Origin of the sequence: Planomonospora sp. ID91781, assembly GCF_015711595.1 — a bacterium.
Taxonomy (GTDB): domain Bacteria; phylum Actinomycetota; class Actinomycetes; order Streptosporangiales; family Streptosporangiaceae; genus Planomonospora; species Planomonospora parontospora.
In genome coordinates this window covers 2,754,909-2,812,334 of sequence record NZ_JABTEY010000001.1, presented here as the reverse complement: position 1 = coordinate 2,812,334, position 57,426 = coordinate 2,754,909, and the positions used below count along the sequence as shown (strand labels likewise).

The window sequence follows — 57,426 nt, the reverse complement described above, 5'->3', positions numbered from 1 at the left end:
TCGGTCTCCGGTCCGGCCGAGCGCATCGAGACGCTCGACCGGGAGGAGCTCGCCGAGGGCATGCGGCGGATCGCGGGCGACTTCGGCGCCGAGCTCGGCGGCTCCCTGTAGGACCGCCCGTCGGCGGATCTCCGTCGTCGGGTCCGCGCTGACGCATCCCCGTCGGCGGGCCTCCATCGGTGGGGAGGCGCTGACGGATGTCCGTCGGCGGGTCCTCGTTGACGGATGCCGGAGCGGGAGGAAGGGTCCGTGTAGGACGCGTCGCCGGGGCCCGCACCGCGGATCCCGGCGGCACGCCACCCGGGGAACCGGGAGCCGCAGGCCGGGGAGCCCGGAACCGGGAACCGCAGGGCCGGAGATCCGGCGGTCCCCGGCGGCGCCCCGCCCGCCGCGTGCCGAGCGAACGGAGAGACCGCATGTCCGCTCCAACCGACCCCACCGCCCCCGCGCCCTCCCCCGGCACGGCCGCGCCGGAGCAGCACCTGACCGGGGAGGTCCCCGCGCCGGAGACCGGGCCGGCCGCCCGGGAGGCGCCGCTGACGCGGGGGCGCTACCGGAGCGGGGGCCAGGGCCACCTGCTGGAGCTGCGCGTGGACGTCGACGGCGTCCGCCCGCAGCACCGGGTCAGCGGCGACTTCTTCACCACCGCCGGGGAGACGGTCTCCTACACCGGCTCCTTCGTCGTGGACTCCCCCGCGGTCGACGTCTCCGGCGGCCAGGTCGTGATCACCGGCACGGGCGCCTTCACCTTCACCGCGGCGGCCTCGCAGGTGCGGGTGAGCATCCCGCTCCGCCCGGCCCCCGAGCCGCCGGGCGAGGCGACCGTGCGCTTCTCCACGCCCGGTGGCAGGCCCGGCGCCGCCTACCTGTGCCCCTTCGTCTCGCCGTACTTCCGCAGCGTGCTGCTGGAGCAGGACTCGGTGGCCGGCACGGTGCCGTTCACCTCCTACGACACCGCCTCGCTGCCCGGTCCCGCGGCGGCTCCGCCGCGCGAGCTGACGGTCGTGCGGGCCTACGCGGAGGCCGGCATCGAGCTGCAGCTGTCGGCCGCCGCGGACGTCATCGCGGCCGACGCCGCCGGGACCGACCTGGTCTGGGACGACGCCGAACTGCACAACGCGATGGTGCGGCACTTCAGCCTGCACGCGGACGCGCCGCAATGGAGGGTGTGGATGCTCCTGGCCAGCGCGCACGTCGGCGGCTACCGGGGGATCATGTTCGACTACGGCGACGCCTGCCAGCGCCAGGGCGCCGCGGTCTTCCACGACGCCGTCAAGGGCTCGACCCCGCAGGCGCTGCGCGCCCAGCTCCGCACCTACGTGCACGAGCTCGGCCACGCCTTCAACCTGCTGCACTCCTGGCAGAAGAACCTGGCCGACCCGCCCCGGCCCCTCGGCCCCAACAACGGCTTCGGGGACCTGAGCTGGATGAACTACGTCCAGCACTACCGGCCCCTGTCCGGGGCCGGCGGCGAGGCCGCCTACTGGGCCGCCTTCCCCTTCCAGTTCACCGACGACGAACTGGTCCACCTCCGGCACGGCCACCACCGCGACGTCGTCATGGGGGCGAACCCCTTCGGGCGGGGCGCCGCCGAGATCTCCCCGGAGCTCTTCGACGAGCCGGTCGAGGACCGGTCGGGGCTCGCCCTGGAGCTGCGCGCCAAGGACGCCTTCGAGTTCGGCGAACCGGTGGTCGTGGAGCTCAAGCTCCGCACCACCGACCTGCGCGGCCGTACCACGCACGGCCACCTCCACCCGGCCACCGACTTCACGCACGTCGCGATCACCCGGCCCTCCGGCCGGACCGTGCTCTACCGGCCGGTGATGCGCCACTGCGTGGACGACACCGCCGAGGTGCGGCTCGACGCGGACGACCCGGCGATCTACCGCAGCGCCTACATCGGGCACGGCGCCGACGGGCACTACTTCGCCGAGCCCGGCGAGTACCGCGTCCGGGCGCAGTACCTCGCCGCGGACGGGTCGCGGATCGTCTCCCCGGTGCTGTCCGTCCGGGTCCGCCACCCCGTCGCCCGGGCCGACCAGGAGGTCGCCGAGCTGATGCTGGGCGAGCAGGCCGGCACGCTGCTGTCCCTGCTCGGCTCCGACTCCCCCGCCCTCGCCGCCGGCAACGACGCCCTGTGCGAGGTCATCACCCGGTACGGCGGGCATCCCCTGGCGGTGTACGCGCGCATGGTGCGGGGCGTCAACGCCGAGCGGGGGTTCAAGGACCTCGCCGCGGACGCCCGCCGGCTGACGGTCCGCCCGCCCGACGCCGAGGAGAGCATCCGCCAGCTGTCCGCGGTGGCGGAGGCCTCGGCGGGCGACGGCGGGGTCGACAACATCACCCTCAACATGGTGATGCGCCGCCTCGCCTCCGCCCAGGCGAAGAAGGGCGACCTGGAGCGGGCCTCCGGCACGCTCGACCGGATGGTCCGCACCTTCGAGGCCAAACGTCTGCGGCCCGCCGTGCTGGAGCGGATCCGCCGCCAGGCCGCGGCGGCCGGGGAGGAGCTCGGCGCCCCCGTCAGCGGCCACCGGCCGACGGGGTGAGATCCAGGTCGCTGCCCTGCGGGACAGGGACCACGGTGACCTGACCCTTCTGGATGGCCTGCCAGAGCACGGCGCCGTTCGGGCCGAGGACCTTGACGAGGTCCTTGATGGACTCGATCTCGGTGCGGACCTTGGCGTTGCGCTGGGCCTGCGCGGCGTTCTCCGCCTTGGCGGCCTGCTCCGCGGAGAGCGCGGCGACCAGGTTCTCCGGCGGTTCGGGCTTCTGGATGGTGAGCGAGATGTCGCCGCACTCACCGCTGCCGGCGTAGTTCTGGCCGCAGAAGTAGCCCGCTCCCGCCGCCTCCTTGATGAACTCCCGGGCGAGCTGCCCGACCCGGGCCTCCCACTGCTGCTTGACCTTCGGGTCGTTGAACAGCCCTCGCCACTCGAACTCCTGCGAGGCGGCGTCCAGCGCCCGGTCCAGCGGCACGCGCATGTAGATGCCGAGCATCCGCCGCCAGCCGTCCGACGACTCCCCCTCCTCCTCGAAGTAGGCGCGGAACTTCAGGCCGATCTTCTCGTGGAACTGCCGCAGGGTCCCGCAGTCGGTGTTCAGGGTGAAGGTGGCCACTCCCGAGACCTTCATCTCCACGTTGTCCTTGCTGACCACCGAGAGCGGCTGGGACTCGGCGTCCTCGGCCCCGGAGAAGTCGAAGGTCCGCTGGCCGAACGGGTAGGAGTAGGCCGTGTCGCCGGGGCCGAGCATGGTGGCTCCGCTGGACGGGTTGATGCACCGCTCGAACTTGATCGCCTCGAAGGTCCCGCCCGCGTAGTGCAGGACGATCTCGTCGGGCCGGGTGCTCACCCTGGAGCAGCCACTGAGCACGGCACCGAGCACCACCAGTGCACCGACGGCCAGCAGGAAGCCCTTCAGCAGCAGCCGGCGCCCGCCGGACCCGCCCCGCGTCCTGTCGCTCATCATGATCTCCTCGATCCTCCGCCTGTCGAAGAGCGGCCCGCTCGCGGACGCCCCCGTTCCGCTCCCGGGACCCTCGGGCCCGCGTGCGCCGCGGTCCGCCCGTCCCCCACGGCCCTTCCCCGCGCCCATCAGTACTTCCTTCATGCCTGCTTTGCCTGCAGCGGATCCTATTGCTCCCGTTCTGCGGATCCCAGAGGTGCTCCGGGAACCGGATAGCGTCCAGTGGCGGAGTAGGGGATGAGGGCGCGGACGCGCCCCGGGAAAGGACCCCTTTCACATGACTGGACGAAACGGGTGATGGCGCTGGCGCTCTTCCAGCGGGCCGGGACACCCGTCCCGCCCTCCGGCGCCCCCGGATCCGACGGGCTCGACGGGCCCGTCTCCGACGCGGCGCTGATCGAAGGGTCACTGGCCGATCCCGACGGGTTCGCCGGGCTCTTCGACCGGCACGCCGACGAGATCCACCGGTACGCCGCCCGGCGGCTGGACGACGCCTCCACGGCCGACGACGTGACCGCGGAGACGTTCCTGGTCGCCTTCCGCAAACGCGCCCGGTACGACCTGTCCAGGGCCGACGCCCGGCCCTGGCTGTACGGCATCGCCTCGAACCTGATCTCCGGCCACCGCAGGGCCGAGACCCGCAGGCTCAAGGCGCTCGCCCGTTCCTTCCGGCACGCCCCGGAGCAGGCCGCCGGCTTCGAGGAGCGCAGCGCGGAACGGGTGACCGCCGACCGGCTCCGGCCCGCTCTGGCCGCCGCGCTGGCCCGGCTGAGCTCCGCCGAGCGCGACCTGCTGCTGCTGGTGGCCTGGGCCGAGCTGACCTACGAGGAGGCCGCCGAGGCCCTCGGGATCCCGGTCGGGACCGTGCGCTCACGGCTCTCCCGGACCCGGACCAAGATCCGCCGTTTCCTGGACTCCCTGGAGCCGCACGCATGAACGAGGACGAGATCCAGCTGGTGGCCCGCATCCGGCCGGACGCGGCACCGTACGACCCGGCGGCGAAGGCCGCGGCCCGGCGGGGGCTGGCCGCGGCGTCCGCCGGACGGACGCCCGTGCGCTCCCTGTGGCGCAGACCCTGGGTGGCGCTGCCGGCCGGAGCGCTGGCGCTGGCGGTGGGCGTCACCGCCACCGTGCTGACCGGGGGTACGGGCCCGGAGCGGGGCCCGGTGCAGGAGGTCGTGGTGGCGCTGCCGCGGCTCGCTCCCATGTCGGCGAGCGAGGTGCTGGGCAGGGCCGCGCGCGCCGCCGCCCGGACCGATCTGGAACCGCGTGACGACCAGTTCGTCAAGGTCGAGTCGGAGACCATGTACGGCGCGTTCACCGTCGCCGGGGAAGGGAAGGGCGAGGAGTCGCGCCACCTCTACCGGACGAGGCGGGTGATCTGGCAGTCCGCCGACGGCACCAGGGAGGGCTCGCTCCGGATCGAGCACCTGGAGCCGAAGGCCTACCCCGGCTGGCCGATCCCGGAGAGCGCGTACGAGGAGGCCGGCACCGTCGACCTGCACCGGCTCCCGGTCTGCGATCCGGTCCCCGACCACCTGCGCACCGACCACGCGGCGGTCAGGCGGCTGCCGGCCGACGCCGAGGGGATGCGCGCCCACCTCTACACCGGGGACCGGGGCGGCGACTCCAGGGACGAGGCCGCGTGGACGCGGGTGGGCGACCTGCTGCGCGAGAACTACGTGCCCGCCGCGCAGCGGGCCGCGCTGTTCGAGGCGGCGGCGACGATCCCCGGGGTGGACGCCGTCGGCGACGCCGAGGACGCCGCGGGCCGCAAGGGCATCGGCGTGGGCCGGGTCGGCCCGGACGGGGTCCGCGAGGACCTGGTCTTCCACCCGGAGACCTTCGAGCTCCTGGGCGAGCGCGGCATCGTCGTGGACGAGAAGCGGGCCCAGTCCCCCGCGGGCAGCCTCGTCGCCTCCACCGCGCAGCTCTCGGTCACCGTGGTCGACGAGGCGCCCCGGGTCGAGGAGGAGGCCGCCGGCTGCGGCTGATCCGGAGCTCGCCCGGCGCGTACGGAGGCCATCACCGCGCCGGGTGATCGCGGTCCCGCCCGCCGGACCCTCCGGCGGGCGGGACCGGGCACGCGCGGAGGCGCCCCGCCGGTTCGCAGGGCGGCGGCAGCGCGCCGCCGGCTGGGACGTGCCGCACACCGGTGAGCCGTCCCCGTGGGTGCCCGTCTCAGGAGCGGGCGGAGGCGGTCCGGCGGCTCCGCCGAAGTTTTTAACGAAGGTCCGGCGCCCCCGCACCGTCGTCCGGGAAGGCATGATCCATGAGACAGCGCAGCATGTTCACCGGGATCGCCCTCACCGCCGCCGGGACCGCGACCCTCCTCTCCTGCGGAGGCGGCGCCTCCGCGACGGGCGTCGCGGACGCCGCGAGCACCACGAGCGGCCCGGGCGTCACGATCACCGGGGCCGCCGGTACCGCCGTCGGCCCCGGACGCACCGCGGCCGGTGCCTCCTCGCTCGCCGCGGCGGGCGTCACCTCGCGGCAGGCCGCGCAGATCGCCAGGGGGAAAGTCCCCGGCGCCCGCGTCACCAGGGTCAGGCGCGTGTGGGATCAGGGCATCTGGAACTGGCGGGTGGAGCTGGTGAAGGCTCCGTGGAGGTACGACCTCTTCGTCTCGGTCCGGAGCGGCAGGGTCGTCAGAATAAAGATCAACTACGGTTACTGACCGCTCCGGGCCGGAAATCCGAGATCGGAGCCTGGGACCCGAGGCGGTCAGGCGGCGCGCCGGACCCCGCCGGGTCCCGCCGGAAGCGCCCACCGCGCCACGCCGCCGGTCGTCCGCGTCGCCTCCGTCAGTCGTGGACGCGGTGGGCCGGCAGGCCGTCGGCCCCGCAGCGCACCTCGACCTTGACGTCGGCCTCGTCCGACTCGAACTCGACACGCGCCCGGGCGGCGGGGCCGCGCTCCACGTCGTCCACCTGGAAGCCCTGCGCGGGACTCCACGCCCGCAGCACGACGAGGCCGCCGTCGCATCGGGCGATCACGTTCCCGCCCGCCGTGGTGATCGCCCGGCTCCGGCCGGTCCCCGGCCCCGTGGCCGGAGGCGCGGAGGCGTCCTCCCCGGAAGTGGTGGAGGGGGTGGTGCCGGAGGGAGCGGATCCGGTCACGGGAGCGGAGGAGGCACCCGCGCGGAGAGGTCCGCCGCCGGCGACCTCGCCGCCCGGGCCGTCCCCGGTGGTCCTCCCGAGGTCCGCACGGTCGGCCTCGCGCTCAACCATCTCGCCGAGCGCATCACCGGACTGCTCGCCGAGGAGTGGGAGAACGCGGCCGACCTGTGCCCCGGCCCGCGCACCGTCGCGGTCTCCGCCGGAGACCTGGCCGCCTGCGCGGACGCCCTGCTCGGCAACGTGTTCGCGCACACCGACGAGGAGACCCCCTTCGGTATACGGCTGGCACCGGCGCCGGGCGGTGCGCTGCCGACCGTCGACGACGCCGGACCGGGGTTCGGCGCGGCCGACCCGCTGGGGCGCGGCGAGAGCGGGGCCGGGTCGATCGGCCTGGGCCTGGACATCGCACGCCGTACCGCCGAGTCGTCGGGCGGTGCGCTCGGCCTCGGCGCCTCCCCCGCGGGCGGTGCGCGCGTCACCCTGTTCCTGGCCGGAAGCGGACCTTTAGCCGGTTCTTAGCGCGGCCCTCTCCGAGGCCGCGGAAGCCTGGAGCCATCAGATCCTCCCGAGGGGACCGTCGCCTTCAGGCGACGGAGAAATCGGGAGCGGGAGGGCCGCCGAGGCCCGAGCGTGCCCTGACCTGTCAGGTCCGCGCATCATGGACGTCCTTCCCGGTTTTGCCGACGTCGGCCGATATCGTGGTGTTATTGTTACCGAACGTGATGGGAGGTGGGGGTGCGCAGGTCGCTGAAGTTCCTGCTGCGCCCCACCGCCCGACAGGCGGCGGCGCTCGCGGCGTGCCTGGAGGATCACCGGCAGCTCTACAACGCCGCTCTGGAGCACCGCCGCACCGCCTATCGCAAGGCCGGCGTGACGGTTCGGTACGGCGATCAGTCCGCCGACCTGAAACACGTCCGCGCCGATGACCCCGGCGGGCAGGGCCGCTGGTCGTTCTCCTCCCAGCAGGCCACCCTGCGCCGCCTGGACAAGGCGTTCGCCGCGTTCTTCGACCGGGTCAAGGCCGGGCGCACGCCGGGCTTCCCCCGGTTCAAGGGGCGCGGCCGGTTCGGCACCGTCACCTGGCCCAAGGATGGCGACGGCTGCCGGTGGGACTCCCAGCCCGAGCACCCGACCGCCACGTTCGTGCGGCTGCAGGGCGTCGGGCACGTGCGGGTCCACCGGCACCGGCCCGTGAAGGGCCGGGTCAAGACGATCAGCGTGCAGCGGGAGGGCAACCGCTGGTTCGTAGTGCTGTCGTGCGACGAGGTGCCCGCCCAGCCCCTGCCCGCCACCGGCGCCGCCGCCGGGATCGACCTGGGCGTGGCCTCCCTGGTGACCACCTCCGGCGGCGGGCACACCGGCAACCCGCGTCACCTGGCCGCCTCCGCCGACCGCCTGGCGGCGGCGCAGCGCGACCTGGCCCGCAAACAGCGCGGCTCCCGGCGCCGCCGCAAAGCGGCGGCCCGGGTCGCGGCGCTGCACGCCCAGGTCCGGCGCCAGCGCCTCGACCACATCCACAAGACCGCACTCGCCCTGGTCCGGGACTACGACCTCATCGTGCACGAGGCGCTGAAGGTCGCGAACATGACCCGCAGCGCGTCCGGCACCGCGGAGCAGCCCGGGCGGGGTGTCGCGGCCAAGTCCGGGCTGAACCGTTCAATTCTCGACGCGGGTTGGGGGGTGTTCCTGACGGTCCTCGCGTACAAGGCTGAAAGCACCGGTCGAGAGCTGATCGCAGTCGAGCCCCGCAACACCTCCCGCACCTGTGCCCGCTGCGGGCACTGCGCGAAGGAGAACCGCCTCACCCAGGCCGCGTTCGCCTGTACGGCGTGCGGGCATGCCGCGCACGCCGACGTGAACGCGGCGATCAACATCTTGAGGGCAGGGCTTGCCCTTCGTGAGGCTGCGAAAGCGGCTTAGCGAGAAGCCGCTCCCTTCAGGGAGCGGAGGAGTCACGAAGAAGACACACCTGATCGCCAGGATCACCCTCGCCGCCGTCGGCACCGCCGCCCTGCTGGGCACCGTCGCCGGCACCGCCCTCGCCTCGGGCGCCACCGCCACGGCCACCGCCGCAGGAATCGCGACGGCCCCCGCCGTCCCCGTCTCGTGCGCCAAGGCCGTCAGGATCGCGAAGAAGCGCGTCCCCGGCGCCCGCGTCAGCGAGGTGGAGCGGGAGTGGGAGCACGGCCACCGCGTCTGCAAGGTGGAGCTGGAGAAGGGCCGCTGGGAGTACGACGTCTACGTCTCCCAGCGGACCGGGAAGATCGTCAAGTTCAAGCGGGAATGGGACGACTGACGACGGGCCGGCGGGTGCGGGAGGTCAGCAGGCCTTCAGCACCCGCTCCATCGCGTCCTTCTCCGCGGAGGTCACCCAGAGCTCGTACTTGACCTTCACCTGGATCTGGCGCGTGACGTAGGGGCACCGGTAGGCGCGGCGCGGCGGCAGCCAGGTCGCCGCGTCCGCGGCGCTCTTCTGGCCGTTCAGCGGGCCGTCCACCGCCAGCAGGTTCAGCGGGTCGTTGGCCAGTTGCCTGCGCTCTTCCTTGCTCAGCTGCCGGGCGCCCTTCTGCCAGGCGTCGGCGAGCGCGACCACGTGGTCGATCTGCACCGCCATGCTGGTCTTCTGCCCGCGCTCGAACTCGATGGTCCTGCCGCTGTAGGGGTCGCGGAGGGTCCCGGTGAGCACGATGCAGTCCTGGGTGCCCTTCTTGAAGGTCTCCCCTTCGAGGTCGCGCTTGAGGATGTCGTTGCGGGTGTCGCACCCGTTGTGGTCGACGTCCGCCCAGGCGGGCCCGAACTCGTCCCGGTCGAAGCCGGTCATCGGGGCGCGGCCCTTGACCTCGAGCTTCTTCAGGTCCGCCAGGGCCTCGGAGGCCGGCTTCCCGCCTCCGGCCGGGGACGGGTCGCCGAGGGTGTCGCCGGCGGGCCCGCAGCCCGCCAGCGTCAGGGCGACCGCCGCGATCGCCACGCCCGTGGTGCTCCGGCCCAGCCCTGTCCGCATCCTGTCGCCACCTCTCACGGGGTACGGCTACCCCGAAGTGGCAAATCTACTCAATGCCAGTGCAAAAGCCTTGTCCCACCCTCGGCGTACGGCTCCGCATGCAATCGGACGGTTCCGCGAACAGCCGGACGGATCCACACACGACCGGACGGATCCCCGTACGGCCGGTCGGCCGGACGGCCCGGAACCGGGGTCCGGGCCGTGCGCCGCCGCCGGGACGGTCGGTCCGTTCAGGCACCGCCTCGGCCTTCGGCCGCGGCCGTGACCTCTTCAGGCAACGCCGCGACCCAGGCACCGCCGTGACCGTTCAGACGCGGCCGTAGGAGTCCTCGAGCCGCTCGATGTCGTCCTCGTCGAAGTGGCCGAAGGCGATCTCCAGGATGCGGATGGCCGGTCCCGAGGAGCTGAGACGGTGGGTCTGGCCCGCCCGGATGAGCACCCGGTCGCCGACCGAGGGGGTGATCCGCTCCCCGTCGATCTCGAAGACCGCGCCCGGGTCCAGGGCGACCCAGAGCTCGTCCCGGTGCTCGTGCCGCTGCAGGCTGAGCCGCTGGCCGGGCGCCACATCGATGATCTTCACCGTGGTCGGCTCGTTGAGCGTGTAGCGCTCGAACCCGCCCCAGGGACGCTCGTCCCGCACGACCGCTCCGAGCCTGTCGACTTCCAGCAAGATGTCCTCCGTCCGCTCCGTCTCGTCACAAGAACTCTCGCACGCGTCCGTGACGGATGAGCGGTGTTCACGCAACCGGATGATTAAGAGTAAGGGCTTTCCGCCCGAATGGATCTCCGGCCCGGGCGGCCCGCCGCCGGAAGATCTCTGGCCGGACCGTCCCCCGCCGGGACGCCTCCCGGCTCAGGTGGTGAGGATCCCGCCGTCCACGGGGATCACCGCTCCGGTGACGTACGACCCGGCGTCGCTCGCCAGGAACACCGCCGCGGCCACCAGCTCGGCGGGGTCCCCCGCGCGCTTCATCAGGACGCGGTGCTCCAGCTGCCAGGCCAGATAGCCCTCGGCGTACTGCTCGGTCATCTCCGAGGCGAAGAACCCCGGCTCCAGGCAGTTGACGCGGATGCCGCGCCGCGAGGTCCACTGCTGGGCCAGGTCCCGGGTGAGCCCGACGACCGCGGCCTTGGAGGCGCTGTAGGCGGCCTGCGGCAGGCCGGCCGTGGTCTCCCCGAGGATGCTGCCGATGTTGACGATCGAGGACCCGGGCCGCATCACCCGGGCGCAGGCCTGCGCCATCCAGTAGGTGCCGTGCAGGTTGATGTCCACCACCTGGCGGAACTGCTCGGGCGTCTCCTTCAGCGCGGGCACCGCCGTACCGACGCCGGCGTTGTTGATCAGGACGTCCACCGCGCCCAGCTCGGCGACCGCCGCCTCGACGAGGGCCCGGCAGTCCTCGGGCCTGGTCACGTCGGTGGCGACCGCCACGCACCGGCGGCCGGTCTCCTCGACCAGGCGCCGGGTCTCCTCCAGGCGGTCCTTGCGGCGCGCGCCGATCGCGATGTCGGCGCCCGCCTCGGCCAGGCCGCGCGCGAACGCGACGCCCAGCCCGGAGGAGGCCCCCGTGACGACGGCGACCTTGCCGTCCAGCCGGAACCGGTCGAGCATTCGATCCTCCTGACCTGCGGAACACGACACCGAATGATGTTCTGGAGCTGGAGAAGCATACCGCCCGCGAGGGAGACCCTCGCGGGCGGCACACCGTCTTCTCCCGCGGAACGCCTACAGGCCGTACTCCCGGGTGATGCGCTCGTGGCGCTCGGCCTCGACGCCGACCTCCCTGGCGAGGTCCAGCCAGGCCAGCGGGTGCGTCCAGCGCTCGGTGGCGTCGTCGAGCACCGCGTCCAGCTCGACCGGGGTGACGTTCGGCGGGATCGCGATCCAGCCGAACACCCCGGGCAGGGGCTCACCCGTGCTCGGGTGGGTCACGGTGTAGTCCTCGTCGCTGTAGACCCACATCGGCCAGCCGCGCTCGGCCATGACCTCGTTGAACTCGGTCCACTCGGCCTCGGTGGGGGCCGCGCCGTCGAAGAACCAGCTGGTGTAGCCGCCGGGGCGGAGCATGCCGACCGCCGCGAACGGCGGGATGAAGCTCTCCTGCTCCTCCGGGCTCTCCGGCACGGGCTCCAGCAGCGCCGGGTCGAAGACGACCAGGTCACCGGCGTTGTACTCCAGCCCCGGGGGCTGCGGCATCGCCAGGCGGGCCGTCGCGGGTCCGGTGCGCACGCTGACGACCGCGCGCTGGCTGCCGTCGGGGGCGGGCAGGACGATGCGCACCAGGCCCATCTCCTCCTCGATCGGCCCCTCGGTGGACTTCAGCGGCATGCCGATCTTCGCGGCGCCGGCGCGGACGGTCTCCCAGTCCTCGGCGGCGGTCGCCATGGTGATCATGCGCCAGACGTCCTCGGCCTCGATCTCCTCGGAGTCGAGGATCTCCCGCAGGATCCGGGCGCCCTTGGCGTTGTCGTCGAGCTGCTGCACGGCGGAGGCCCACAGGCGGCGCGCCTCGATGCCCGCACCGGCCGCCACGGCCGCCTCGCTCTCGGCCGCGGCCGGCTCCCAGCGCTCCCGCGCGCGGTGCAGCCGGGCCAGGGCCAGGTGGCGCTGGGCGGCCGGGAGCCGCTCAGCCATCTGCTCCAGGCGCTCGTCCTGGCGGGCCTCGACCAGCAGGCCGGTGATGAAGGAGACGTCCTGCTCGTCGGCGGTCTGGATGTCGCCGGACTCGACCAGCATGTCCCAGTAGATGTCCGCGCCCCTGGCCGGGTAGCCGAGGAAGCCGATGGTGGTGGTGTGCCGGCGGGTGGCCTCCAGGTCGCGGCCGGAGAGCGGGGCCAGCCAGCCCACCCAGCGCTCGGGGTCGGCGTTGAAGCCGTCGGCGGCGTCGAAGTAGCCGACGAGCTCGTCCTGCGGACCGGGGGCCGGGAGCGGGGTCACCGCGTCGGCCGCGGCGCGCAGCGCGGCGATCCGGTCGGCGACGGCCGACGGGTCCTTCAGCTCGGCGGCGGCGGACTCGGCCAGGTCGGCGAGCATCCGGGCCTGCCAGACGCCCTGCCGGGCCACGGCCAGGTCGCCGGCGACCAGGGCCAGCTCGATCCGGGACCGGTAGGCGCCCATCACCGCGAAGTAGTCGATCCACTGCTTGAGGACCCGGCCGAGCTGCCAGGTGTTGGTGATCTGCGCGGAGCCCGCGAGCAGGAGCACGGCACGCGACCACTCGACCCAGACCCGGGGGTGGTCGCCGACCACGTCGAGGTCGGGCAGGGCCTGCACGGCCTCCGCCTCCCGGCCCAGGGTGGCGAGCACCAGCGCGCGCAGCACGCCTTCGCGGTGCGCCTTGGCGACCGGGTCGTCGGGCTTGAAGCCGGTGGCGGCGTCCAGGGCGGTCAGCGCGTCCTGCGGGCGGCCGGCGGCGAGCAGCGCCCGCGCGGAGGCCGCCCCCAGCTCCCAGCTCGCCTCGCGACCGGCGGAGCCCAGCCGCTCCACCGCCGCCTCCGCGTGGGCCACGGCCTCCACCGCGCGCCCGTCGTCCACCAGGGCCGCGACGTACTGCTCGGCGAGGGCGGCGAAGGCGAGCGATCCGGGCTCGACCTCGGCGGCGGCCAGGGCCTCCAGCCGCTCGGCCGCGTGTCCGGCACCGTCGGTGTTGGCCTGCGCGATCACCAGCGCCTCGACCGCGCCGGGGGCGGCCGGGCAGTCGCGGACGTCCTCGCGGCGGGCGAACTCCACCAGGGTCCGCGCGTCGTCGAGCGCGACCACGCCCTGCGCGCGGTTTCCGATGCGGCCGATCAGGTGCCAGTAGCGGGCGTAGAACTCGAGCCAGGGCAGCTCCAGCTTCTCCGCCTCCTGCGCGATGGCCGGCGCCAGCACGTCGAGCTGCCCGTACCGGCCCTCCAGCGCCTGCGCGGGCACGCTGCCGATCGCCATGGCCAGACCGGTGTTACCGGCTTCGTGCAGTTGCCGCTGGGTGTCGCCCACCCAGGCCCAGATGTCCACGTCCATGGGACGTCAGTCTGCCAGCTCGGGGGGGATGACCCAAACGAACCGGCCGCCCGGCGGCCATCCCGCGACCGCCCCGCGGCCGTCCCGCGGCCGTCCTGGCCTCACCGGACAGGCCGGCGGCCGTCCCGCGACCGTTCCGGTCTCGCCGAGCGGATCGGCGGTTATCCCGCGACCGCCCTGGCCTCACCGAGCAGACCGGTCAGCTCCGCCGACTCCGCCTCGTCCAGCACCGCGAAGGCGGGCGCCATCAGCCGGTCGGTGAGCTCCTCGGCCCGCGCCCGGGCCCCGGCGAGCTCCGGTCCGGCCACCGGGTACGGCTCCGGCCACTCGAAGAAGCGCGCCATGGCCTCCCCCGGCATGTCGCCCAGCGGGGACTCGTGCGATTCGAGCAGCATGGCCTGCAGCGGGGTCAGCCCCTCGGCCAGCACCGCCACCGCGTGCAGACCGCCGCGCAGTTCGCGGAGCACGTGCATGAGCTGGGTCGCCCGGGCCGGGGCGTCGTCCGGCAGGGGCACGGCCCGCCACCCGGCGAAGAGCGGGGCGCCCGCCACCTCCGCCTCGGCGGCCACCCGCTCCAGCAGCTCCGTCAGGCGGGCGGCTCCGTCGAAGGAGCCGAGCCGGCGGCGGCCCCAGGCGTGGCAGGCCTCCGCGTAGAGCTCCACCGCCTTGTCCACCGGCAGCGACCGCCCGGCCTCCCAGTTGGCCCGGACGTGCCCGGCGGGGAAGAAGGCCACGGCGGAGCGGACCACGTCCGCGTCCACCTCGCCGAGCACGCCGCACCGGCCGCGGAAGTACATGGCCCGCCCGGCCAGCCCGGCCCGCTCACTCACCGCCTTGGCCTCGCGCGAGATCATGAAGCCGCCGCCGAGCTTCCCGATCGCCGCCTTGGCCGCCGCCGCCGTCGCCTGAGAGTCCACCATGGCACCCCTCCTGGGTTCATCGAAGGAACTCAGGATGACTCACCAGAACAACACTCGGCAAGTCCCGATCAGAAGGAGAGCTCTCCGGAGGCCACGAGGACGGCGGGACCGGCCAGATGGCTGGTCCGCCCGTCGAGGGTGACGGTGACCGTGCCGCCGAGCACCTCGACCTCCCAGCTGCCCGTGGTCTCCCCCGCCAGGTGCGCGGCGGCCACCGCCGAGGCGACCGCGCCGGTCCCGCAGGACCGCGTCTCCCCCGAGCCGCGTTCGAAGACCCGCATCACGATCCGGCGCGGGCCCACCGCGTTGATCAGCTCGACGTTCACCCCGTGCGGGAAGGCCCCGGGGTCGAACCCGGGCTGGCGGGTCAGGTCGAGACCTGCCACCGGGTCGCCGATGACACAGGCCAGGTGGGGGTTGCCCATGTCGACGCGGAGCCCGCCGTACTCCCGCCCGGCCACGGTCGCCCGGCTCTCTCCCAGTACCCGGGGCGGGCCCATGTCCACCGCCACGTCACCGGTCTCCGCCAGCCGCACCCGCTTGACGCCCGCCCGGGTGGCCACGGCGAACTCGCCGGCCTCCGCCAGACCGGCGTCGACCAGGTAGCGGGCGAAGACCCGCGTCCCGTTGCCGCACATCTCGGCCAGGCTGCCGTCGGCGTTGCGGTAGTCCATGAACCACTCCGCCTCGCCCGCCTGGTCGGCCACCTCCGGGCTGAGCTTGGTGCGCACCACCCGCAGCACCCCGTCGGCGCCGATCCCCGCCCTGCGGTCGCAGATCGCCGCCACGAGGGAGCCGGACAGGTCCAGCTCGCCCTCCGGGTCGGGGAGGATGACGAAGTCGTTCTCGGTGCCGTGGCCCTTCACGAAGCGCATGCCCTCACCCTATCCGCGCCCCGAGCCCCGCCCCGACGGGCTCCGCCGGTCCCGCAACCGGGCCTGGGACCGGAACCGGGATCGGGTCGGGACCGAGCCAGGGCCAGGAACCGGGAGCCGGACCCGGGGCGCGCCCCGCCGGCTCCGCCGCTCACCGGCGGACCTGCGCCAGGGCCCGTTCCAGGAGATCGGGGGCCTGCTGTGGGAGCCAGACCACCCGGGGGTCGCGGCGGAACCACGACTCCTGCCGGCGGACGAACCGGCGCGTCGCCCGGACCGTCTCCTCCCTGGCCTGCTCCTCGGTCCACTCCCCGGCCAGGAAGCGCAGCACCTGGGCGTAGCCGAGCGCACGACCGGCGGTCCGCCCTTCGGCCAGGCCCCGCCCCGCCAGCTCCCGGACCTCCTCCACCAGCCCGGCCCGCCACATGCGGTCCACCCGGAGCGCGACCCGCTCGTCCAGCACGGGCCTGGGCACCTCGACGCCGAGCTGCACGCTGTCGTAGACCGCGTCGTAGGAGGGCATCGAGGCGGAGAACGGCCTCCCGGTCAGCTCGACGACCTCCAGCGCGCGGACGATCCTGCGGCCGTTGCTCGGCAGGATCGCCCCGGCCGCCTCCGGGTCCAGGCCGCGCAGCCGCTCGTGCAGCGGAGCCGGGCCGTGCGCCTCCAGCTCGGCCTCCAGCCGGGCCCGGATCCCCGGATCGGTGCCGGGGAACTCCAGGTCGTCGAGGGCGGCCCGCACGTAGAGCCCGGACCCGCCGACCAGGATCGGTACCACCCCCCGGGCCAGCAGGTCGTCCATCAGCGGCCGCACCCGCTCCTGGTACTCCGCCACGCTCGCCGTGCGCCGCACGTCCCAGACGTCCAGCAGGTGGTGCGGGACCCCGCGCCGCTCCTCCATCGTCAGTTTCGCCGTGCCGATGTCCATGCCCCGGTAGAGCTGCATGGAGTCGGCGTTGATCACTTCGCCCCCCAGTTCCAGGGCGAGATCGACGGCGAGATCGGACTTTCCGGCCGCCGTGGGACCGACGACGGCGATGACGGGTAGCTGAGGCACGGGATAAGTGTCCCAACACCGGGAAGGGTCTGCGGATGGCGGCGCCCGCGACGGCGCACCGCCGCATCCGACCAGCAGTCACAGGGGGATCGCCATGTCCGTCTTCGACCGGGGCAAGGACCTGATGGGCGAGCACTCGGACAAGATCGAGGAGCTCGCCGAGCAGGGCATCGACAAGGGTGAGCAGGCCGCCGGGCAGAGGTTCGCCGGGCACGAGGAGCATGTCGGCATGGCCGCCGACAAGGCCAGGGAGATGGCCGAGGGCATCGACGGCCGGACCGACCCGGCCCCGGACGCCCGGAACGCACCGGAGGCCGGGCAGAACGGCTGACCTCCGGCGGAGCCGTCCGGGCGCGCCCCGGACGGCCCCGCGCCCGGCTCCGGCCTCCCCGCGCCCTCGCTCCGGTCTGCCGGCCCCTGAGCTCCCCGCGCTCGGCTCCGGCCTCCCGGGCCCGGACTCCCCGCACCCTCGCTCCGGTCTGCCGGCCCACGGCCCGGGCCGTCACCCGGCTCCCGGCCCTCCGGGTGCTCAGTCCCAGTCGAGCGTCGGCTGCAGGTAGCCCTCCAGGGTCAGCAGCCACCGCTTGGACTCCACGCCCTCTCCTCCGCTGAACCCGCCCAGGCCGTTGCCCGCCACCACCCGGTGGCAGGGCACGATGACCGGGACCGGGTTGGCGCCCATGATCGACCCGATGGCCCGGGCCGGCACGCCCGTCCCGCTGCGCGCGGCCAGCTCGCCGTACGTCACCGCGCGGCCGTACGGCACCGTCTCGTGCAGCGTGCCGAGGACCGCGCGCTGCACGGGGGTGGTCAGCCGCCAGTCGACGCGGGCGGCGAAGACCCGCAGCTCCCCCGCGTAGTAGGCGGCCAGCTCACCGAGCACGGGAGCGGTCCGCTCCGGGTCGTCCACCTCGGTCAGGCCGGACCGGGCCGGCAACCGCGCCCTGAGCCGGCCGCCGTCGCCCCAGCACACGCCCGCCACCCCGTCCCCGGTGACGGCGACGGACATCTCGCCGAGCGGGGTCGGCACGCTTCCGAAGGCCACGGTTCCTAGCATTGAGATCGTGTCCCTTCGCGAACTCGTCGTCCTCGGCACCTCCAGCGCCGTTCCCACCCGACACCGTAACCACAACGGCTATCTGCTGCGCTGGGACGGGCAGGGTTTCCTGTTCGACCCCGGCGAGGGCACCCAGCGCCAGATGCTCCACGCGGGCACGAGCGCCCACGACATCACCTGGATCTGCGTCACCCACTTCCACGGCGACCACTGCCTGGGCGTGCCCGGGATCGTCCAGCGCATCGCCAGGGACGGCGTCGGGCATCCCGTCCAGGCCGCCTACCCGGCGAGCGGGGAGACCTACTGGCGCCGGCTGCGCCACGCCGCCGTCTTCGCCGACACCTCCGTGATCGCCGAGCGCCCCGTCTCCGGACCGTCCGCGTCCTTCGACGCGGGCCCGGTCGCCCTCACCGCGCGTCCGCTCTCCCATCCCGTCGAGTCGTACGGCTACCGCGTCGACGAGCCGGACGGCCGCCGGATGCTCCCCGAGCGGCTGCGGGAGCGGGGCGTCCGCGGGCCCGCCGTCGGCGAGCTCCAGAGGACCGGTGCGGTGACCGCGCCGGACGGCTCCACCGTGCGGCTGGAGGAGTGCAGCGAGGTCCGCCGCGGGCAGAGCGCCGCGTTCGTCATGGACACCCGCCTGTGCGACGGGGTGTTCGCGCTCGCCGAGGGGACGGACCTGCTGGTGATCGAGTCGACGTTCCTGTCGGCGGAGTCGGAGCTGGCCGCGCGGTACGGCCACCTCACCGCCGGGCAGGCCGGCCGGGTGGCGGCCGAGTGCGGGGTCCGCCGCCTGGTCCTGACCCATGTCTCCGAACGCTACGGCGCGGACGACGAACCCCGTTTCCTGGACGAGGCCCGCGCGGCCTTCGGCGGTGACGTCGTCCTGGCCCACGACCTGCTGCGGGTGCCCGTGCCCGGGCGCGCCTGACCCTCCCGTCCGGCGCCGGGAGTCAGGCGCCCCGCGACCGGAGCCCGGCCACGACGTAGCCGACGCCGTAGGGGGCGTCGTGGTAGAGGACCTCGCCGCTGAACGGGCCCCCCGTCCCGGCTGCGGCGGCGAGGACGTGGAAGGCCGCCCGGCCCGCGACCCAGAGCTCCGCGGCCTCGGCGGGGTCGAGGTCCGGCACCTCTCCCCGGGCGAACGCGCCGGCGATCTCCTCGTCGTACGGCCGCGCGCGGGCGTCGAGGTAGCCCGGCGACTTCTCGGTCAGGCGGGCCGAGCCGTCGCCCATGACCAGCATCGCCACCCGCCCGGCCCGGTCCGCCAGACGCCCGCCCAGGGCCGCGCACTCCTGGCGGGAGGCGTCGAAGGGCACCGCGTGGAACCCGGCGGCGGCCAGGCCGCCCGCCTCCAGCAGCCGGCGGCCGATCGTCAGTGAGAGCGGCAGGACCGGCTCGCCCGCACCGGTCCGGACGTCCACCCCCCAGGGAGCGAGGCTCCCGGCGGCGTCGGGCCCGTGGTCCGCGGCCTCGTCGGCTCCGCCGACGACCACGACGGCGTCGGGCCGCGCGTCCCGCAGGCCGTCCACGGCGGCCGCGCAGGCCGCCCGGAGCCCGTCGAGCTCACCGGCGGCGGCCCCGGCCAGTTCGGGGACCAGCAGCGGGGGGTGCGGGCAGACGGCGGCGGCGACGAGCACGCCGCCAGACTAGCCCAGAGCGGTTCGCCGGGTGAGCCCCCCACAGGGCGCGACCGGCGGGACCCGCACCGGATCACCCGTGGGGCCCGCGCCGGTCCGGCCCGCGGGGCCCGCACCGGTTCAGCCCGTGGGGCCCTGCGGGGCGACGAAGCCGGGGGCGCCGTCGGAGCGCGGGTCGGTGTAACTCTCCTCGCCCTGCTGGGACGGCGCGCCGCTCTGCTTCTCCCGGGCCGGGGTGGAGGGCTTGGCGCGCGAGGCGCCGGAGTCCCCACCGGAGGTGCTCGCGGTCGAGCCGCCGGAGCCCGACCCGGCGGAGCCTGCGGAGGAATCACCGGAGGACCCGCCGGACCCGCCGGACGATCCGCCGGAGGCGTCCTCCTCCGTCCCACCGGAGGCGTCCTCCTCCGATCCGCCGGAGGCGTTCCGGTCCTGGTCCTCACCGGCCGGCGCACCGTCCTCGCCGGCGGGCTCCTGCCGCTCGTCCTTTCCGGCCCCGGGCGACTGCGGCACCGAGACGGAACCGCCCTCGTCCCCGGAGGAGGCGAAGGTGTAGGCGGCGACGCCGCCCACCAGGAGCACGGCCGCGGCGGAGGCGGCGGCTATGGCCAGACCGCGCCTCCCCCCGGGGGCCGGGGCCCGTCCGCGGCCGGATCCGCGCCGGGATCCGCGGCCGGGACCGGTGAGGGTCTCCGTTTCCTCGCGCTGTTCGGGACGGTCGGGGCTGGAGGGGACGTGCATTCGACAACTCCCTGCGGTTCTCGGGGAAACCTCCACGGCTTCCGCGGGTGCCGAATCACACTAGCCACAGCAGGGAAATGCTCGCGCCGCAACCACACAATGATCACGACTTGTCATCTTTTCCGCGGACCCGCCCGAACCCGCCCGCAGGGCGGGCCCGTACCGCCCCCGGAAGCCGGAGCCGGGCCCGTCCACCGGCCCGCGGGAGGTGGAGCCGGGCCCGTACGGCTTCAGGAGCCGATGGAGCAGCCCGGGGTCTCCTGTGCGACGGGAGCGGGCCGGCCGATCGACGGCATGCCCAGCATGACGCCGGAGGCGGCGCCCGCGGGAGCGGACCGGCGGGCCTCCCAGGCGTCGCCCGCGCGGGTCCGGCGGAGGCTCAGCGCGGGCCCGTCGGCCACCAGGTGGTGCGGTGCGGCGTAGGTGACCTCGACGCGGACCATGTCACCCGGGCGCGGGACCTCGTCACCCGGGACGAAGTGCACCAGGCGGTTGTCGGGGGCCCGGCCGGACAGGCGGCGGGTCGCCTCGTCCTTGCGGCCCTCGCCTTCGGCCACCAGCACCTCGAGAGTCCGGCCGACCTGCTTCTTGTTCTCCGCCCAGGAGATCTCGTTCTGCAGCTCGACCAGCCGGTCGTAGCGCTCCTGCACGACCTCCTTGGGGATCTGGCCGTCCATCGTGGCGGCGGGCGTGCCCGGCCGGATGGAGTACTGGAAGGTGAAGGCGTTGGCGAAGCGCGACTCCCGCACCACGTCCAGCGTGGCCTGGAAGTCCTCCTCGGTCTCGCCGGGGAAGCCCACGATGATGTCGGTGGAGATGGCCGCGTCCGGCATGGCCGCGCGCACCCGCTCGATTATGCCCAGGTAGCGCTCGGCCCGGTAGGAGCGGCGCATCGCCTTCAGGACCCGGTCGGAGCCGGACTGCAGCGGCATGTGCAGCTGGTGCATCACGTTGGGCGTCTCGGCCATGGCCGCGATGACGTCGTCGGTGAAGGCCGCCGGGTGCGGGCTGGTGAAGCGGACCCGCTCCAGGCCCTCGACGTCGCCGCAGGCCCGCAGGAGCTTGCCGAAGGCGAGCCGGTCGCCGAACTCGACGCCGTAGGTGTTGACGTTCTGGCCCAGCAGGGTGATCTCCAGGACGCCCTGGCCGACCAGGGTCCGGACCTCGGCCAGGACGTCTCCGGGACGGCGGTCCTTCTCCTTGCCGCGCAGCGAGGGCACGATGCAGAAGGTGCAGGTGTTGTTGCACCCGACCGAGACCGAGACCCAGGCGGCGTAGGCGGACTCGCGCTTGGTCGGCAGCGTGCTCGGGAAGGTCTCCAGGGACTCCTTGATCTCGACCTGGGCCTCCTGCGCGATGCGCGCGCGCTCGAGGAGGACCGGCAGCGAGCCGATGTTGTGCGTGCCGAACACCACGTCGACCCAGGGCGCCCGGCGGACGATCTCGCCCTGGTCCTTCTGCGCCAGGCAGCCGCCCACGGCGATCTGCATGCCGGGGTTGTCGGTCTTCGCCGGTCGCAGGTGGCCGAGGTTGCCGTAGAGGCGGTTGTCGGCGTTCTCCCGGACGGCGCAGGTGTTGAACACGACCACGTCGGCCGTCTCCCCCTCGGCCGCGGGGACGTATCCCGCGTCCTCCAGCAGGCCCGACAGGCGCTCGGAGTCGTGCACGTTCATCTGGCACCCGTAGGTACGAACCTCGTACGTGCGGGCGCTCTCCACGGTGACAGTCATCTCAATACACAAGGGTAGGCGCTTCTCCGACCTCGCGGAGCCCCCGATCATGCCCGGTCCGCCCCTCTCGCGGGGGTGTTCGGGCAGGTCGTGACCGGATCGGTACCGCAGGGTTAGCACGGGGTGCCCTTCACCGAATTACGTTGTCCTCCATGACGGAGAACGGGGACGCGACTCCTCTTGTCGTGCTCGAAGGGGTCAACAAGCACTTCGGCAGCCTCCACGTGCTGCGTGACATCAACCTCACGATCTCGCGCGGCGAGGTGCTGGTCGTCATCGGTCCCTCCGGAGGGGGCAAGTCCACGCTGTGCCGGGCGATCAACCGGCTGGAGACCGTCGACGGCGGGACGATCACGTTCGACGGGCAGCCGCTGCCCGCCGAGGGGAAGGCGCTGGCCAGGCTCCGCTCCGAGGTCGGCATGGTGTTCCAGTCCTTCAACCTGTTCGCCCACAAGACGATCCTGGAGAACGTCACGCTCGGGCCGATCAGGGTCCGGGGCGTCGCCAGGGCGCAGGCCGAGCAGCGCGGCATGGAGCTGCTGGAGCGGGTCGGCATCGGCAGCCAGGCGTCGAAGTACCCGGCGCAGCTGTCCGGCGGCCAGCAGCAGCGCGTGGCCATCGCCCGCGCGCTGGCCATGGAGCCCAAGATGATCCTGTTCGACGAGCCGACCTCGGCGCTGGACCCGGAGATGGTCCAGGAGGTGCTCGACGTCATGGTCGGCCTCGCCCGTGACGGCATGACGATGATGGTCGTCACCCACGAGATGGGCTTCGCGCGGCGCGCGGCCAACCGCGTGGTGTTCATGGCCGAGGGGCAGATCGTCGAGGAGAACACCCCCGACGAGTTCTTCACCGCCCCCAGGACCGACCGGGCCAAGGACTTCCTCTCCAAGATCCTGACGCACTGACCGTCTCCCGGGCAGGCTGTTCATTCCGACGACGACGAAGAAGAGGAAACGGAACATGCGAGTAATGCGTATCGGTGCGGCGATCGCCGCGGCGGGTGCGCTCACCCTGGGCCTCGCGGCCTGCGGGAGCGACAGCGGCGGCGGCGGTGGCGACACCACGGCCTACACCACGGTCGTCGACAAGGCCAAGGGCGCCAAGAAACTGGTCGTCGGCACCAAGTGGGACCAGCCGAGCCTGGGCCTGAAGACCGGCGCCGAGCCGGAGGGCTTCGACGTCGAGGTCGCCAAGTACGTCGTCAAGGAGCTCGCGGGCGGCGCCGACGTCGAGATCGAGTGGAAGGAGTCCGCGTCGTCCAACCGCGAGGCCTTCCTCGCCAACGGCACCGTGGACATCATCTTCGCGACCTACTCGATCACCGACAGCCGCAAGGAGAAGGTGACCTTCGGCGGGCCGTACATCGTGGCCCACCAGGACGTCATGGTCCGCGCCGACGACGCCAAGATCACCAAGCCGCAGGACCTGGCGGGCAAGCGCATCTGCCAGGCGGCCGGTTCCAACTCCTACAAGCGGATCACCGACCCGCCGCCGGACGGCGAGCTGGACCTGGACGCCCAGCTGGTGGGCGCCGCCAACTACTCCGAGTGCGTGCAGAAGCTCGGCGGCAACAACCTGGACGCGGTGACGACCGACGACCTGATCCTGGCGGGCTTCGCCAAGCAGGCCGGCGGCGGTTTCAAGATCCTCGGCCAGCCGTTCACCGACGAGAAGTACGGCGTCGGCCTGAAGAAGGGCGACACCAAGACGTGTGAGGCCGTCAACGCGGCGATCACCAAGATGTACCAGGACGGCACCGCGCAGAAGCTGTTCGACAAGTGGTTCGCGGGAGCCCAGGGCCTCAAGCCCCCGACGGGCGCCCCGCAGTTCGAGCCCTGCGCGTAGTCCGGCCTCACGTGGCGGCCGGTGACCCCCGACCGGGGGCGCCGGCCGCCGCCGTCTTCGCTGTGGAGCACCATTGAATGACCTGATCAAGTACGCGCCGGACCTCGCGCTGGGCTTCCTGGAGAACATGAAGATCGCAGCGATGTGCGCCGTGCTCTCCCTCGTCCTCGGCACGGTCCTGGTCTCGATGCGCGTGGCGCCGACACCGGTCCTGCGCGCGGCCGGGACCCTCTACGTCAACATCGTGCGCAACACCCCGCTCACCCTGGTGCTGGCGTTCTCCGCGCTCGGGCTCAGCGACACCCTGGGGCTGACCCTCTCCCAGGTCCCGAGCACCAACTCGTTCTGGCTGGTCGTGCTGGGCCTGTCGGCCTACACCGCGGCCTTCGTCTGCGAGGCGCTGCGCTCGGGCATCAACACGGTCCCGCTCGGGCAGGCCGAGGCGGCGCGCGCCATCGGGCTCACCTTCCTGCAGTCCCTGCGGCTGATCATCCTGCCGCAGGCGTTCCGCACGGTGATCGCCCCGCTCGGCAGCGTGATCATCGCGATGATCAAGAACACCACGGTGGCGGTCGCGGGCGGCTACCTCGCCGAGTCGGCGTTCGTCATGAAGGACACCTTCGACGACACGGGCGTCTCGATCCCGATCTTCATCGGCATCGCGGCGGCGTTCATGGCGGTGATCCTGCCGATCGGCTTCTTCACCGGCTGGCTGGGCCGGAGACTGGCGGTGGCCCGATGAGCAGCGCCTCCCTCCTGTTCGACGCGCCGGGCCCCCGCGCCCGCGCGCGCAACGCCGTCTACACGGTCGCCGCCCTGGCCGCGATCGCCGCGATCCTGTACTTCGTCTACGCCAAGTTCGACGAGAAGGGCCAGTGGGAGGGCAGGATCTGGGAGCCCTTCCTGCAGTGGGGCACCTGGGAGACGCACATCTTCCCGGGCCTGCTCGGCACGTTGAAGGCGGCGGGCCTGGCCGCGGTCCTCGCGTTCGTCTTCGGTGCCGTGTTCGGCCTGGCCCGCCTGTCCGACCACGCCTGGATCAGGGTCCCCGCCGGCGCGGTCGTGGAGGTCTTCCGGGCCATCCCGCTGCTGCTGCTGATCTTCTTCATCTTCTATCTGGCGCCCAGCATCCTGGGCGGCGCCGACTACGCCTTCATGGCGGTGGTCGCCGGCCTGACCCTCTACAACGGGTCGGTGCTGGCCGAGGTGGTCAGGGCGGGCGTGCTGTCGGTGCCCCGGGGCCAGTCCGAGGCGGCCTACGCCATCGGCCTGCGCAAGAACCAGGTCATGCGGATGGTCCTGCTGCCCCAGGCGGTGACCGCGATGATGCCGGCGATCGTGAGCCAGCTCGTCGTGCTGCTCAAGGACACCGCGCTGGGCTACATCATCGCCTACGTGGACCTGCTCAACACGGGCTTCAAGATCCTGCCCGCGGTCTTCTTCGGCTCGCTCATCCCGGCGGCGATCGTCATCGGGGTCATCTACGTCGGTCTCAACCTGCTGCTGAGCGCCCTGGCGACGTGGCTGGAGAAGCGCAGCCGGCGCAGCCGGAAGACCTCCGCCGCCCCGGTCGCCCCGCCCGGCGCGGTGGGCGTGCCCGGGGGCGGCGCCTCCGCGGTGGACTGACCCGGCCGAGGGACGGGCGGCCGACCGGGCCGCCCGTCCCTCGGCGCCGGTCCGGACGTCTCCCCGCGGTCTCCGCCGTCCCCCTCGCCTCCGGCCCCCCGGACGCGTCCCGCCTCCCTGCGATCCCCGGCCCGGACGCGTCCCGCCTCCCCGCGGTCTCCGCCGTCTCTCGCCTCCGGCTCCCACCCGGACGGGACGGCGGATCCGGGAACGTCCGAACGTCATACCGGCGACACGCGACGCGTTATCGGGCAGGATTACGGCATGCCCGCAGAGCGTGATCTCCTGCCGTACGCCGCCTGGCCCTCCCCCGTCTCCACCGCCGACGTCGCCCGCTCCGGGCTGCAGCTCGCCTTCCCCGCCGTGCTCGGCGACGAGGTGTGGTGGACCGAGGACCGCCCCGCCGAGGGCGGGCGGACCACGATCATGCACCGGGGCGCCGACGGCGTCCGCCGGGAGCTGCTGCCCGCGCCGTGGAGCGCCAGGACCCGCGTCCACGAGTACGGCGGGCGGTCCTACGCGGTGGTCCCCGGCGAGGGCCCCGGTGAGGGTGCGGGCCGGAGCGTCGTCTTCGCCAACCTGGCCGACCAGCGCCTCTACCTCCTGACCCCCGGCGCCGAGCCGCGGCCGATCACGCCGGAGCCGGAACGGGAGGCGGGGCTGCGCTACGCCGACCTGACCGTCCGCGACGGGCAGGTGTGGTGCGTCCAGGAACGGCACGACGGCGGCGACGACGGCGACGGTGACGGCAAGGTCAGCCGGTCGATCGTCTCCGTCCCGCTGCACGGCGGCGCCGAGCCCCGCGAGCGGGTCTCCGGGAGCGACTTCTACGCCTCCCCCGTGCTGTCCCCCGACGGCGAGCACCTGGCCTACATCTGCTGGAACCACCCGCTCATGCCGTGGAACGGCACCGAGCTGCGGATCACCCGACTGGCCGACGGCGCCTCCTGGACCGTCAAGGGCGGTGTCACCGAGTCCGTGCTCGCCCCGCAGTGGCGCGACGACCGGCACCTCTACCTGGTCTCCGACTGGTCGGGCTGGTGGAATCTCTACCAGGTCGGGATATTCGGCACATCCCCGCAGGCGATCCACCCCGCCGAGGAGGAGTTCGCCGGACCGCTGTGGCAGCTCGGCGGCTCGCCGTACGCCGTGCTGGACGACGGGCGGCTCGCGGTCCTGCACGGGCAGGGGGAGCTGCGGCTGGGCCTCCTCGACCCGGCCGACGGCACGCTGACCGACCTCGACGTGCCCTACGACGGCTGGCTGCCCGCCCTGGCCGCCGACGGGCGCACGCTCGCCGGGATCGGGTACGGCCCGGCGATCCCCCAGTCGGTCGTCCGGGTGGACACCGTGACCGGTCGGGTGGAGGGGCTCCGGCGCGACGTCGACGAACTGCCCGACATCGCCTACCTGCCCGTCCCGCGCACCGTGGAGATCGAGGGGCGGTTCGGCCGCCGGGTGCACGCCCACGTCTACCCGCCGTCCAATCCGGAGGCCCGCGGCGACGGCCCGCCGCCGTACGTCGTGTTCGTCCACGGCGGCCCCACGGGTTACAGCCCGACGGCGCTCGACCTGAAGAAGGCGTTCTTCACCAGCCGCGGCATCGGCGTTCTGGACCTCAACTACGGCGGCTCCACCGGGTACGGCCGCGCCTACCGCGAGCGGCTGCGCGGCCAGTGGGGGGTGGTCGACGTGGAGGACGCGATCGCGGCGGCCGAGTGGCTGGCCGAGGAGGGCCTGGCGGATCCGGCGCGCATCGCGATCCGGGGCGGCAGCGCGGGCGGCTGGACCGTCATGGCGGCCTGCGCGCGCTCCGGCGCCTTCGCCGGGGGCGTCTCCTACTACGGGGTGAGCGCCCTCGGCCCGTTCGCCGAGACCACCCACGACTTCGAGTCCCGCTACATCGAGTGGCTGGTCGGCCCCTCCGACCCCGCCCTGTACGGCTCCCGCGAGCCCCTGGGGCAGGTCGCCGGGGTGACCTGCCCCATGCTGCTGCTGCAGGGCCTGTCCGATCCCGTGGTTCCGCCGGCCCAGTCGGAGGCGTTCGCCGACGCCCTCGCCGAACGCGGGGTGCCCTGCACGTACCTCACCTTCGAGGGCGAGTCCCACGGCTTCCGCCGCGCCGAGACCCGCAGTGCGGCGCTCGCCGCCGAGCTGGCCTTCTACCAGCAGATCTTCTTCACCTGACGGCCCTCGCCTCCTTGACTCCCCCGGCCCCTTCCAGCCTCCACCCGATCCCCGCTCCGGTCCCGCCCCGATCTTCTCCATCCGGACGGCCGCGAAGCCTTCCCACCTGAGCCGCCCCCAGCCCTTCCGCCCGAACGGTCCTGCGGCGATCACGCCGGGACGGCCCCTCCGCACGCCGCCCCGGCGCCCGGGGCGGTTGACCCGTGCCCGCACAGCTTCTATGGTTCATTAGTGGAGTAACGAACCATAGAAGCAGGTGCCATGTTCGATGACCGGAGCCCGATCTATCGGCAGATAGCCGATCGCATCAAGGCGGACGTGCTGAGCGAGGCGCTCAAGGGCGATGAGCAGGTCATGTCCACCAACCAGTACGCCGCCTTCTACCGGATCAACCCGGCCACGGCGGCCAAGGCGTTCCAGCAACTGGTCGAGGAAGGCGTCCTCTACAAGAAACGAGGTATCGGCATGTTCGTCAGCCCGGACGCCCGGGACGCGCTCAGGGCCGAGCGCAGGGAGAACTTCTTCACCGACGTGGTCGACCCGATGGTCGCCCAGGCCAAGACCGTCGGGATCCCGCTCGGCGACGTGATCGAGCGCATCAAGCAGCTGGAGGAGCGATGAGGATCGACGTCGAGGACCTGGTGCTGCGCTACGGCGACGTCACGGCGCTGGACGGGCTGACGCTCAGCCTGGAACCCGGGAAGATCTACGGGCTGCTCGGTCGCAACGGCTCGGGCAAGACGAGCCTGCTCTCGGTGCTGGCCGGCTTCCGCAGGCAGACGGCGGGCGACGTGCGGATCGACGGGCGGCCGGTGTTCGAGAACGGGTCCGTCACCGGCCGGATCAGCCTGATCCGGGACACCGGCGAGACCGTCGACATCGGCAGCGCCGAAGACGCGATCTTCTTCGCCGAGTGGCTCCGCCCGGACTGGGACGGCGATTACGCCCGCTCGCTGCTGGACCTGTTCGGGATCGACCCGAAGAAGAACGTCAAGGAGATGTCCAAAGGGCAGCGCTCGGCGGTGGGCGTGGTGATCGGCCTGGCCGGCCGGGCGCCGCTGACCATGTTCGACGAGTCCTACCTGGGCATGGACGCCCCCTCCCGGCAGGCGTTCTACGACGCGCTGCTCGCCGACTACATCGCCCACCCCCGCACGATCGTCCTCTCCACCCACCTCATCGAGGAGGTGAGCTCGCTCTTCGAGGAAGTCGTGATCATCGACAGGGGCCGGCTGGTCGTGCACGAGGAGAGCCAGGCCCTGCTCTCCAGGGGAACGGCCGTGACCGGGCCCACCGCGCAGGTCGACGCCTTCACCGCCGGGCTGACCGTGCTCGGCGCCAGGCAGCTCGGGCCGACGAAGTCGGCGATGCTCTACGGCGACCTCGACGACGTCCGGCGCGGGGAGGCCGCCGCGGCCGGGCTCGAACTCGGCCCGATCGACATGCAGGACCTGTTCATCCACCTGACCGGAGGCCCCGGAACCTCCAGAGCCGAAGCACCCCCCGCCGCAGAGCTCCGCACCGGAGAGACCCGATGAGATTCCCCACCCGGCTCCTCGCCGCCCACTCCTACTTCGCCCTGCTGCTGTTCGCCGCCTACGTCGCGGTCGTCGCCGTGATCGCGGTCGGCGTCGACGTCTTCGGCACGCTCAACCGGAGCGCGTGGGAGGCCGCCGTCCAGCTGCCCCGGTGGTACGCCCTGTTCGTCGGGGTGGCCCTGATCAGGGAGTACCTGCCGCTCTACCTCGCGCACGGGCAGACGCGCCGCCAGTTCGGTGCGCAGGCCGCCGTCACCATCGCCCTGTTCGCCCCGTTCCTGTCCGCCCTGATCACGGTCGGCTACCTGCTGGAGACCCTGCTCTACGGCCTGGCCGGCCGACCTCAGGTGATCGACCGGGTCCACCTGTTCACCGAGCCGACCCAGGCGCCGCTCGTCTTCGCCGAGTACCTGGTCGAGTTCGTCGCCTGGATCGTGGCCGGCGCCTTCATCGCGGCCGGCTTCTACCGCTGGCAGGGCGGCGGGCTGCTGCTGATCCCGGTCGGCATCGGCCTGTGGATCCTCGTCGAAGGAGCGATCGGCAAGGAGCTGCGGCTGCCCTTCATCGGGGACCGCCTCTCCGGCCTCTCCGCGGACCTGCCCCAGTCGACGGGCCTGGCACTCGGCGTGGGCCTGGGCGTCTTCGTGTTCGGCCTCGCGGCGACCTGGGCGATCATCCGCGACGTGCCGCTGCGCAACCGCTAGCGGGGAGGGGCCCGACCGCCCCTCCCCCACGGTGCTTCTCCGACGGGCGGACCCGGTGGCGCGGGACGTCAGCGGGCGAACTCGGTCGCCCGGGACTCACGGACCACGGTGATGCGGATCTGCCCCGGGTAGGTCAGCTCCTCCTCGATCTGCTTGGCCACGTCCCGGGCGATGACCGACGCCTGGATGTCGTCCACCGCGTCCGGCTTGACCATGACCCGGATCTCCCGGCCCGCCTGCATGGCGAAGACCTTCTCCACGCCCTCGTAGGACTGGGCGATCTCCTCCAGCCGCTCCAGTCGCTTGACGTAGGCCTCCAGCGACTCGCGCCGCGCGCCCGGACGGCCGCCGCTGATCGCGTCGGCGGCCTGCGTCAGGACCGCCTCGACCGTGCGGACCTCGACCTCGTTGTGGTGCGCCTCGATGGCGTGGACGACGTCCTCGTGCTCGCCGTACCGGCGGGCGATCTCCGCGCCGATCAGCGCGTGGCTGCCCTCGACCTCGTGGGTGAGTGCCTTGCCGATGTCGTGCAGCACCGTGCAGCGCTTGAGCAGCATCTGGTCCAGCTTGAGCTCGGCGGCCATGATCCCGGCGATGTGGGCGGACTCGACGAGATGGCCGAGGACGTTCTGCCCGTAGGAGGTGCGGTAGCGCAGCTGGCCGAGCAGGGTGACCAGCTCGGGGTGCATGTCGGTGATGCCGAGCTCCACCAGGGCGTCCTCGCCCGCGCGCACGCACAGCTCCTGCACCTCCGCCCGGCTGCGCTCGTAGGCGTCCTCGATGCGCTGGGGGTGGATGCGCCCGTCCAGCACGAGCTTCTCCAGCGTGAGCCGGGCCGTCTCCCGCCGCACCGGGTCGAAGCAGGACAGCAGCACCGCCTCGGGCGTGTCGTCGATGATCAGATTGACGCCGGTGGTCGACTCGAAGGCGCGGATGTTGCGGCCCTCGCGGCCGATGATGCGGCCCTTCATCTCGTCGCCGGGCAGGTGCAGCACGCTCACCACGGACTCGGCGGTCTGCTCGGTGGCCACCCGCTGCACCGCCAGGGTGACGATCTTGGTGGCGCGCTTCTCGCCCTCCCGGCGCGCCTCGCTCTCGATCTCCCGGACGATCAGCGCGGCCTCGCGCTTGGCCTGGTTCTCGATCTCCATGACCAGCTCGGCCTTCGCCTGCGCGCCGGTCAGCCCGGCCACCCGCTCCAGGACCGCCCTGCGCTCCTCGGCGACCCTGTCGAGCTCCGCCCGGCGGTCGGCCAGCTCGGTCTCCGTCTCGGCGAGCTTGCGGGCCCGCTCGGCCTGGCGTCTGGCCTCCTCGTCGAGCCGCTGCTCCCGCTCCGCCAGGCGGTTCTCCCTGCGCTCCAGGTCGGCGCGGAGCTCCTTGAGCTCGAACTTGAGCACCTTGGTCTCGGCCTCGACCTCCCTGCGCATCTGGGAGGCGCTCTCCTCCGCCGCCTCGGAGCGGCGGAGAATCTCCCCGGCCTCCCGCTCGGCCCGGCTGCGGAGCTCCTCCGCCTCGCGCCGGACCTCCTCCAGCTCGGCGTGGACCTCCTCGAGCTGCTCGGGAGAGGGCCCCGCCGCTCTGCCGAACCCGGCCCCGGTACGGCGGAGCAGCAGGACCAGCAGGGTTATCGTCGCCCCGGCAAGAACCACAAGCGTCCCCGCCAACATGACGACCACAACTGGCTCCATGCGCGCCCCGCCCTCCTCGCTTCAGCCAAGCACACGAGGGGTCACACGCACGGCACGGAGAGCCCAGCGGTACAGCCACCAGGACAGGTATCAACCCAGGACCGGCACCGCGCCGGCTCCTCTCGCCGACACCTCGCCCGCCCGTGCCGTCAAGCTCACACGTCCGTAGTTCACCGTTATGACAATCCGCACTGCGCGGAGTAACTCCTCACTGGAGTCGAGATTAAGCGTCGAAGAGGTAACGGGCAAGCAAAGACCCGCTGGCCCGCGTGTTCTCCTCACGCGAACGGAAGATCCGGATCGTCGGGAACGACCGGATCATCCGCCTCCTCGCTCTCCAGCACCTCCCGGATGACGCGGAAGGCCAGACCGGGGCCGTATCCCTTGCGGGCGAGCATGCCCGCCAGCCGCCGCGTCCGGACGGCGGGCTCCAGCCCCCGGGTGGCGCGAAGCTTGCGCGCCACGAGACGGCGGGCGGTCTCGGCCTCCTGCTCGGGGTCGAGCTGCTCGACCGCCTCCTTGACGGTGTCCTCGTCCACCCCGCGGTGCCGGAGCTCCGAGGCCAGCGCGCGCCGGGCCAGCCCCCGCCCGGTGTGGCGCGAGCTCACCCACGCCGCCGCGAACGCCTCGTCGTCGATGAGGCCGACCTCGGAGAACCTCTCCAGCACGGCCTCGGCCGCGTCCTCGGGGACCTCGCGTTTGCGCAGGGCCTCCGCGAGCTGCGCCCGGGTGCGCGGCGCCATGGTCAGCAGGCGCAGGCAGATCGCCCGCGCCACCGCCTGCGGATCCGCCGGAGGCCCCTGACCCGCCGGAGAGCCCTCGGCGGGGCCGTCGGGGAGGAACCCTCCGCCTTCGTCCCGGACCCCGCTCCCCCCGCCGCCCTCCGGCACGCCGCGCCGCCTCCGGCCGCCGCGCCGGCCCGTCCGGGCGGGACCGGGCTCGGGCCGGTCAGGCCAGGCTCCCCAGTCCCCCGGTCCGGTCTCACCGGCCGGACCGGGGTCAGGTCCCGTCACCGATCGCCTCCAGTGTGGCGGCCCCGGTCTTCAGACCGGGGTCCTTGACCATCCCTCGGCCCGGATCAGGCGTCACCGGGCTTGGCCGCGGCGGCCGCCTTGGAGCCCCGGCCGGAGGCGGCGGGAGCCGCGGGGGCGGCGGGCGGCGGGGTGGCGGGGGCGTCCACCCGCGGGCCGACGCCGAGCTTCTCCTTGATCTTCTTCTCGATCTCGTTCGCCGTGTCGGGGTGGTTGCGCAGGAAGTTGCGGGCGTTCTCCTTGCCCTGACCGAGCTGGTCGCCCTCGTAGGTGTACCAGGCGCCGGACTTGCGGACGAAGCCGTGCTCGACGCCCATGTCGATCAGGCCGCCCTCACGGGAGATGCCGACGCCGTACAGGATGTCGAAGTCGGCCACCCGGAAGGGCGGGGCCATCTTGTTCTTGACGACCTTCACCCGGGTGCGGTTGCCGACCGCCTCGGTGCCGTCCTTCAGCGTCTCGATGCGGCGGATGTCGAGACGGACCGAGGCGTAGAACTTCAGCGCCTTTCCACCGGTCGTGGTCTCGGGCGAGCCGAACATGACGCCGATCTTCTCGCGGAGCTGGTTGATGAAGATCGCGGTGGTGCCGGTGCTGTTGAGCGCGCCGGCGACCTTGCGCAGGGCCTGCGACATCAGGCGGGCCTGGAGGCCGACGTGGCTGTCGCCCATCTCGCCCTCGATCTCGGCCTTCGGCACCAGGGCCGCGACCGAGTCGATGACCAGCAGGTCGACGGCGCCCGAACGGATCAGCATGTCGGCGATCTCCAGCGCCTGCTCACCGGTGTCGGGCTGGGAGACGAGCAGCGCGTCGGTGTCGACGCCCAGCTTCTTGGCGTATTCCGGGTCGAGGGCGTGCTCGGCGTCGATGAACGCGGCGATGCCGCCCGCGCGCTGGGCGTTGGCCACCGCGTGCAGCGCGACGGTGGTCTTACCGGAGGACTCCGGGCCGTAGATCTCGACGATGCGACCGCGCGGGAGCCCGCCGATGCCGAGGGCGACGTCGAGGGAGATGGACCCGGTCGGGATCACTTCGATGGGTGCGCGGGTCTCGTCGCCGAGACGCATGACGGAGCCCTTGCCGAACTGCCGCTCGATCTGAGCGAGCGCGGTCTCGAGCGCCTTCTCGCGGTCGTTAGCTGCCACTGGGAGCCCCCTGGAGGGTTGTGGGTCGGATCGGTGTTGCCAGAAAGCTACGGGGTGCCACCGACATTTTCCGGAGAGCACGCCACTAGGGCTGACCCGTCCAATATAGCCGAACGGCTGTTCGATCGAGGATCAACCGCGTCACCCGTGCCACCGGGTCGCGATCCCCCGCCGCGCGGCCGTCCGCTCCCCCCGGTGACGTTCCCGGGCATCCCGTCAGACCTGTTGCGACCCGGCCGACCTGGGGGAATCCTGGAGGGGAACCGGGCCGGAAGGTGCTCCGCCTGACGGATGCGTTCAGCCGGCGGCGCCCGGCCCGCCTCGGGTCCCTGGCCGCGGAGCCTCCCGGGCGGGGCCCGGTCGGCCGCATGCTCGGAGGCGGTGATCCCGTGCCGCGGGTGCGGACGGGGACGTGCCGTCGCCCTACCGCAGCCGGGAGTCGACGCTCACCACTCCGCAGACCGCGTGCCAGACCTCCTTGGCCGCGATGCCGTCGGCCAGCGCCTGGGTCACCGTCCGGCCGCCCAGCTCCGCGATGACGTAGTCGCGGGCCCACGACTCGGCGTAGGGATCGCCGAAGTGCAGCTTCATCCGGTTCCAGAAATCCGACAGGCGCATCCCTCCAGTATGGGTCCCCGGGGGACGTGACCGGGCTGCGACGGGATCCGCCCTCAGATGATCCGCTCTCGGATCCCTCGGACGATGCGCCCTCAGATGACGTGGGAGCCGTACATCTCGCCGAGGGGGTCGGCGAGCAGCTCCAGGCGCGTCCCGTCGGGGTCGCGGAAGTAGATCGAGGCGCCGCTCTCTATCTGGTGCGGCACGCCCGCGGCCTCCAGCCTGCCCCGCAGCCGCTCCCAGGTCGACGGGTCGACCGAGATCGCGATGTGGTGGAGGCCGCCGAGGACCTCGGCGTAGGGGGCGAGGTCCAGGCCGGGGAAGTCGAAGAAGGCCAGCAGGTTGCCGTTGCCGACGTCGAAGAAGAAGTGGTTGGAACCCCGGTAGTCGCGGTTCTCGAATATCTCGGTGAGGGGGAACTCCAGCAGGTCCTGGTAGAAGGCGATCGTCCGCTCGACGTCGGAGCAGATCAGGGCGAAGTGGTGCAGCCCCCGGGCGCTGCTGGGCGGGCGGTGCGCCCGCAGGTGCTCGGCCCTGATCCGCTCGCGCGCCGTCTCGATGGCCGGATAGTCGATGCTCATCGCCTGACCCATCATCTCCGTGTGCCGGTTGCCCGCGTGCCGTGTCTGAGCTATCTCTCCGTGCCGGGAGTGACTCAACCTTTCCGGACCGTCATGCCACCGTCACTCCCGCCCGTCACTCCGGGCCGTCCCGTCCCGGCGGATCCCGGCCGTCACACCGCGCGGGCCGCCGCCCGTCCGGCCCCGCGCCCGTCCGCCCGTCGCGCCGCAGGCCGTCGCGCCGCAGGCCGTCATTCCGTCACTCCATGGTGGCGACGATCTCCTGCACGATCTCCATGGACGTTCCCGGGTGCAGGAACGCGAACCGGGCGACGGTCTCGCCCTCCCAGCCGGTCGGGGTGACGAAGCCGATCTGCCCGGCCAGCAGCCGCTCGGACCACTCGTGGTAGTCCCGCGCGGTCCACCCGGTCCGGCGGAACAGCACCGCCGACAGCTCCGGTTCGCGGATCAGCTCCAGGTACGGGGTCCCGCCGACCAGCCGCGCGGTCTCGCGGGCCAGGGACAGGCCCTTCTCGACGGCCTCGGTGTAGGCGTCCGTGCCGTTGACGGCCAGGGAGAACCAGAGCGGCAGGCCCCGGGCGCGGCGCGTCAGGTGGTAGGCGTAGTCGGTCGGGTTCCACTCGTCGCCCCCGGTGTGCAGGACGTCGAGGTAGGAGGCGTCCTGGGTGTGCACGGCGCGGGCCAGGCGGGGCTCGCGGTAGAGCAGCGCCGCGCAGTCGAAGGGCGCGAACAGCCACTTGTGCGGGTCCACGACGAAGGAGTCGGCGTGCTCGATCCCGGCGTAGCGGTGGCGGACGGAGGGGGCGAACAGGCCCGCGCCGCCGTACGCGCCGTCCACGTGGAACCAGAGGCCGCGCTCGCGGGCGACCTCGGCGACCCCGGCGAGGTCGTCGATGATCCCGGCGTTGGTGGTGCCGGAGGTGGCGACCACGGCCATCACGTCCGACGGGTCGGGATCGGCGGCCAGAACGGCGCGCAGGGCGTCGCCGGTCAGGCGGTGGTCGAGGGAGGGGACGACGAGGGCGTCCACGTCGATGATGCGCAGGGTGTTGGAGATCGAGGAGTGCGCCTGGTCGCTGACGGCGACGCGCAGGCGTCCTCCGGGACGGGTGCGCCGGGCGGTGTCGCGGGCCACGACGAGGGCGGAGAGGTTGCCCGCCGAGCCGCCGGAGACGAAGCAGCCGCCCGCTCCGGCGGGCATCCCGGCCCGGTCCGCGAGCAGGCGCAGGACCTGGTTCTCCGCGGCGATCGCGCCGGAGGCCTCCAGCCAGGAGATGCCCTGCAGCGAGGCACAGGAGACGACCATGTCGAACAGGAGCGCGGCCTTGGTCGGCGCGGCCGGGATGAAGGACAGGAAGCGCGGGCTGTCGGCGGAGATGACCGCCGGGGCCAGCTGCGTGGCGTAGACGTCCAGGACCTTCTCGGGGTCGGTGCCCGCGGCGGTGATGATCCCGTCCAGCGCCGCGTCGAGCTTGTCCTTGATCCCGGGATGGTCGAGGGGGACGGGATCGAGGGAGAGCCGGTCCCTCATGTAGTCGAAGACCAGGTTCGTCAGGCGCTCGTCGTAGCTGTGCACCCGAGAAGTATGGAGACAAAACAGTTAAAACAACCAATAGCCATTATGGACACCGCAACAGGGGTTTTTCTCCGTCTCGTACGGTTGCCGGGCGGCGCCGGTTCTGTCGGTGCCGCCCGGCAGTATGGAAACGTGACCGGATCAGCGCTCGACCACTTCACCCAGGTGACCAGGGAATGGTTCGCCGGGGCCTTCGCCGCGCCGACCGCCGCCCAGCAGGGGGCGTGGGAGTCGATCGCCCGGGGGGACAACACGCTGGTGGTCGCGCCGACCGGGTCCGGCAAGACCCTGGCCGCGTTCCTGTGGTCCCTCGACCGCCTGGCCGCCGAGCGCACGGCGGGCCCGCGCGCGCAGGCCCCGGCCGATCCGCAGGCCCCGGCGGGCCCTCGGGCCGCGATCGGCGCGGAGACCCCGGCCGCCGCTCGGGACGCCGCAGCCGGGGGGACGGCGGCTGATACGGCCGGGCGGCGGCGCTCCCGGGCGAAGGCCGGTGGCGCGAAGGGCGCGGCGGAGGACGGGGCTCCCCCGCGGTGCCGGGTGCTCTACGTCTCGCCGCTCAAGGCCCTGGCGGTGGACGTCGAGCGCAACCTGCGCGCGCCGCTGGCCGGGCTCGAGCAGACCGCCCGGCGGCTCGGCCTGCCGGTGCCGGAGATCTCGGTGGCGATCCGGTCCGGCGACACCTCCGCCGAGGAGCGCCGCAGGTTCGCGGCCAGGCCCTCCGACATCCTCATCACCACCCCGGAGTCGCTGTTCCTGCTGCTGACGAGCCAGGCCCGCGAGGCGCTGCGCGGTGTGGAGACCGTCATCGTCGACGAGGTCCACGCGGTGGCGGCCACCAAACGCGGCGCGCACCTGGCCCTCAGCCTGGAGCGGCTCGACGCCCTGCTCCGGCGCCCCGCGCAGCGCATCGGCCTGTCGGCCACCGTGCGCCCGGTGAGCGAGGTGGCCGCGTTCCTCGGCGGGCCCCGCCCCGCGACCGTGGTGCAGCCGCCTTCGGAGAAGGTCGTCGAGGTCGAGGTCGTCGTCCCGGTCGAGGACATGACCGAGCTCGACACCGCGCCCCGGCCGGGCGCCGGCGACGACGCGTGGCCGGAGCGGCCGCCGGCCCGGCGGACGATCTGGCCGCACGTCGAGGAGCGGCTCCTCGATCTGATCGGCGGTCACCGTTCGACGATCGTGTTCGCCAACTCCCGCCGGCTCGCCGAACGGCTCTGCGCCCGTCTCAACGAGCTGGCCGCCGAGCGGTCCGCCGCCGGGAGCGACACCTCCCCCGCCCCGGTCTCCACCCCGGCCGAGATGATGGCCCAGGCGGGGGCGGGCGCGGGAGCGCCGCCGGAGATCGTGCGGGCCCACCACGGCTCGGTGTCGAAGGAGGAGCGCGCCCAGATCGAGGAGGCGCTCAAGTCCGGGCGGCTGCCCGCCGTGGTGGCGACCTCCAGCCTGGAACTCGGCATCGACATGGGCTCGGTCGACCTGGTCGCGTGCGTGGAGGCGCCGCCGAGCGTGGCGAGCGGCCTGCAGCGCATCGGCCGGGCCGGGCACCAGGTGGGCGCGGTCTCACGCGGGGTGATCTTCCCCAAATACCGCGGCGACCTGGTCCAGACGGCCGTGGTGGCCGAGCGGATGAAGCGGGGCGAGATCGAGGAGCTGCGCTACCCGCGCAACCCGCTCGACGTGCTCGCCCAGCAGATCGTCGCGATGACCGCGCTGGAGGAGTGGACCGTCGACGAGCTGGAGGCGGTGGTCCGCCGCGCCGCGCCGTACCGGACGCTGCCCCGCAGCGCGCTGGAGGCGACGCTCGACATGCTCGCCGGGCGCTACCCCAGCGAGGAGTTCGCCGAGCTGCGCCCGCGCGTCGTCTGGGACCGGGTCACCGGCGTCCTGCAGGGGCGGCCCGGCTCCCAGCGGCTGGCCGTCACCAGCGGCGGCACGATCCCCGACCGGGGCCTGTACGGCGTGTTCCTCGTCGGGGAGAAGGCCTCCCGGGTGGGCGAGCTGGACGAGGAGATGGTCTACGAGTCCCGGGCGGGTGACGTCTTCGTGCTGGGTGCGACCTCCTGGCGGATCGAGGACATCACGGCCGACCGGGTGCTGGTCTCCCCCGCCCCCGGGCAGCCCGGCAAGCTGCCCTTCTGGCACGGCGACACCCCGGGCCGCCCGGCCGAGCTGGGCCGGGCGATCGGCGCCTTCCTGCGCGAGCTGTCCGCGGCGGACGCCGAGGCCGCGCCCGCCCGGGTCAGGGCGGCCGGCCTGGACGCCTTCGCCGCGGCCAACCTGCTGTCCTACCTGGCCGAGCAGCGCGAGGCCACCGGATACGTGCCGGACGACCGCACCCTCGTGGTCGAGCGGTTCCACGACGAGCTGGGCGACTGGCGCGTGGTGGTGCACTCGCCGTACGGCGCGCGGGTGCACGCCCCGTGGGCGCTGGCGATCGGGCGGCGGCTGCGCGAGCGATACGGAGTCGACGTGCAGGCCGTGCACTCCGACGACGGGATCGTGCTGCGCATCCCCGACACGCTCTCCGACCCGCCCTCGGACGTCGCGGTCTTCGACCCCGAGGAGATCGAGCGGATCGTCACCGAGGAGCTCGGCGGCTCGGCGCTGTTCGCCTCCCGGTTCCGCGAGTGCGCCGGGCGGTCCCTGCTGCTGCCGCGCCGCAGCCCGGGGAGGCGGACCCCGCTCTGGCAGCAGCGGCAGCGGGCCTCCCACCTGCTGGGCGTGGCCGGCCGCTACGGCTCGTTCCCGGTCGTGCTGGAGACCATGCGCGAGTGCCTGCAGGACGTGTTCGACGTGCCGGGGCTGGTCCGCCTCATGCGGGACGTCGCGGCACGGCGGGTGCGCCTGGTCGAGGTGGAGACGTCCCAGGCGTCGCCGTTCGCGGCGTCCCTGCTCTTCGACTACGTCGGCGCGTTCATGTACGAGGGGGACGCCCCGCTGGCCGAGCGCCGCGCGCAGGCGCTCGCGCTCGACACGAGCCTGCTGGCCGAGCTGCTCGGCCAGGCCGACCTGCGCGAGCTGCTCGACCCCGACGTGATCGCCGACACCGAGCGCGAGCTGGCCCGGCTGGACCGGCCGCTCCGCGACGCCGAGGACGTCGCCGACCTGCTCCGCTCCCACGGTCCCCTGCTCTCCGCCGACGTGAGCCTGCGCGGGGGCGACCCGGCCTGGCTGGACGGCCTGGAGGCGGCCCGGCGGGCGATCCGGGTGCGGGTGGCCGGGCAGGAGCAGTGGGCCGCGGTCGAGGACGCCGCCCGGCTGCGCGACGCGCTCGGCACGCCGCTCCCGGTGGGCCTGCCGCACGCCTTCCTGGAGCCGGTGGACGATCCGCTCGGCGACCTCCTGTCCCGGCACGCCCGCACGCGCGCGCCCTTCTCCGCCTCCGCCGCCGCGGCCAGGTTCGGGCTGGGCCCGGCCGTCGTCGCCGACGCGCTGCGCCGCCTGGCGGCCGCCGGCCGCGTGGTGAGCGGCGAGTTCCGGCCCGGCGGCCGGGGCGAGGAGTGGTGCGACGCGGGCGTGCTGCGCATGCTGCGCCGCAGGTCGCTGGCGCGGCTCCGCAAGGAGGTCGAGCCGGTTCCGCCGGAGGTCCTGGCCGCGTTCTCCCCCGCCTGGCACGGGATCACCGGCACCGCGCGCCGGGGCAGGCCGCCGGTCGACGCGCTGGTGGACGCCATAGAGCGGCTCCAGGGCGCGGCGGTGCCCGCCTCGGCGCTGGAGACGCTGGTCCTGCCCTCCCGGGTGCCGGGTTACGACCCTTCCCTGCTGGACGGGCTGACCTCCTCCGGCGAGGTGGTCTGGGCCGGGCAGGGCTCGCTGCCCGGCGGGGACGGCTGGGTCTCCCTCTACTTCGCCGACACCGCCCCGCTGCTGCTCCCCGCTCCCCTGGAGATCACCACGACCCCGCTGCACGAGGCGGTCCTGGAGGTCCTCGCCGGCGGGGGCGCGCTGTTCTTCCGCGAGCTGGCGGGCCGGACCGGCACCCTGTCCGGGGAGGTCCCCGACGACAGGGCCCTGGTGGCGGCGGTGTGGGACCTGGTGTGGGCGGGACGGGTCACCGGCGACACCCTGGCCCCGTTGCGGGCGGTGCTCGGCACCGGGCGGCCCGCGCACCGCCCGGCGGCCACCCGCAGGCGGCGGGCGGTGCTGCCCACCCGGAGCGGCCCGCCGACCGTGGGCGGGCGCTGGTGGCTGCTGCCCGCCCCGGCCGAGGACGCCACCCAGCGGGCGCACGCCCAGGCGGAGGTGCTGCTGGAACGGCACGGCGTGGTGACCCGGGGAGCGGTCGCGGCCGAGCGCCTGCCGGGCGGTTTCTCCGCGGTCTACCAGGTGCTGCGCGCGTTCGAGGAGAGCGGCCGGTGCCGCCGCGGCTACTTCGTCGAGGGCCTGGGCGGCGCCCAGTTCGCCCTGCCCGGGGCCGTCGACCGCATGCGCGCGGCCTCCGCCCCGCCGCCTCCGGCGCCCTGGGACGCGCCCGCGCCGCCGGGGACGACCGACCCGTGGAGCGTCCCCGGTCCGCCCGCCGACCGCGGGCGGGGAGCGGCCGGTCCGTGGGACGCCTCCGCCCCGCGCGGGCCCGGGCCCGTCCCGTGGGACGCCCCCTCCCGCCGCGACGGCGGTGACGGCGGCGGGCGGCGGGCCGTGGTGCTCGCCGCCGCCGACCCGGCCAACCCCTACGGCGCGGCGCTGCCGTGGCCCGCGCATCCGGGGGACGTGTCCCACAAGCCCGGGCGGAAGGCGGGCGCCCTGGTGGTGCTGGTCGACGGGCACCTGGTGCTCTACGTCGAGCGCGGCGGCAAGACCCTGCTGTCGTTCGCCGACGGCGACCGCGTCCGGCCCGCCGTCGACGCCCTGGCGCTGGCCGTACGGGACGGCGCGCTCGGCAGGCTCACGGTGGAGCGCGCCGACGGAGCCGCGATCAACGACTCCCCGCTGGCCGCCGCGCTGGAGGCCGCCGGATTCCACCCGACCCCCCGCGGGCTGCGCCTGCGTTCCTGAGTCCTGTCCCGTAGCTCGTGGAGGAGGATCCGCAAGGTTCCGCAGGACAGGCCTCAGGCGGAGGCGGCCGAGCGGCCGAGGAACCGGCGCAGGCCGTCCCGCACGCCGTCGGTGGGCACGGTGCCGGCGAAGCAGCCGGCCTCGACGGCCAGTCCTTCGTCGATCGGCAGGTTGACGCCGCGCGTGACCGCGCGCAGGCAGGCCGCCACGGCCGTCGGCGCATGCCGTACGATCCGGGCGGCCAGGTCCCGTGCGGCGTCGAGGAGGTCGTCGGCCGGTACGACGGCGTTGACCAGGCCGATGTCGGCGGCCCGCGCGGCGGGGATCGGGTCCCCGGTCAGGATCATCTCGAGGCCGCGCTTGCGGCCGACGTGGCGCGGCAGCCGCTGGGAGCCGCCGAACGGCGGGGGGAAGCCGAGGGCGATCTCCGGCTTGGCGAACGTCGCGTGCTCGGCGGCGATCGCGAGCGGGGCGGCCTCGGTGATCTCGCAGCCGCCGCCGTAGGCGAGACCGTTGACGGCGACGATCACAGGCTTCGGGAACTCCTCGATCCGCCGGGTCAGCGCGTGGCCCCGCCGGACCACCTCGCGCAGGGCACGCTCGGTCCCGCCCGCGATGCTCGCCGCGACGGACGGGATGTCCGCGCCCGCGCTGAACGCCCTGCGGCCGGCGCCGGTCACGATGACCGCGCGGGCCGAGTCGTCGGAGTCGATGCGGTCGAGTGCGGCGAGCAGCGCGTCGATCGTCGGGTAGTCGAGCGCGTTGAGTTTCCGCTCCCGATCGATGGTGATCGTGATCAGGTGGTCGTTCCGGTCGATGTGGACGGTCATGCCCGGCGCTCCGTTCGGTGAGGCGAGTCACACCGAGCCTAGGAGGCGTAATCTAGGACGATCCATTAATCGTCCTAGATACAAGGTCCGGCATGCGGCCACCTTCCTACCGGCGCATCGCCGACGAGCTCGCCGCGGCGATCCGCACCGGCGCGATCCCGGCGGGCGCCCGGCTCCCGACACACCGCGACCTCGCCCGCGAGCGCCGGATCGCCCTGGCCACGGCCACCCGGGTCTACGCCGAGCTGGCCGCGATGGGGCTGGTCACGGGAGAGCCGGGACGCGGGACGTTCGTCCGGCACCGGTCCGGCTACGACGGGCCGGAGCCGTCGCGTGCCCTGCCGGTGCCGCGGGTGGCCGACCTGTCGTTCAACCAGCCCCTGGCCCCGGACCAGGGCGACCGGTTGCGTACGGCCCTGCGGACCCTCTCCACGTCGGGCGAGGTCGAGTCGCTGCTGCGCCAGCACCCACCGGGCGGGCGCAGCGGCGACCGCGCGGTCGTGGCCGCCTACCTGATCGGCCGCGGGATCGACGTCGCGCCGGCGAACGTCCTGCTGACGGGCGGCACCCAGCAGGCGCTCGACGTCACGCTGCGGGCCCTCACCCGGCCCGGCGACGTCCTGGCCGTCGACGCGCTCAGCTACCCCGGCATCAGGCTCCTCGCCGCGGCGCAGGGCCTCGACCTCGCCCCGGTCCCGGTGACCGCGGCCGGCCCCGACCTCGCCGCCCTCGATCGGCTGTGCCGTACCCGGCCGGTCCGTGCGATCTACACGATCCCCACCGTGCACAACCCGCTCGGCTGGGTGCTCGACCGGGAGCGGCGCGCCGGCCTCGTCGCCGTCGCCCGCGCCGCCGACTGCGTGATCATCGAGGACGGCACGTACGCCTTCCTCGAGGCCGCACCGCCCCCGCCGCTCCAGGCCCTGGCCCCCGAACGCACCTGCTACGTCGCCGGCCTGTCCAAGAACGTGGCGACCGGGCTCCGGTTCGGCTTCGCCGTGGTCCCCGACCGGCACGTCCAGGCCGTCACCAGGAGCCTGCGCGCGGCGGCCTGGAGCGTGCCCGCCCTCGTCACCGCACTCGCCACCGGCTGGATCACCGACGGCACGGTCGAGGAGCTGGAGCGGGCGCGCCGCGAGGACGCCGCCGCCCGGCAGGGCATCGCCCGGGACGCGCTCGCCGGCATGGACGTCGTGGCGCATCCGGCGTCCTACATCGTGTGGCTCGGCCTGGAGCCCCACCAGCGTCCCGATCACGTCGCGGCCGTGCTCGCGGAGGAAGGGATCCTGGTGTCCACCTCCGATGCGTTCGCCACCGGCCCTCACCGTCCCCGGGCGCTCCGGCTGGCGCTGGGCACTCCGCCGCTGGACGGGCTCGCGTCCGCCCTGCACCGCCTGCGGCGGACCGTCGAGGCGATTCCGCCGTGACGCACCGGCGGGCGACGCGTGTTCCGGTCCCCCGGCGGGCGCGGTCGCGGAAGGGAATGTCTGCACAACCGTTCAAGACCGGTGCCACCGCCCTCCGCTACAACTGTTCCCGTCGGCGCCCCGCCGCGGGGTGCGGCGGAGGTGCGGGTGAATGGACGTGGGTTTCCTCGGTCTCGGGCTCATGGGCCGGCCCATGGCGCTCAATCTGGTCCGCGCGGGCACGCGCCTCGTCGTCTGGAACCGCTCCCCCGGCCGGTGCGACGTCCTGCGCGCAGCCGGCGCGGAAGTGGCGGCGAGCCCTGCCGAGGTGTTCGAACGGGCCCGCGTGGTGGTGCTGATGCTGGCGGACGAGGCTGCGATCGACGCCGTGCTGGAGCGCGGGACGCCCCGGTTCGCGGCGAAGGTCGCAGGGCACGTCGTCGTCCACATGGGAACGACCGCGCCCGGCTACTCGGCCGCGCTGGAGGCCGACGTCCGCGCCGCCGGAGGGGACTACGTCGAGGCCCCGGTCTCGGGGTCGCGCGGACCCGCCGAGGCCGGGCGGCTGGTGGCGATGCTCGCCGGCGAACCGGACGCCGTCGAGGAGGTCCGGCCGCTGCTCCGGCCGATGTGCCACGAGACGGTCGTGTGCGGCGCCGTCCCGTCGGCGTCGCTGATGAAGCTCGCGGTCAACCTGTTCCTGATCACGATGGTGACCGGCCTCGCCGAAGCCGTGCACTTCGCCGACCGGCACGACCTCGACCCGGAGGTGTTCCTGCACGTGCTCGGCTCCGGGCCGATGGCCAGCACCGTCTCCCGGACGAAGGCCGCCAAGCTCGCCGGACGCGATTTCAGCCCTCAGGCGGCGATCGCCGACGTGCTGAAGAACAACCGGCTGATCGCGGAGGCCGCCCGCGGTTCGGGGACGGCCTCGCCCCTGCTGGACGTCTGCCTGGCCCTGTTCGGTGAGACGCTCACGCTGGGGCACGGCGGATCGGACATGGCAGCCGTCATCCATGCCATCGAGGCCAGGACCTCCCGGCCGGAGGGACCGGCGGCGGAAGGAGCACGGTGACGGCCGCCCGTCCTGCGCCGCCCCGTCCCGGCTGGCGGGAGCCCGCGGGCCGGGGTCACGGCCCGGTGAGCGCCGCGGTCCACGCCCCCGGCGTCATGCCGTACGCCCGCTTGAACATCCTGGTCATGTGGCTCTGGTCGGCGAAGCCCGCCTCCAGCGCGGCCTCGCGGGGCGGCGTGCCGCCGCGCAGCAGCCGGCGCACCCGGTCCAGCTGCCGCATCGTGCGGAAGCGGGTCGGAGTGGTGCCGAACGCGGCGCGGAACTGGCGGGCGAGCGTCCACCGGTCCAGCCCCGAGATCCGCTCGAGCTCCTCGACGGAACGCCTGGTCACCGGATCTTCGGTGATCAGCTCGCGCACGCGCGACAGCTCTTCCAGCGCCAGCCCGGCCCGCCCGCCCGGGCGGGGGGCGGAGTGCCTCTCCAGCAGGTCCGCGACCAGCAGCGCCACGTCGAGCCTCTCGAGGTCGTCGAGTGGCTCGTCGATGCGCCGCAGGCACGCCGACAGCGGCGGGCGCACGTCGCGACGCCGCACGACCGGGTCGGCGACGAACGGCAGCGGCCGCCCGCCCAGCGCCTGCTGCACGAGGAACGGGTCGACGTAGAGGACCCGGTAGCCGAAGCCCTCGTCCGTGCCCGGCATGCCGTCGTGCACCTCGTCGGGGTGCAGGACGTGCCAGTCGCCGGGCAGGCAGTGCCGCAGCTCGCCCCGGTAGCGGAACGTCTGCACGCCCGCCAGGGTCACCCCGATCGCGTAGGTGTCGTGCCGGTGCGGCGCGAACCCCTCGCCGATCAGCGACGCCTCCAGACGCTCGATCCCCGCGGCGCCGGAACCGAACCTCAGCCGGTGACCGCCCGTCCTCCCGGCCAGGTGGCGCCGCAGCCCGTCGTGCCCGCCCGCCTCACCGCCGTCGCCGCGCAAACGCCCCATCCGCTCAGGCTACGACGCCGGAGCGCTCACCGCCGGGGCGGGCTCCGCGGGTTCCACCGCGCCGGCCGGCTCCACCCGCCCCCGGACCGCCTGGAGGCCGACCAGGTCGTCCGGGAGCGCGTCCGGCATGTCGGCGTCGAACCGGGACAGGGTCCGGGTCCGCATGGCGACCAGCGCGGTGACCGCGATCGCGACCGCGAACAGGACGTACATCAGGCCGATGCCGCGGCCCTCCCCGGTGCCGATGACCGCGCCGACGGTGCCGGCCAGCGGGCCGCCGGGCAGCAGCAGCGGTTCGAACAGGGCGGTGCCGTACGGCGCGACCAGGCCGAAGCCGATCGGCAGCGTGGACCAGGCGACGAGCTGGTTGAGCGCCATGACCCGGCCGTGGAACCGCTGCGGCACCTTGACCTGGACGATCGTGGCGTAGACGCCGTTGAGCACGGTCAGCCAGAACGACATGCCGAACGCGCCCACCGCGATGACCACCAGGTCCTCCCGCACACCGGTGAGCAGGCAGAAGGCGCCGAGGGCGAGGGTGGCCAGCAGGACGCCGCGCATCCGCAGGCGGCGCGGGCCGCCCCACACCGTCATCACCAGGCCGCCGAGCAGCACGCCCAGCCCGCCGCAGAACGCGACGCGCCCCACGTCGTCGAGGGTGGCGAAGCCCAGCACGAGCGGTGAGACGAGCAGGAACAGCGGGGACAGGAAGACGTTCAGCACCACGAAGAAGAGGAGCATCCCGCGGAACCACGGGTTCCCCCAGGAGAAGCGCCAGCCCTCGACCATCTCGGCGGTCAGCGACTCGCGGCGCCGCCACGCCATCGTCTTCGGGAAGCGGACCAGGAGCAGGACCGTGATCGCGAACACGTAGGAGACGACGTCCACGACGAGGATGCCCTCCAGGCCGATCACCGCCATCAGCCCGACCGCGACCAGCGGGACGACGAGCTGCGCCGTACCGGTGACCATCTGGACCACGCCGTTGGCGTGGCCGAGGAAGCGCTTGGGGACGAGTTGCGGGATGGCCGAGTTGTAGGCCAGCCGCTGGAAGGCGAGCGCGACGGAGAGCACCGCCAGCAGCGGGTAGACGTGCCATATCTGCAGGTTGCCGGTCCACAGCAGCACACCGAGGGCGAGCTGCGTGCCGAACGCGCCGACGTCCCCGGCGAGCATGACGCGCCGCCGGTCGTGGCGGTCGACGAGCGCGCCCGCGAGCGGGGAGACCAGCATGCCGGGCAGCAGCGCCAGGACCGAGAAGAGCGCGAAGTCCACGAGCGACCCGGTGGTGACGTAGATCCACAGCGGGACCGCGAACTCGGTCAGCGAGGACCCGATGATCGACACGAGCTGCCCGGCGGCCACCGCGCCGAACCGCTTCATGCTCGGCGCCGGTCCGGTGGGAGCCCCGGCTCCGCCCCGGCCCGCGTCCGGCCGGGACTCGCCTCCCGGCCGGACCGGCGCACCCGGCGGATCCGACGGGCCCGTCGGATCCGACGAGCCCACGCCGTCCGAGGCGGCCGGGGAAACCGAGGTGACCGGTTCCTCCGGGACGACCGGGGACCGCAGGGAGACGCCCTCCAGCCACCAGGTCGACCGGTCGGTACGGCCCAGCGCCGCGGTGTCGCCGGAGGCGACCGCCGGGTGGACGGCGGTGACGATGGCGGCCAGCTCCCCGGCGCGGTACTTCAGGTAGAAGTGCCCCGCCTCGTCGAGGACGACCAGCGCGGCGGAGCCGGACAGCAGGTGCCACTCGGGGTAGCGCTCCTGGTAGAACTCCGTCGCCGGGTCGCGTTCGCCCACGACGGAGACGATCGGCGCCCGGAGCGGCTCGACGCCCTCGGCGAGCAGCCGGGTGAAGTAGCGCTCGGTCTCCCGGGTGCCCTCCCGCCGGTTGTCGATGATCATTTTGAGCTCTTCGCGGCTGAGCTCGTCGACGTCGAGCCCGGCGGCCCGCAGCGCGTTGGCCCACGCCTGGTCGCTGCGGAACCGGTCGGCCAGGTCGGCGATCCGGCCCAGCAGGGAGGAGGGCCGGGCGAAGGGGAAGATCCCGCCCAGGTAGACGGCCTCGACGGACCGCCCCGCGGCCTCCAGCCGCCGGGCGATCTCCACGGTGAGCATGACGCCGAGCCCGCAGTGGCCGTACAGCACGACCGGGCCGCGGATCCCGGCGAGGATCTCCGCCGCGCAGCCCTCGGCCACCTCGGCGACCGGCCTGGTCTCCTCGGCGAGCCCCAGCTCCTGACCCGGGACGGCCGCCGCGTGCAGCGCCCAGTCCTGCGGCAGCGCGTCGGCCAGCGGCTGGTAGACGGCCGCGCTCCCGCCGTTGTACGGCACGCAGACCAGCGTCGTGGTGGCGTTCCTGGCCGGGGTGAGGCGGTGCAGGAGGGCCCGCGGCCCGCCGGCGGCGGTCTCGGCGAGCCCGGCCAGCCCGCGGACGGTCCGGTGCTTGAACAGGTCGAGGATGCCGATGCGGCGTCCGCCGTCGGGCAGGACCCGGCGCAGGCGGGCGACCACCTGGGCGGCGAGCAGCGAGTGCCCGCCCAGGTCGAAGAAGTCGTCCAGCGCGCCGACCCGGGTCAGCCCCAGGACCTCGGCCCACACCTGCGCGATGCCCTCCTCCAGCGGGGTCTGCGGCGGCGTGAATCCGCCCTCCTGGTCCGGGCGCTCGTCGCCGGGATCGGGGAGCAGGGCCCGGTCGACCTTGCCGTGCGACTTCAGCGGCAGCTCGTCCAGCCAGACGAAGCGCCCCGGGACCATGTACTCGGGGAGGCGGTCGGCGAGCCGGGCGCGCAGCTCCCCGACGGGGGTCCGCTCCCCGACGAGATAGCCGACCAGCCGGTCTGCGCGCAGCTCCACGACGGCCTGCTCGATCCCCTCCAGGCCGGTGAGGACGGATTCGATCTCCGGCAGCTCCACGCGGTAGCCGCGGACCTTGACCTGCAGGTCGCGGCGGCCCAGGAAGCACAGCTCCCCCGTGGGCAGCCAGCGGCCGAGGTCGCCGGTGCGGTACATGCGGGCGCCGGGCGCGCCGTACGGGTCGGGCAGGAAGCGGTCGGCGGTCAGGCCCGGCTGCCCGAGGTAGCCGCGGGCCAGGCGGTCGCCGCCGATGTGGATCTCCCCGGTCATGCCGGGCGGGACCGGCCGCAGGTGCTCGTCCAGCACGTACAGCCGGACGCCGGGCAGCGGCCCGCCGACCGGCAGGGTCAGCGCGGTCCCTGAGGTCGTCCCCGAGGCGGTCCCGGAAGCGGCGGCGACGGCGTACGTGGCCACGCCGACGGTGGCCTCGGTGGGCCCGTAGTGGTTGGCCACCTCGGTGTGCCCGGCCAGCTCCCTGGCCCACGACCAGGTGGAGGCCTCGCCGCCGAGGATGAGCAGCCTGCGCGGGAGCAGCTCGCGGGGGTCGGCTCCGGCGAGCAGGGAGGCGAGGTGGGAGGGGGTCATCTTCAGGTAGTCGGTACGGCCCAGCGTCCCGGCGAGCTCCTCGACCGGGGCCTGCGGGTCGAGCAGGTGCAGTTCTCCCCCGGTGAGCAGCGACAGGTAGAAGACCGTCACGCCGAAGTCGAAGGAGAGCGACTGGAGCAGGGTGAAGACCGACCCGGGCTCGACGGCGAAGCGCTCCCGGACCCCGGCCAGGTAGTTCAGCACCTGCCGGTGCTGCACCCCGACGCCCTTGGGCCGCCCGGTGGTGCCCGAGGTGTAGATCACGTAGGCCAGGTGGTCGGGGGTGGTGCCGGGAGCGTCGAACGCGGTCTCCGTCAGCTCCTCGGCGTCCAGGCAGACCACCGGGTGGCCGTCCGGGACCAGGCCGCGCCCGGCCGAGGAGGTCAGGACGGCGACCGCCCCGGAGTCGGCGAGCATGTGGGCCAGCCGGTCGCGCGGCTGCTTGGGGTCGAGCGGGACGTAGGCGCCGCCCGCGGCCAGCACGCCGAGGACGGCGGCGGCCAGGTCGGTGGAGCGGTCGAGCAGGACGCCCACCCGGACGTCGGGGCCGACGCCGTACCGCCCGCGCAGCAGCGCGGCGATCGCCCTCGACCGGTGGTCCAGCTCTGCGTAGGTGAGGGAGCCGGGGGCGTCCCCGCCCGGCGGGGCCCCGCCCGGGGAACCGTCCGGAGTGCCGCCGCCGGCCGGTGCGCTGCCGGCGGCCGGTGCGCAGACCACGGCGGTCGCGTCCGGGGTCAGCGCGGCCTGCGCGGCCACGATGTCGCCGAGCAGGCGGTGGCCGGCCGGCTCCGGGTCCGCGGCCGACCCGAAGCCCAGCACGAGGTCCCGCTCGGCGTCCGAGAGCAGCGACAGCTCCCCCACCGGGGTGTCCGGGGCCGCGACGATCGAGCGCAGCAGCGTCTCGAACCGGGCGGCCAGCCGTTCCACGGTCTCCGCGTCGAACAGCGCGGTGCTGTAGGTGAAGTGCCCGGCCAGCCCCTCGGGGGTCTCGAACAGGTACAGCGCCAGGTCGTGGCGGGTGGTCCTGACCGGCGGGGACAGGTAGGACAGCCGCGGGTCGTCCACTCCGTCGGCGTAGTTCTGCAGGGCGAAGGCGACCTGGGCCAGCGGGGCGCGGCTGACGTCGCGCTCCACGTTCAGCTCGGTGACCAGGCGGTCGAACGGCAGCTCGGCGTGGGCGAACGCGTCCAGCGCACGCTCCCTGACGCGGCCCAGGAACGCGGTGAACGGCGGGTCGCCGTCCAGGTCCGCGCGGAGCACCAGCGTGTTGACGAACATGCCGACGACGCCCTCCAGCTCGGGCAGGCTCCGCCCGGCCACCGGGGAGCCGACCCCGAAGTCCGTCTGCCCCGAGTGGCGGGCCAGCAGCACCTGGAAGGCCGCCAGCAGCGTCATGTACGGCGTCGCGTTCGCCTCCCGGCCCACGTCGGCGAGGCGGCGGGTGAGCTCGGCGTCGATCCGGACGGCGAGCGAGGCGCCGTCGTGGCCCTGCTCGGCCGGGCGCGGCCGGTCGGTCGGCAGGTCGAGCGCGGGCAGCCCGGCCAGCCGCTCGCGCCAGTGGTCGGTCTCGCGGCGCAGGTCCCGCCCGCGCTGCCAGACGGCGTAGTCGCCGTAGCCGACCGGCGGGGGCGGGAGGGCCTCGCCGTCGTACAGGGCGAGCAGTTCCCGGAGGACGATGTCGTAGGACCAGCCGTCGACGACCGCGTGGTGCGCGGCCACCAGCAGCACGTGGTCGTCCGGGGCGATCCGGGCCAGGACCGCGCGGAGCAGCGGGCCGCGCTCCAGATCGAACGGCACGGCCAGCTCGGCGTCGAACAGCTCCAGCGCCGCGTCCTGGTCCGCGACCTCGGCGACGTCCAGCCGGACCGGGCCGGGGTCGTCGATCACCAGCTCGGGAACGCCGTCCTCGGTGGTGGGGAAGCGCATCCGCAGCGCCTCGTGGCGGGCGGCGACCGCTGCCAGGGCCCGGCGCAGGGCCGCTTCGTCCAGCGTGCAGCGCAGCCGCACCACGGCGGGGACGGTGTAGGCGGTCAGGCCCGGCCGGTACTGCTCCAGGAACCACAGGCGCTCCTGGGCGTGGGAGAGCGGCGGGACCGTGCCGGGCGGGCGCGGGACGACGGCGCGGGTCTCCTCCCGCCGCCGCAGCCGCCGGGCGAGCAGCGCCCGCTTGGCGTCCGACAGTTCCGGCGGCACGGACGACGCGGACGGGACAGGCGGCGCGGCGGGCACAGGCGGTGCCGGGGCCGGTACGGCCTGCACGGACGGAGCCGGTACGGCCTGGGCGGACGGCGTCGGGGCCGATGCGGCCGGCGTGGTCGAGGTGGTCTCGGTCATTCGATCTCCCGGCGGAGGGCGGCCAGGAACAGTGCGGCGTCCCGGCCGTTGACGAGGCGGTGGTCATAGGCCAGGCCGATGTCGGCGACGGTCCGCACCGTCACCGAGCCGTCGGCGGCCAGGACGGTCTCCGGCCGCGGGGAGGTCACCGCGAGGGCGGCGGACGTGCCGGGCAGGACGATCGGGACGGCGAGGACCACGTCGGCGTCGGTGTGCAGGGTGACCGTGATGTTCGCCCCGGTCAGATCCTGCTCCCGGAAGCCGCCGGACGCGGCGGCCAGCCGGTGGCGCATCAGCGTGGCGGCGATCTCCCGCAGGGAGCCGGTCTCGCGGACGACCGGCACGTACAGGCCCTCGCCCAGGTCGAAGGTGACCCCGACGCGGGGGGCGGCGGAGAGCCGGACCACCGGCCCCGCCGGGCCGGGCGGGCCTCCGGCCGCGCCTCCGGCGGCGTTCTCGGCCGTGTCGTCCACCGAGGCGAACAGCAGCGGGAACCTCCCGTGCAGCCCGGCCACCGCCTGCACGAACAGCTCGGGCAGCCCGACCGGCCTGCGCACCTCGCGGGTGAGCGCGCCCGCCCGCTCCAGCGCCCGGCCGACGTCGAAGCGCATCACGGTGTACGCGGCCGGGACCGTCCGGTGGGAGAGGGTGACGGCGCGCGCCACGGCCCGCTGCACCTTCGACAGCTCGTGCCGCCCGGCCGCGTCGTCCTCCCCGCCGGGGCGCGCGGGGCCCGGGACGTTCCCGTCCCCGGTAGCACGCGCGTCCCCGGTGTCCTTCCCCTCCGCGCGATCACGGGCGTCCCCGGTGTCCTTCCCGTCCCCGGGAGCACGCGTACCGGCGAGGCGTTCGACGTCCGCCCGGCGGACCAGGGGCAGTCCCAGCGCCAGCACCTGTTCCTCGGGGACGCCCAGTTCCTCCATGGCGGCCCGGGCCGGGCCGGTGATCAGGGAGGCGGCGGCCGTACCCGGCGGCCCGTCCCCGGCCGGAGAGCCCGCGGACGCCCCGACCGCGACACCGGCCGCCCCCGGCACGGCGGGGGTCTCCGCGGTCCCGGCGGACGGCGCAGACGGGGATCCAGTGGTCCCGGCCGGATCCCCGGAGACGACGCGGGCCAGCACGGCGCCCGGGGCGACCCAGGCGTCCTTGGCCGCGACGTGGACCAGCCGCCCGGAGACGGCCGCCTCGATCTCGTCGGCGGCCTTGGAGGTCTCCAGCACCGCCACCGCCTCACCGGCGCGCACCGGCTCGCCGTCGCCGACGAGCCACTCCACGACCAGGTACTCGGTGTCCTGGTTGTTCAGCTTGGGGACGAGGACGTCAGCCACGCAGGGCCTCCCGTACGGCGCGGTGGATCGCGGACTCGCTGAGCAGGACCTCCCGCTCCAGGTGGGCGGCGGTGGGGATCACCGAGGCCCGGGAGCAGACCAGCCGGACGGGTCCCCGCAGCCGGTCCCAGACGCGCTGGTGCACCAGGTGGGCCACCTCGCTCCCCCAGGTGCCGCCGGCGGTGCCCTCCTCGGCGACCAGCACGACCCCGCCGAGGTGCGGCAGCAGCGCCTCGACGTCCAGCGGGTACAGCCGGGACGGCACCAGCAGCCGGCAGGAGACCTCCTCCTCCAGCAGCAGCGACCGCATCGCCCCCAGCGCCCGGTGCGCCGTCCCGCCCGGCGCGACGATCACGCAGTCGGGGCGGGCGGCGAGTTCGGGCACGTCCGGGTCCACCACGGCCAGGTCGCCGTCGCGGCGCACCCGGAACAGCGGGTCGGCCAGGCCCGTCGGGCGGGTGTAGAGGATCTTGTCCTCGAAGAACAGGCACGGTTCGCCCCGGTCCACCATGGCCGCGAGCACCTCGCGGTTGTCGTGGAAGGGCGACATCTCGTACAGCGCCAGGCCCGGCATGCCGACGAAGTGCTTCTGCAGGCTCTGGCTGTGCGTGGGGCCGTAGCCCCGGCCGCCGCCGGTGGGGCAGCGCACCACCATCCGCAGCGGCAGGCGCGAGCCGTACATCGACACCGACTTGGCGGCGAAGTTGCACAGCTGGTCGAAGGCGAGCGCGGCGAAGTCGCCGAACATGATCTCGGCCACCGCGGTGTTGCCGGTCAGCGCGAGCCCGGCCGCGACGCCGGTGAGCGCGCCCTCGCTGATCGGGGTGGTGATCACCCTGCCGGGGAAGCGGGTGGACAGCCCTTTGGTGATCTTGAAGGCGCCGCCGTACGGGTCGAGGACGTCCTCGCCCAGCACGTACGCCGCGGGATCGTCGGCGAGCAGCCCGTGCAGGGCGGCGTTGAGGTTCTCGGCTACGCGCACGGCGACCACCCCGCGATGCGGGGACTCCCCGCTGTACGGCACGGCGACCGCCTCGCGCCGCCGGGGTTCCGCGTCACTCGCACGGCGACCACCTCGACGGCGGCCGGGCGGAGACCTCCGCGACGACGCCTTCGACCAGCGCCCTGGCGCGGGCGTCGAGCGGGTGGAAGTGGTCGGGGTGGTCGTGGGCGTAGCGGTCGTACCAGTCGTGCTCCCGGGCCGCGCGGACCGCCTCGGGCGGGCGGGTGTCGTCGCCCTTGCTGTGCGGGCCGAGCCGGTGGGTGCGGAACTCCACCACCAGCGGCCGGCCGCGCCGCACCCCGGCGACCAGCGGCTCCAGGGCGGGGCGGATCTCGTTGACGTCGGCGGAGACGACCAGGTGGTGGCCGATCCCGAACGCCGCGGCCCGCCCGGCGATGGTCCCGGCGAGCTGCGCGCCGGTGGGCGTGGACTGGGCGATGCCGTTGTTCTCCACCACCACCAGCAGCGGGAGGTCCCAGAGCGAGGCCAGGTTCAGCGCCTCGTAGACCGCGCCCTCGCCCCAGGTGCCGTCGCCGATGTGGACGCAGGCCAGCGTCCCCGGCTCGGTGCGCCGCAGGTGCAGGGCCACCCCGGCGGCGACCGGCAGGCTCTCCCCCTGCACGCCCGTGGACAGGTAGCGGTCGCGGTGCAGGTGCTGGCTGCCGCCCACGCCGCCGCAGACCGCGCCCTCCCTGCCCATGATCTCCGCCAGCAGCCCGTGCGCGTCGCCGAACCGGGCCAGGTAGTGGCCGTGGCCGCGGTGGTTGCTGAACACGAAGTCGCCGGGTCCCAGCAGGGGGCGCAGCGCCACCGGCACGTACTCCTGGCCCAGGCAGGTGTGGGTGGTGCCGTTCAGCTCGCCGGCGCCGTACAGCCGGAGCAGCTCCAGCTCGAAGTGCCGGATCAGCAGGAGCAGCGCGAGGTCGTCGTCGGCCAGCCGGGAGAGCCGCGCCGGGCTCGTCGCCGGGGCGGGGGCGAGGGTCTCAGTCATCGGTCCCGGTCATCGGTCTCGGTCGCCGCCGAGGATCGCGACGATCCCGGCGATGGTGGGGTTGTCGAAGAAGTCGTCCAGCTCGACGTCGACGCCGAGGCGCTTGCGCATCCGGACGATGATCTGCGTGATGGTCAGGGAGTGCCCGCCGAGGTCGAAGACGTCGTCGTGGTCGTCGATCGGCGATATGCCCAGGACCTCCTCCCAGATCTCCCGGATCTGCTCGTTGAAGGTGGTGACGGAAGCCATCTCGTTCTCCAGGTGGTCGTACGGCGCCCCGCCGGCGGGGCGCGGGGGTCAGCGGCGGGCGTTCAGCGGGGGGCCGCCAGGTCGCGCAGGCGCAGGCCGGGGTCGCGGCCGGCCCGTTCCAGCAGCAGGCGCAGGTCGTCGGCGACCGGGCGGGCCTCCGGCAGCTCTGCGGGGTCGTGGCGCAGGGCGACGGTCAGGCCGTCCGGCCCGTCCGCGCACTGCAGGTGGAGCGCCCCCCGGACGGAGCCGTTGGGGACCGTCCGGTCCACCGCGCAGTCCAGGCCGGTGAAGACCGGGTCCGGGAGGGTCCGGGCGCGGTAGCTGACCGAGACGGGCGCCAGCGCGGCGTGCGGCCGCAGGCGGGGCAGGGCCCGGCTCAGCGGGACCCGGCGGAACCGGTAGACCTCCCGCAGCCCGGCGCGCAGCCTCGCGGCGAACCCGCCGAAGGTCTCCTCCGGCCCCGGCCGCGAGGCGACCGGCAGTTCGTTGACGAACACGCCGACGTGCCCGGCGGCCTCGGCGGGCCGGGTGGACAGGTCGACCGCAGTGGTGACGCCGTCGTTGCCGTACCCGGCCAGCAGGGTGTGCAGCGCGGCGAGCAGCGTCTCGAACCGGGTCAGCCCGGCGACGGGCGCGAGGTCCGCGCGGAAGCGGAGCGTACGGCCCGCGGCCGCCCGCCGGGAGCGCAGCGCCCGGCCGCGCACCACCGTCTCACCGGGCTCGCGCCAGTGCCCGGCCCAGAATTCCCGGGCGGCCGGCAGCTCCGCGGCGACCCGTTCGCGTTCGGCCCGGCCGTGGTCGAGCGCGGACGGCGGCGCGGGGCGCCCGCCGTTGTACAGCGCGGCGAGATCGGCCACCAGGATGTCCTTGGAGTGCCCGTCGAAGACCAGGTGGTGGGCGACGAACGCCAGGGTGTGCCGTCCGGGGCCGGTCCGGTACAGGGTGAAACGGGCCAGCGGCCCGCCGTCCACGTCGAACGGGGCGAAGACCTCCTCGCGTACGGCCCCGGGCCAGTCGTCCGGGTCCCCTTCGATCGGCCCGTCCGCGGGCCGGCGCCGTACCGGCACCGGGGCGCCGGGGACGAGCCGGAGCCCGCCGCCCGTCTCGGCCACGACGGAGCCCAGCGCCGGGTGCCGCTCCACGACCGCGGCGCAGGCCGCCGTGAGGGCGTCCGCGTCCAGGTCGCCGCGGAGGTGGACGAGGAGCGGCATGTGGTAGGCCGTGCCCGCCCCCGTGGTCTGCTCGGTCACCCACATGCCCTGCTGGAGGAGGGTGGCCTCGGCTCCCCGCGGTGCGGTCCGGGGCGGCGGGTCCGGCCGGGCGGCGCTCACGCGGGGGCCCGTTCCGCGAACCCCAGGCTCTCGCGCAGCGCCCGCTTGTCGACCTTGCCGCCCGCGTTGCGCGGCAGCGCGGCGACCTCGGCCACGTGGGCGGGCAGTTCCTGCGGTGCGAGCCGGTCGGCGAGGAAGAGGCGCAGCTCTCCGGCGGTCAGGGGCTCGCGAACCACCACGGCGACGGCGACGACGGTTCCCAGGACCGGGTGCGGCACCCCGAACGCGGCCGCCTCGACCACGGCCGGGTGTCCGAACACGGCCTCCTCGACATGGATCGTGGAGACCTTGTAGGCGCCGGACTTCACCACGTCGCCCTCCCGGTCGACGAGGTAGAGGTAGCCGTCCGGGTCCAGGCGCCCGAGGTCGCCCATCCGGATCCAGCCGTCGCGGAAGGTCCCGCTGCCCGGGTCCCCGTAGTAGGAGCGCGGGGCCGCCGCGGAGCGCATCCACACCTCGCCGGTCTCGCCCTGCGGGAGCGGCTCCCCGTCCGGGGTGGCGATCCTGACCCGTCCCCCGGCCACCGCCCGGCCCACGCTGCCGGGCCGCTCCGGGTCGAACATCATGATCGTCTGCGCCGGGGCCGCCTCGGTGGAGGTGTAGTAGTTGGTGATCGCCGCCCTGGGGAAGGCCCGGGTCAGCGCCTCGGCGACCGCCGCGGGCAGCGGTGCGGCGGCGGAGCCGAGCAGCAGCACGCTGGACAGGTCGTACCGCTCCGCGACGCCCGCGTTGAGCAGCTCGATCGCCATCGCCGGGACGAGGAAGACCGTCCCGGCCCGGTACTCCTCGATCAGCGCGGCGAAGCGGGCGGGGGTGAAGCGGGGCGGGGTCACCACGGCGGGGCAGGCGTCCAGCGCGTTGACCAGCATGGTCTGGCCGGCGTTGGTACCGATCGGGAAGGCGTGCACCAGGTGGCGGGAGTGCGCGAACGGACGGCGTCTCGCGCCGCAGCCGTACGCCAGGTTGGCGTGGGTGGCCGAGACGCCCTTGGGCCGGCCGGTGGTGCCCGAGGTGTAGAGGATCTGCGCGAGGTCGCCGGGCTCGGGCTCGGGGAGTCGGCCGCGGGCCCGCGCGGGACCTGTGAGCGCGGAACCCGGCGGCCCGGGGAGCGCCGGGACGGGACCGCCGGAGGCGGAGTCCGCCGACTCGTGGGATGTCTGCGCGCGCAGGCCGTCCAGTGTCACGGTCCAGCGGCCGTCGCCGGGGACCTCGGCCCCCTCCGCGTGGACCACCCCGGCCGCGCCGCAGTGCCCGAGCATGAAGCGCAGGTCGGCGGCGGCGGACCGGTCGGACAGCGGCACGGCCGCGGCCCCGGCCTTGAGCACGCCGAAGAACGCCACGGCGTAGTCGGCCCAGTCGGCGTTC

General features: G+C 74.0%; 49 protein-coding genes (2 of these 49 running past the window's edge). 21 read left to right on the top strand and 28 right to left on the bottom strand.

Going from position 1 to position 57,426, the window contains the following annotated elements; all coding sequences use genetic code 11:
* Both HS048_RS12785 and HS048_RS12780 read left to right on the top strand, forming a co-directional pair.
* On the top strand, positions 1–111 hold the final stretch of the coding sequence (locus HS048_RS12785) for an IclR family transcriptional regulator (RefSeq protein ID WP_307832450.1). The gene continues 657 nt to the left of window position 1, outside the view; only the last 111 of its 768 coding nucleotides appear in the window; its start codon lies beyond the left edge, outside the window; the stop codon is at positions 109–111.
* A 305-nt stretch (positions 112–416) separates the two neighbouring features.
* Complete coding sequence (locus HS048_RS12780) at positions 417–2,549, top strand: hypothetical protein (protein ID WP_196467061.1); 2,133 nt, start codon at positions 417–419, stop codon at positions 2,547–2,549.
* On the opposite strand, the gene HS048_RS12775 is transcribed toward HS048_RS12780, so the two are convergent.
* Positions 2,524–3,468 (bottom strand): SPFH domain-containing protein, encoded by a 945-nt coding sequence (locus HS048_RS12775; RefSeq protein ID WP_084008299.1) that lies wholly within the window; start codon positions 3,466–3,468, stop codon positions 2,524–2,526. The genes HS048_RS12780 and HS048_RS12775 overlap by 26 nt on opposite strands.
* A 297-nt stretch (positions 3,469–3,765) precedes the next feature.
* Between HS048_RS12775 and HS048_RS12770 the strand changes: the two genes are divergently transcribed.
* From HS048_RS12770 to HS048_RS12760, 3 genes are all read left to right on the top strand, one after another.
* Positions 3,766–4,404: an RNA polymerase sigma factor gene (locus tag HS048_RS12770; protein WP_196467060.1), complete on the top strand. Its 639-nt coding sequence runs from the start codon at positions 3,766–3,768 to the stop codon at positions 4,402–4,404.
* On the top strand, positions 4,401–5,462 hold the full coding sequence (locus HS048_RS12765; protein ID WP_196467059.1) for a CU044_5270 family protein: 1,062 nt from the start codon (positions 4,401–4,403) through the stop codon (positions 5,460–5,462). The genes HS048_RS12770 and HS048_RS12765 overlap by 4 nt, the downstream gene beginning before the upstream one ends.
* Before the next feature lie 278 nt (positions 5,463–5,740).
* Complete coding sequence (locus tag HS048_RS12760; RefSeq protein ID WP_196467058.1) at positions 5,741–6,145, top strand: PepSY domain-containing protein; 405 nt, start codon at positions 5,741–5,743, stop codon at positions 6,143–6,145.
* Between the two features lie 127 nt (positions 6,146–6,272).
* Here HS048_RS12760 and HS048_RS12755 read toward each other — a convergent pair whose 3' ends face one another.
* Entirely contained in the window at positions 6,273–6,839 is a 567-nt protein-coding gene (locus tag HS048_RS12755; RefSeq protein WP_196467057.1) for a hypothetical protein, read from the bottom strand.
* Between HS048_RS12755 and HS048_RS12750 the strand changes: the two genes are divergently transcribed.
* The 3 genes from HS048_RS12750 to HS048_RS12740 all read left to right on the top strand — a co-directional run bounded on the left by HS048_RS12750 (position 6,828) and on the right by HS048_RS12740 (position 8,883).
* Positions 6,828–7,106 carry a sensor histidine kinase gene (locus HS048_RS12750; RefSeq protein WP_196467056.1) on the top strand — a complete coding sequence of 93 codons (279 nt, stop codon included), beginning with the start codon at positions 6,828–6,830 and terminating at the stop codon, positions 7,104–7,106. The genes HS048_RS12755 and HS048_RS12750 overlap by 12 nt on opposite strands.
* Positions 7,107–7,322: 216 nt before the next feature.
* The gene (locus HS048_RS12745) at positions 7,323–8,507 is read left to right on the top strand and encodes a transposase (RefSeq protein ID WP_307832448.1); all 1,185 of its coding nucleotides are present in this window, start codon (positions 7,323–7,325) and stop codon (positions 8,505–8,507) included.
* Positions 8,485–8,883: a PepSY domain-containing protein gene (locus tag HS048_RS12740; protein ID WP_307832447.1), complete on the top strand. Its 399-nt coding sequence runs from the start codon at positions 8,485–8,487 to the stop codon at positions 8,881–8,883. The genes HS048_RS12745 and HS048_RS12740 overlap by 23 nt, the downstream gene beginning before the upstream one ends.
* Before the next feature lie 24 nt (positions 8,884–8,907).
* Here the strand turns inward: HS048_RS12740 and HS048_RS12735 are convergent, their stop codons facing one another.
* The 7 genes from HS048_RS12735 to miaA all read right to left on the bottom strand — a co-directional run bounded on the left by HS048_RS12735 (position 8,908) and on the right by miaA (position 16,443).
* On the bottom strand, positions 8,908–9,588 hold the full coding sequence (locus HS048_RS12735; RefSeq protein WP_196467054.1) for an HNH endonuclease family protein: 681 nt from the start codon (positions 9,586–9,588) through the stop codon (positions 8,908–8,910).
* A 307-nt stretch (positions 9,589–9,895) separates the two neighbouring features.
* A complete protein-coding gene (locus HS048_RS12730; protein ID WP_229798036.1) occupies positions 9,896–10,258 on the bottom strand; it encodes a phosphomannose isomerase type II C-terminal cupin domain in 363 nt (120 codons plus the stop codon).
* A gap of 183 nt (positions 10,259–10,441) precedes the next feature.
* Positions 10,442–11,200, bottom strand: coding sequence for an SDR family NAD(P)-dependent oxidoreductase (locus HS048_RS12725; protein ID WP_068896908.1), 759 nt, complete (start codon positions 11,198–11,200; stop codon positions 10,442–10,444).
* 114 nt (positions 11,201–11,314) lie between these two features.
* Positions 11,315–13,591 (bottom strand): tetratricopeptide repeat protein, encoded by a 2,277-nt coding sequence (locus HS048_RS12720; RefSeq protein ID WP_196467053.1) that lies wholly within the window; start codon positions 13,589–13,591, stop codon positions 11,315–11,317.
* A gap of 161 nt (positions 13,592–13,752) precedes the next feature.
* Positions 13,753–14,511, bottom strand: coding sequence for a hypothetical protein (locus tag HS048_RS12715; protein ID WP_230880821.1), 759 nt, complete (start codon positions 14,509–14,511; stop codon positions 13,753–13,755).
* A 68-nt stretch (positions 14,512–14,579) separates the two neighbouring features.
* Complete coding sequence (gene dapF / locus HS048_RS12710; RefSeq protein WP_196467052.1) at positions 14,580–15,386, bottom strand: diaminopimelate epimerase; 807 nt, start codon at positions 15,384–15,386, stop codon at positions 14,580–14,582.
* A 151-nt stretch (positions 15,387–15,537) separates the two neighbouring features.
* Entirely contained in the window at positions 15,538–16,443 is a 906-nt protein-coding gene (gene miaA / locus HS048_RS12705) for a tRNA (adenosine(37)-N6)-dimethylallyltransferase MiaA (protein ID WP_068896912.1), read from the bottom strand.
* 94 nt (positions 16,444–16,537) lie between these two features.
* Here miaA and HS048_RS12700 point away from each other — a divergent pair, with 94 nt between their 5' ends.
* Positions 16,538–16,774, top strand: a complete 237-nt coding sequence (locus HS048_RS12700; protein WP_068896913.1) for an antitoxin — start codon at positions 16,538–16,540, stop codon at positions 16,772–16,774.
* 198 nt (positions 16,775–16,972) lie between these two features.
* On the opposite strand, the gene HS048_RS12695 is transcribed toward HS048_RS12700, so the two are convergent.
* Positions 16,973–17,488 (bottom strand): methylated-DNA--[protein]-cysteine S-methyltransferase, encoded by a 516-nt coding sequence (locus tag HS048_RS12695; protein ID WP_231647303.1) that lies wholly within the window; start codon positions 17,486–17,488, stop codon positions 16,973–16,975.
* A 19-nt stretch (positions 17,489–17,507) separates the two neighbouring features.
* Here HS048_RS12695 and HS048_RS12690 point away from each other — a divergent pair, with 19 nt between their 5' ends.
* Complete coding sequence (locus tag HS048_RS12690) at positions 17,508–18,431, top strand: ribonuclease Z (protein ID WP_068896915.1); 924 nt, start codon at positions 17,508–17,510, stop codon at positions 18,429–18,431.
* Between the two features lie 22 nt (positions 18,432–18,453).
* Here the strand turns inward: HS048_RS12690 and HS048_RS12685 are convergent, their stop codons facing one another.
* The 3 genes from HS048_RS12685 to miaB form a co-directional block, all read right to left on the bottom strand.
* Complete coding sequence (locus tag HS048_RS12685; RefSeq protein WP_196467051.1) at positions 18,454–19,140, bottom strand: hypothetical protein; 687 nt, start codon at positions 19,138–19,140, stop codon at positions 18,454–18,456.
* A gap of 120 nt (positions 19,141–19,260) precedes the next feature.
* Positions 19,261–19,878 (bottom strand): hypothetical protein, encoded by a 618-nt coding sequence (locus HS048_RS12680; RefSeq protein WP_196467050.1) that lies wholly within the window; start codon positions 19,876–19,878, stop codon positions 19,261–19,263.
* 230 nt (positions 19,879–20,108) lie between these two features.
* Complete coding sequence (gene miaB, locus HS048_RS12675) at positions 20,109–21,608, bottom strand: tRNA (N6-isopentenyl adenosine(37)-C2)-methylthiotransferase MiaB (protein WP_068896918.1); 1,500 nt, start codon at positions 21,606–21,608, stop codon at positions 20,109–20,111.
* A gap of 152 nt (positions 21,609–21,760) precedes the next feature.
* Here miaB and HS048_RS12670 point away from each other — a divergent pair, with 152 nt between their 5' ends.
* The 8 genes from HS048_RS12670 (at position 21,761) to HS048_RS12635 (ending at position 29,511) form a co-directional block, all read left to right on the top strand.
* Positions 21,761–22,516, top strand: a complete 756-nt coding sequence (locus HS048_RS12670) for an amino acid ABC transporter ATP-binding protein (RefSeq protein ID WP_068896919.1) — start codon at positions 21,761–21,763, stop codon at positions 22,514–22,516.
* 55 nt (positions 22,517–22,571) lie between these two features.
* Entirely contained in the window at positions 22,572–23,456 is an 885-nt protein-coding gene (locus tag HS048_RS12665; RefSeq protein ID WP_068896920.1) for a glutamate ABC transporter substrate-binding protein, read from the top strand.
* Between the two features lie 73 nt (positions 23,457–23,529).
* Positions 23,530–24,198, top strand: coding sequence for an amino acid ABC transporter permease (locus HS048_RS12660; protein WP_255529574.1), 669 nt, complete (start codon positions 23,530–23,532; stop codon positions 24,196–24,198).
* A complete protein-coding gene (locus HS048_RS12655; protein WP_196467049.1) occupies positions 24,195–25,082 on the top strand; it encodes an amino acid ABC transporter permease in 888 nt (295 codons plus the stop codon). The genes HS048_RS12660 and HS048_RS12655 overlap by 4 nt, the downstream gene beginning before the upstream one ends.
* Positions 25,083–25,346: 264 nt before the next feature.
* A complete protein-coding gene (locus HS048_RS12650) occupies positions 25,347–27,269 on the top strand; it encodes a prolyl oligopeptidase family serine peptidase (protein WP_196467048.1) in 1,923 nt (640 codons plus the stop codon).
* Between the two features lie 261 nt (positions 27,270–27,530).
* Entirely contained in the window at positions 27,531–27,890 is a 360-nt protein-coding gene (locus HS048_RS12645) for a GntR family transcriptional regulator (RefSeq protein WP_068896924.1), read from the top strand.
* Positions 27,887–28,807, top strand: coding sequence for an ATP-binding cassette domain-containing protein (locus tag HS048_RS12640; RefSeq protein ID WP_196467047.1), 921 nt, complete (start codon positions 27,887–27,889; stop codon positions 28,805–28,807). The genes HS048_RS12645 and HS048_RS12640 overlap by 4 nt, the downstream gene beginning before the upstream one ends.
* Positions 28,804–29,511 (top strand): hypothetical protein, encoded by a 708-nt coding sequence (locus tag HS048_RS12635; RefSeq protein ID WP_068896926.1) that lies wholly within the window; start codon positions 28,804–28,806, stop codon positions 29,509–29,511. The genes HS048_RS12640 and HS048_RS12635 overlap by 4 nt, the downstream gene beginning before the upstream one ends.
* 68 nt (positions 29,512–29,579) lie before the next feature.
* Here the strand turns inward: HS048_RS12635 and rny are convergent, their stop codons facing one another.
* From rny to HS048_RS12605, 6 genes are all read right to left on the bottom strand, one after another.
* On the bottom strand, positions 29,580–31,199 hold the full coding sequence (gene rny, locus HS048_RS12630) for a ribonuclease Y (protein ID WP_068896927.1): 1,620 nt from the start codon (positions 31,197–31,199) through the stop codon (positions 29,580–29,582).
* A gap of 278 nt (positions 31,200–31,477) precedes the next feature.
* The gene (recX, locus tag HS048_RS12625; protein WP_307832446.1) at positions 31,478–32,212 is read right to left on the bottom strand and encodes a recombination regulator RecX; all 735 of its coding nucleotides are present in this window, start codon (positions 32,210–32,212) and stop codon (positions 31,478–31,480) included.
* 65 nt (positions 32,213–32,277) lie between these two features.
* Entirely contained in the window at positions 32,278–33,375 is a 1,098-nt protein-coding gene (recA, locus tag HS048_RS12620) for a recombinase RecA (RefSeq protein WP_068896929.1), read from the bottom strand.
* Positions 33,376–33,798: 423 nt separating this feature from the next.
* Positions 33,799–33,993, bottom strand: a complete 195-nt coding sequence (locus tag HS048_RS12615; protein WP_068896930.1) for a DUF3046 domain-containing protein — start codon at positions 33,991–33,993, stop codon at positions 33,799–33,801.
* Between the two features lie 92 nt (positions 33,994–34,085).
* On the bottom strand, positions 34,086–34,574 hold the full coding sequence (locus HS048_RS12610) for a VOC family protein (protein WP_196467046.1): 489 nt from the start codon (positions 34,572–34,574) through the stop codon (positions 34,086–34,088).
* A 238-nt stretch (positions 34,575–34,812) separates the two neighbouring features.
* The gene (locus tag HS048_RS12605; protein ID WP_196467045.1) at positions 34,813–36,150 is read right to left on the bottom strand and encodes an aspartate aminotransferase family protein; all 1,338 of its coding nucleotides are present in this window, start codon (positions 36,148–36,150) and stop codon (positions 34,813–34,815) included.
* A 132-nt stretch (positions 36,151–36,282) separates the two neighbouring features.
* Here HS048_RS12605 and HS048_RS12600 point away from each other — a divergent pair, with 132 nt between their 5' ends.
* Complete coding sequence (locus HS048_RS12600) at positions 36,283–41,142, top strand: ATP-dependent helicase (protein ID WP_307832445.1); 4,860 nt, start codon at positions 36,283–36,285, stop codon at positions 41,140–41,142.
* A gap of 53 nt (positions 41,143–41,195) precedes the next feature.
* Here the strand turns inward: HS048_RS12600 and HS048_RS12595 are convergent, their stop codons facing one another.
* Entirely contained in the window at positions 41,196–41,972 is a 777-nt protein-coding gene (locus tag HS048_RS12595) for an enoyl-CoA hydratase-related protein (RefSeq protein ID WP_196467043.1), read from the bottom strand.
* Between the two features lie 92 nt (positions 41,973–42,064).
* Between HS048_RS12595 and HS048_RS12590 the strand changes: the two genes are divergently transcribed.
* Together HS048_RS12590 and HS048_RS12585 are read left to right on the top strand one after the other, a co-directional pair.
* The gene (locus tag HS048_RS12590) at positions 42,065–43,399 is read left to right on the top strand and encodes a PLP-dependent aminotransferase family protein (protein ID WP_068896934.1); all 1,335 of its coding nucleotides are present in this window, start codon (positions 42,065–42,067) and stop codon (positions 43,397–43,399) included.
* 151 nt (positions 43,400–43,550) lie between these two features.
* Positions 43,551–44,453 carry an NAD(P)-dependent oxidoreductase gene (locus HS048_RS12585; protein ID WP_196467042.1) on the top strand — a complete coding sequence of 301 codons (903 nt, stop codon included), beginning with the start codon at positions 43,551–43,553 and terminating at the stop codon, positions 44,451–44,453.
* A 55-nt stretch (positions 44,454–44,508) separates the two neighbouring features.
* Here HS048_RS12585 and HS048_RS12580 read toward each other — a convergent pair whose 3' ends face one another.
* The 8 genes from HS048_RS12580 to HS048_RS12545 all read right to left on the bottom strand — a co-directional run.
* A complete protein-coding gene (locus HS048_RS12580; RefSeq protein WP_196467041.1) occupies positions 44,509–45,381 on the bottom strand; it encodes an AraC family transcriptional regulator in 873 nt (290 codons plus the stop codon).
* A 9-nt stretch (positions 45,382–45,390) separates the two neighbouring features.
* Positions 45,391–51,159 (bottom strand): non-ribosomal peptide synthetase/MFS transporter, encoded by a 5,769-nt coding sequence (locus tag HS048_RS12575; RefSeq protein ID WP_196467040.1) that lies wholly within the window; start codon positions 51,157–51,159, stop codon positions 45,391–45,393.
* On the bottom strand, positions 51,156–52,487 hold the full coding sequence (locus HS048_RS12570; protein WP_196467039.1) for a 2-oxo acid dehydrogenase subunit E2: 1,332 nt from the start codon (positions 52,485–52,487) through the stop codon (positions 51,156–51,158). Before HS048_RS12570 ends, HS048_RS12575 begins: the two co-directional genes overlap by 4 nt.
* The gene (locus tag HS048_RS38830) at positions 52,480–53,469 is read right to left on the bottom strand and encodes an alpha-ketoacid dehydrogenase subunit beta (RefSeq protein WP_068897102.1); all 990 of its coding nucleotides are present in this window, start codon (positions 53,467–53,469) and stop codon (positions 52,480–52,482) included. Before HS048_RS38830 ends, HS048_RS12570 begins: the two co-directional genes overlap by 8 nt.
* A 73-nt stretch (positions 53,470–53,542) precedes the next feature.
* Entirely contained in the window at positions 53,543–54,481 is a 939-nt protein-coding gene (locus HS048_RS12560; protein WP_196467038.1) for a thiamine pyrophosphate-dependent dehydrogenase E1 component subunit alpha, read from the bottom strand.
* 9 nt (positions 54,482–54,490) lie between these two features.
* Positions 54,491–54,730: a phosphopantetheine-binding protein gene (locus tag HS048_RS12555; RefSeq protein WP_196467037.1), complete on the bottom strand. Its 240-nt coding sequence runs from the start codon at positions 54,728–54,730 to the stop codon at positions 54,491–54,493.
* A 62-nt stretch (positions 54,731–54,792) separates the two neighbouring features.
* Positions 54,793–56,061 carry a condensation domain-containing protein gene (locus tag HS048_RS12550; RefSeq protein WP_196467036.1) on the bottom strand — a complete coding sequence of 423 codons (1,269 nt, stop codon included), beginning with the start codon at positions 56,059–56,061 and terminating at the stop codon, positions 54,793–54,795.
* A protein-coding gene (locus tag HS048_RS12545; RefSeq protein WP_068896940.1) for a class I adenylate-forming enzyme family protein crosses the window boundary here: on the bottom strand, positions 56,058–57,426 show its 3' portion. It continues 188 nt past the right edge of the window; the window shows 1,369 of its 1,557 coding nt (coding positions 189–1,557); the start codon falls outside the window, past its right edge — the gene reads right to left on this strand; it ends in the stop codon at positions 56,058–56,060. The genes HS048_RS12550 and HS048_RS12545 overlap by 4 nt, the downstream gene beginning before the upstream one ends.

Excerpts from the sequence above, each read along its gene's own strand:
- HS048_RS12645 (WP_068896924.1), top strand. The coding sequence starts at position 27,531 with ATGTTCGATGACCGGAGCCCGATCTATCGGCAGATAGCCGATCGCATC.
- HS048_RS12780 (WP_196467061.1), top strand. The coding sequence starts at position 417 with ATGTCCGCTCCAACCGACCCCACCGCCCCCGCGCCCTCCCCCGGCACG.
- dapF (WP_196467052.1), bottom strand. The coding sequence starts at position 15,386 with ATGCGCTTCGTGAAGGGCCACGGCACCGAGAACGACTTCGTCATCCTC.
- HS048_RS12585 (WP_196467042.1), top strand. The coding sequence starts at position 43,551 with ATGGACGTGGGTTTCCTCGGTCTCGGGCTCATGGGCCGGCCCATGGCG.
- HS048_RS12555 (WP_196467037.1), bottom strand. The coding sequence starts at position 54,730 with ATGGCTTCCGTCACCACCTTCAACGAGCAGATCCGGGAGATCTGGGAG.
- HS048_RS12640 (WP_196467047.1), top strand. The coding sequence starts at position 27,887 with ATGAGGATCGACGTCGAGGACCTGGTGCTGCGCTACGGCGACGTCACG.
- HS048_RS12680 (WP_196467050.1), bottom strand. The coding sequence starts at position 19,878 with ATGCACGTCCCCTCCAGCCCCGACCGTCCCGAACAGCGCGAGGAAACG.
- HS048_RS12615 (WP_068896930.1), bottom strand. The coding sequence starts at position 33,993 with ATGCGCCTGTCGGATTTCTGGAACCGGATGAAGCTGCACTTCGGCGAT.
- HS048_RS12670 (WP_068896919.1), top strand. The coding sequence starts at position 21,761 with ATGACGGAGAACGGGGACGCGACTCCTCTTGTCGTGCTCGAAGGGGTC.
- HS048_RS12575 (WP_196467040.1), bottom strand. The coding sequence starts at position 51,159 with ATGACCGAGACCACCTCGACCACGCCGGCCGCATCGGCCCCGACGCCG.
- HS048_RS12770 (WP_196467060.1), top strand. The coding sequence starts at position 3,766 with ATGGCGCTGGCGCTCTTCCAGCGGGCCGGGACACCCGTCCCGCCCTCC.
- HS048_RS12665 (WP_068896920.1), top strand. The coding sequence starts at position 22,572 with ATGCGAGTAATGCGTATCGGTGCGGCGATCGCCGCGGCGGGTGCGCTC.
- HS048_RS12775 (WP_084008299.1), bottom strand. The coding sequence starts at position 3,468 with ATGAGCGACAGGACGCGGGGCGGGTCCGGCGGGCGCCGGCTGCTGCTG.
- rny (WP_068896927.1), bottom strand. The coding sequence starts at position 31,199 with ATGGAGCCAGTTGTGGTCGTCATGTTGGCGGGGACGCTTGTGGTTCTT.
- HS048_RS12760 (WP_196467058.1), top strand. The coding sequence starts at position 5,741 with ATGAGACAGCGCAGCATGTTCACCGGGATCGCCCTCACCGCCGCCGGG.
- miaB (WP_068896918.1), bottom strand. The coding sequence starts at position 21,608 with ATGACTGTCACCGTGGAGAGCGCCCGCACGTACGAGGTTCGTACCTAC.
- HS048_RS12725 (WP_068896908.1), bottom strand. The coding sequence starts at position 11,200 with ATGCTCGACCGGTTCCGGCTGGACGGCAAGGTCGCCGTCGTCACGGGG.
- HS048_RS12700 (WP_068896913.1), top strand. The coding sequence starts at position 16,538 with ATGTCCGTCTTCGACCGGGGCAAGGACCTGATGGGCGAGCACTCGGAC.
- HS048_RS12590 (WP_068896934.1), top strand. The coding sequence starts at position 42,065 with ATGCGGCCACCTTCCTACCGGCGCATCGCCGACGAGCTCGCCGCGGCG.
- HS048_RS12635 (WP_068896926.1), top strand. The coding sequence starts at position 28,804 with ATGAGATTCCCCACCCGGCTCCTCGCCGCCCACTCCTACTTCGCCCTG.
- HS048_RS12650 (WP_196467048.1), top strand. The coding sequence starts at position 25,347 with ATGCCCGCAGAGCGTGATCTCCTGCCGTACGCCGCCTGGCCCTCCCCC.
- HS048_RS12610 (WP_196467046.1), bottom strand. The coding sequence starts at position 34,574 with ATGAGCATCGACTATCCGGCCATCGAGACGGCGCGCGAGCGGATCAGG.
- HS048_RS12655 (WP_196467049.1), top strand. The coding sequence starts at position 24,195 with ATGAGCAGCGCCTCCCTCCTGTTCGACGCGCCGGGCCCCCGCGCCCGC.
- HS048_RS12595 (WP_196467043.1), bottom strand. The coding sequence starts at position 41,972 with ATGACCGTCCACATCGACCGGAACGACCACCTGATCACGATCACCATC.
- HS048_RS12720 (WP_196467053.1), bottom strand. The coding sequence starts at position 13,591 with ATGGACGTGGACATCTGGGCCTGGGTGGGCGACACCCAGCGGCAACTG.
- HS048_RS12580 (WP_196467041.1), bottom strand. The coding sequence starts at position 45,381 with ATGGGGCGTTTGCGCGGCGACGGCGGTGAGGCGGGCGGGCACGACGGG.
- HS048_RS12765 (WP_196467059.1), top strand. The coding sequence starts at position 4,401 with ATGAACGAGGACGAGATCCAGCTGGTGGCCCGCATCCGGCCGGACGCG.
- HS048_RS12735 (WP_196467054.1), bottom strand. The coding sequence starts at position 9,588 with ATGCGGACAGGGCTGGGCCGGAGCACCACGGGCGTGGCGATCGCGGCG.
- HS048_RS12715 (WP_230880821.1), bottom strand. The coding sequence starts at position 14,511 with ATGGTGGACTCTCAGGCGACGGCGGCGGCGGCCAAGGCGGCGATCGGG.
- HS048_RS12560 (WP_196467038.1), bottom strand. The coding sequence starts at position 54,481 with ATGACTGAGACCCTCGCCCCCGCCCCGGCGACGAGCCCGGCGCGGCTC.